Below are 56,867 nucleotides of genomic sequence, written 5' to 3' on the forward strand. Positions count from 1 at the left end.
GAAGGGCAGGAAGGGACATCGCAACCTTCCCGAGCATGAAGTGGAAGTTCCTTAAAATTTGGGTAATAACAAAATAACAGCTGTATAAACGGCTCATCTGCCGTGCATTTGAATTGTTTTTAAGACATTATCATGTAGTGGAGTGAACTAAGTATGTGGGATTGGGACTATCTGATTCGGGTCATGTTTGCCGGACTATGCGGCGCGTTAATTGGCTATGAACGGAAAAGTCGGATGAAGGAAGCGGGCATACGCACGCATTTTATTGTTGGGATTGGCGCAGCGCTCATGATGGTGGTATCCAAATACGGTTTTCAGGATCAAACAGCTTGGCCTAATTTGTCGCTGGACCCTTCGCGAGTTGCGGCACAGGTCATTAGTGGAGTCGGCTTTATCGGCGCAGGGATGATTTTCACACAAAAAAATACAATCAAAGGACTGACTACCGCTGCGGGCATCTGGACGACTGCCGGAATCGGTATTGCTGTAGGTGCAGGGATGTATGGGCTTGGTGCGGGTGTAACACTGTTTATTTTGGCGGCCCAGTCCTTGCTCCATAGCCGTTTTTATCAGCTGGCTACCCCGTCTACCCGGCAGATGGTAGTCATAGCGGAGAATGAGCCGGGTATACTGAATCAGATCAAGGAGCTTATGAAACGCAAAAAGCTGTCGATTCAGAGCTTTCACACCGAGCGTATTAACAATGGTGAGCAATTGAGTATTCTTATGGTTTTAAAGCTATCGCGGTCAGAAGGGGTGGAGGAACTGCTGTCATTGCTTCAGGAGATGAAGGGTATTCGTTCGGTAGAGACCAAATAAAATAGACTTTTATGTGCTCAAGGACTTTCTTTGTCGAACGCTGACAATGGCCCCAGGGTGATAAAAAAAAGGATAAAATAATGATTGAAAACGCTTCCTTTTGTGTATATACTCTTACTACATCATAGAGACAGCAGCTTATGAAGCATCAGGGATATGCAAAAACGACCTCATGCGTATGCACAAGGTCGTTGCTGCTATCTCGTTTACTTTACTTTGACTGGAGCCGGATATTTTTTACCCAGCGTGTCCACGGTTACTTTTTTCATCGTAGCCGGTTTGATCGGTTTGTCGTTGCTATCCCGTTTGGAGTTAACGATGGCATCGACCACTTCCATCCCGGACGTCACTTTACCGAAAGCAGCATATTGACCGTCGAGGTAGTCCGCATCGGCAACCATGATGAAAAATTGTGATCCGGCTGAATCCAGATCCGCTGAGCGGGCCATGGATAATACACCACGTGTGTGTTTGAGCGTGTTGTTGAAGCCATTGCTCTTGAACTCACCTTTGATACTGTAGCCGGGACCACCTGTACCATTACCTTGCGGATCGCCACCCTGAATCATAAAGCCCGGAATTACACGATGGAAAATGGTACCGTTATAAGCGCCCTTTTGCACCAAAGAGATGAAATTGTTGACGGTGTTTGGTGCTACTTCAGGGTACAGCTCAAGTTTAATCTTTTTGCCATCATTCATGACAATCGTAACGATGGGATGGGAAACAGCCTTGCTTTTGTCTTTCGTCGCAGCAGGAGCTGTATTGCTTGTCCGGCTTGCGGCTTCCACGTCAGTCGCTTTTGTGCCACATCCGGCAACAAGCACGAGCATGATGGCCAGAAGGCACAACATGTACCATGGGCGTATCGTTTTTCGGTTCATTGATATTCCTCCTGAAAGGTTGGATGGTGTAACATCCTAAATTATAGTTTGGGGGCAGCGCAGAGCACTTTTCCATTTTCTATCATACCTTTTTGCTGGGGATAAGGAAATACGGGTTTGAAAACCGTATTCTTGACCCATACTGCTGCTATCCCAAGGAAAGGGGCAGGATCATGATGGAGGTAGACAAAAAGCTGGCTAAAGGTCTCATATGGGGTATGGCGTTCAGTCTGCCGGTTTGGGTAGGGGTGTTGTACTCGGTACAGCATATTCGTGACTGGCTATAATATAAAGCGTAAATATAGGCCAAAACCGAAATGGTTTTGGCTTTATTTATATTTGTGCCAGTCCAAATTGCTGTTATTCAGCAGATGCTCAAAGTTGTTGTCCAGCTTCTTCTGTTCTGCCTTTTTTGCTTCGAGGGCATGCTGTCGTTCGTCTTCCTTACGCTTATCCTGCTCTGCTTGGGCTTCATTCGCCTGAGCCTTAAGCTTATTCAGTACATCCTGACTCAGCAGATCCTTTAACGTAGCAGCCTTGTCTTGAGCCGCTGGAGCGGGCATCGACGAATTTCTCTTTTTAGCCATGTCATCATCTCCATTCCATTCGATTATATCAGCTTCTTCATGGTTGTTCCACGATAGAAGAATAAGGTCTTTTTTTGTGCTAATAGATAATTATCCCAAACCTTTACTTTTAGTTAACTTATTCATAACCTACTAAACTAATCATATGACAAGGAGGGATATATTATGATAAGAGAAGACATTTTACGTCAACAGCTGGAGAAAGCTCGTCAAAAGCTGTATGCTTTACAGGCAAAACATGGATTCGGCCATGCCAGTGTGCTTAGACAGTCTGCAATTTTGGATAACCTCATCAATCAATATAACCGCCATTTTTATATAAAAGAAAAAAAGCCGACTGCATAAATGCAACCAACTTTATTCTCATTGCTCCTTTTGTTTGCTGTTTGTTTGATGTGCACTTAGCAGGACGCCGATAATGACGACCATACCGCCAATGATTTGGCGCCATGTAATTGTTTCTTGTAATAGTAACACAGAGAATAGCACCCCAAATATCGGAACCAAATTCATCAACGAAACGGAACTGCTCGGTGACAGCTTGATTAAGCCATAGTTGTAGAGCAAAAATGCAATAACAGAGCAGAACATGCCCAGATATATTAACAATGTTAACGCTGCCGTTGTCGGGGCCTGCCAACTATCTTTTTCCAATAGGGCCAGTGGTATGAAAAAGATACTGCCTGCAACGGTTTGATAAAAAGATAACGTCACGGGCGGGTACTTGTCCACAACCTTGCGCGTCATGAAAGTATAAAATGCCCATGCAAAACCTGTTCCAATCAATATCAAATTCCCAATGAGTTGATTTTTACCACCCGAGCTTTCGCCGACCGAAGTCAAGAAATATACCCCTATCATAGCCAGTGCAATGCCGCAGATTTTATATTTGGATATTTTTACTTTATACAAAATGAGTTCAAGCAGCGATGTAATCGCGGGATATGACGCGACAATCAATGCTGCGTTGGAAGCGGTAGTCAGGCTAACCCCTATATTCTCCATTGAGAAATAAAGAGTGATTCCCAAAACACCACTGAATGAAATTGTAGCCAAATCCTTTGGCTTCACTTTGACATATTCTTTTTTGATAAGCAATACGATGCCTAGCACAATGGAAGCTATGATAAATCTGGACAGACCCAATGTAAGAGGGGGGATACTAGTATAGGCTGCTTTCGTGGCAATAAACGACGTGCTCCAGATCAGCAAGGCCAGAATCGTAGAACCATAGTAGATTCGGCTGCTTTGGCTGTGGTTAGCTATGACCTTGTTCAAGTAAAAATCCTCCCTGAGATGACTTCTTGTGGAATTGAAGTAGTGGCTACTATAGTGACTACTAAAGTAACTACTATTAAAAAGATAGTGCGTATACCGGATTTTGTCAAGGGGAAATGATATAGTAAGGATGAACATGAATTGAGGAGAATCCGTCATGAAACCAAAACCTAATGTGTTAGACATTCTACGTGATCTGAATTTTAGTGAATATGAAGCCAAAGCTTATGTGACCTTATTGGAGAGTTCTCCACTTTCGGGATACGCTGTTTCATTGAATTCCGGAGTACCGAGATCAAAAATTTATGAGGTTTTGTCAGGAATGGTTAACCGTGGGGACATTATCGTAAGTCAAGAAAATACGCCGCTTTATGTGCCGCTCCCGCCGCATGAATTGATTGCCCAAAGAAAACGCAGAGCGGAGCAGATTTTCAATGTGGCGCAAGAGAGTTTGGAGCAGTACACAGCATCGTTTCAAAACAGAGAGAATATTTGGAATATTTCAGGCTATGAAGCCATTATCAATCGCATAAATGAAGGGGTAAAGGGAGCCAAACACCGGATTTTGCTGGAAATTTGGAAAGAGGATGCTGAGGTGTTCAGGGATACCCTTGAGCAAGCCGCACAACAAGGAATTGAAGTGATTATTGTAGCGTATGGGGAACTTAACTTTGATTTCGCTACCGTGTACCATCATGATATGAGTGAGGAGATTACGTCTGAAATTGGCGGTCGGTGGATTGTACTCAGTATAGATGACCGGGAGGTTGTAGCGGGTATACTTTCGCTCGGTGACGATAGTCGTGCTGCATGGACATTGCATCCGGGCCTTGTGATGCCGATTACGGAAGTGATTATTCATGATATTTATATCATGGAGATATTGCATGAATTCCGTGAAGAATTGGAGGCCAAGTTTGGTCCTAATCTGATCCATCTTCGCAATAAATTCGCCATGGGCCCGAATGGTAAAGGATATTATGTTCCTATGACTGAAAAAAAGTCCTGAACGTGTTGAGCATACCCCCAGGATGATAATGATATGCATAAATAAAAGGCTCATGGAATGTTGCACTTCCATGAGCCTTTGTATTGGACGTTCGGTCTGTTATTTTACGGTTACAATCACACGTTGATAATGTTTTAAAGTGTGTTTTCCATTGTCCTGCACTTCTGCAATGATATGAATCGTATTTCCTGATTTAGCATCTGCAGGAACGGTAAAGCTTACTGTATTCGTGTCACTACCTTGCAAGTCAATGGTGTTTAACTTCTCACCCTTCGCTACTTCTTGATGAAGTCCGAGCTGCATGTTACCCGCCATTTCAGGTTTAACCTGTGCTGGCTTTACTTTAGAATCTTCATACGTATCTGCTTCAAAATATCTCCACCACTTATAGGTTAATGAATTACCATCCGGATCGGACCCTTCAGCATGCAGCGTGATTTTTTCCCCTGGTTTAGCAGTAAGATCCAATCCTTCTTTAATGGTCAACGTTGGATTGTGGTTCGCATCTTTGTAGTCGGACGCAATCGCCCAATCCGCACGAGCAGCGAAGTCATTTTGAATATCATCAAACCATCGCATCAGCGAATATTCTGCTTCGAATCTTTTCGTATATACATCGTAATCTAGTACCGTATTTCTAAATAATTTATCGTTAACGACACCAAAACGGCCTCCCCAGCCTCCATAGGTTGGGTTTTCCATACTCCGCAAGCCATTATCAATCAGATAGAAGAAGGACGGAGAATCCCCTTCCGAAATAAAATCATACTTGTCGTATTGAGGATTTTTCTTTAAGTAGGCTTCACTGCCTCTTTGTTCTTCATCCAATTCACCTTTAATGATTTTTCCATCACCCATCAAGGCGTACATATTCAGCAGCTTGCCGTGACCATCCTGGATATTTTTGAAATTCCATTCTCCATGCAGCTTGCTGTTTACTTCTTCCGTATGCATTTTCCAGGCATAGGCGAGATGCCAGAAGTTAGATTGATCATTGATAATTCTAATGTCAGGCCAATTTTTTGCAATGTAGTTATTGTAGCTATCGTCTTGGTCCAAAATGATATACAGCACGAGCTTATCACTTACTTTTTTTTGAATCGTTTCCCATTGATCTGTATTTTTATATTCGTCTTCAATGGACTTTAGAGCTCTGGCTGTGGTATTGGTTCCACCCCAAGTTTGAACGTATAAATCTCTTTTATCATCATCTAGGAATAGTGTTTTAAGGAAATCGGAGCCTTCCGTTTCCTTGTCCATTTCACCCTTGTATGAAATATTGCCTATCTTGGTAACGCTCTTAATATATTCAGGCTTTGGATACCCCTCGGCATGTTTTACTAAGTTGGGGTAAATGTCTCCGTAGGCATCAATCATATCCGTTACCCATTGTGTTCCGGTCCATCTAAATGGCTTGATTCCAGCCTTTTCATCCCCTGCATAATGATATACAGAGCTGGTCAGTACGATTCCGGACAAGTCCATTTCATTGGAATAGAGGAGGAAGCGAATCACAGAGTTCATGTCATCTACTTCTCCATCGGTAGTGATAACCGTTCTGGCCTTGGCGGCTTTATTTTCTACTTTAGCTTCCGTTTGTTTTTCTGCCGGGGCAGCGCTTTCATCCTTGGCAACAGCGGGAGTCTTTCCACTACAACCACTGATGATCAAAATACATATCATAGCTAACAATAAAATGTTTAATCCGTTTCTTTCTCTCATTTCTGTTCCCCTCTCTGAGTTTCTACTTGATGTTTTTGAGGATGATAACCATGTAGGCATTCCTTTTATTCGTAATTTGGATATAAAAAAAACCTAAATACATATATGCTTCAGAAAAAATGGAGCATACATATATCTAGGTTTTGCCTGCATGATCAGTCACAATCCTGTTTAGATTCTACATCATAACCAGAGAAAATGAAAGCGGTTTATGAATCCTTGCATAAAATTAGTTTTATGCTTTGAATAAACCGGATTCTTTTACTTCCGACATGAACTTATTGAACTCAGGAATGTTCAGCTGTTGCTGTGCATCGGACAGAGCCACTGCCGGGTTCGGATGAACTTCCACCATAATACCGTCAGCTCCAGCAGCCAGTGCGGCTTTGGCGCAAGGGGCAAGAATGTCCTTACGTCCTGTGGAGTGAGTCACGTCTACCAGTACAGGCAGATGGCTTTCCTTTTTCAAAATCGGTACAGCGGAAATGTCCAGCGTGTTGCGGGTCCATTTTTCATACGTGCGAATACCGCGCTCAATCAGCATGACTTGCGTGTTGCCACGAGAAACGATGTATTCCGCTGCATGAAGGAATTCTTCCATTGTTGCAGCCAGTCCACGCTTGAGCAGAACCGGAGTTCTGGTTTCACCCGCAGCCTTGAGCAGCTCAAAGTTATGCATGTTGCGTGCACCGATTTGAATGATGTCGATGTATTGGATGGCTTCCTCCAAATGTCTTGGATCGACAATTTCACTAATCGTCGCCAGCCCGAACTCATCGCCTACGCGTTTGAGAATTTGCAGCCCTTCAACGCCCAGCCCTTGGAAATCGTACGGAGAAGTACGCGGCTTGAACGCACCGCCACGAAGAATCGGTACACCTGCCTCTTTGAGAGCCGCTCCCACTTCGCGGGTTTGCTGATAGCTTTCCACCGAGCAGGGACCTGCAACCATGATGGAGGCTTTGCCGCCCACCAATGTATCTTTGACCTTAATGACCGTGCTGTCCGGCTGATTTTTACGGCTGACGATCAGATGTTTTTTGTGCTCTGCTTTTTGATAGTTCAGAGAAGCCTTGAAAATATCTTTGAACAATTGGCGAATCGTAGCATCGTCAAAAGGTCCACGATTAGCCGCGATCAGCTTGTCCAGCATTTGCTGCTCACGTACCGGATCAAAGTCGGGTACCCCTTGTGCTTCCTTCAATTTTCCAAGTTGTCCCGCCAATTCAGCACGTTGGGACAGCAGCTCCAGCAATTGCAAGTTTGTAGCATCGAGCTGTTCCCGCAACAGCTCCAAAGAATTTTCATTGGTTGACATACAGTACACCCTTCCCGAATTTAAATTTGTTTTTTCTGTTAGCTCATAGGCTTTGTTGGCAGAAAATAACACAAAAAGGCACTCGTCGCAAGGGACGAATGCCGTGGTACCACCCTAATTACAGAAGTGTACATACGAGTCGTCAACGTCAATTCAGGCGACGGCAGTAACTTCTGAGCTTGATGCCCGTAACGGGGGCTTCCGGAAACCTCTAATGCGGACAAAGGAATGAATCCTTTTTGTCGGTTCAAGGCTCGACTCGGGAGTGAATTTCAACGCGGGATTACGGTACGCTCTCAGCAATTCGTACCTTTCTGTGGGAATCCGGTTAGACGTTTACTTGTCTCCGTCCATGTCTTTGCTCATGGTATTCAAAAGATTTGAATCTTATTTTAAACAAAGTAGATGCAGAAGGCAAGCCCTGTTTATTAGGTTCAGTTTTCGCCCTTGATTTGAATCGATTATAATCATACTTTCGTGATCATACTTTCATATCATACTTTCGGCGGTGTAAAGCCGATGGACCCGTATATGCGGAGTGAGGTACTGTCCCATCTGGGCTATAAAAAACGACTGGATCTGGAGTATGTACATCCGTCCTGAAATAACGATGTAGAAGGGCTAAATTGGGCTTTATGCCTGAGGATGACAGCGTGGCAGAAGTTAGCGCTGAGTTGGTGGCGGCTTTCCTGCGTCGCTACTATACGGTATTGCCGAACAAGCCTGCAGCATGGAATGAGGTGGTAGAGGGATTGGAAGCGAAATCGACGGTAGCGTTGCTGCCATTGTAAACATACGAAGCTAAAAAAGGGTGCACCTCAAGCCATCTATCATCTGCGTGGCTTGTGTAGCACCCTTTTTGCATTCCCTATCCGTCCTTTTATCTGCCTCGATCTCTGGGCACGGGCTTTGCCGATGCGACTCCTCGTGGGTTGTCTTCGGTAAAATCCTGCATAGGATCAGCCGTAGTCGTCTTGTCCGCAGACCTGCGATCGTCTTCTTCCACAGGATTTAAGGTTTTGTAACGTTGGTACTCCATATCGGCCTGAGACATTGGATCTTTATACATAGGGATCAGTCAACTCCTTTTAGTTTATACCCTTTATTACCCGTTTAAGAAGGGAGGTAACCGTTATCCTGCATCTAATCCTCATCCCCGTCGCTACCGTTCAACAAATCCGTACCATGCAGGAATTCGGCAGGAGCGGAAGGGTCAACGGTACTGCCTGGTGCAAGTTCATCGGCGTCAGGAATATTTTCCAGTGGGGTATCCGGTCCTTCGGTCAGATTCTCCCAGTTGGTTTCGGCATTTTGCAGGGAAGGCTCAAAATCATAGTCATGCAGCTCAGTGGTGCGATCGTCACGTTTGGCCATGTTGCTCAGCTCCTTTACTTTTGATGCTTATTTCGACCTTACCCAAACAGCAGAACGGCTAAACCTTAGTTAGTGTGTCTGTCAAAGGTTAAAATCATGCGAATAGGAATATGTCCATTCCCGATAAACGTTTTTTTCGTAACCGCTGTGATATGATAAAGAGGAGAGGGAGGGATATGAATTGGAATGGTACATGTTTGGGCCGATGATTAGCCGTATCCGAGTAGGTCAAAAGGCATCTACCCCGGGATTTTCCCGCACCCTCATCCGGCTTCCGGATGGCCTATACTGGACAGAGGCCGGGCATACCGGAAAAATAGTAGAGATACGTGATTATTTATTTTCGGATATATGGACGATATATGAGGATGAAGAGAGCGAACCATGGTTGGGGCTCAGAGAGCAGATGGAGCGACTCGAACAGGAAATGATTATTAATCAATATGAAGATTTTACAAATAATGAGTAAAAAGAACATGATACCCTTCTTTTGAAGAAGGTATGCACATCATCGTATAGAATAATATTATTTCAGGACGTTTAAAATTGTCAAAATGCATACAAATTTGTAAATCCTACTTTGTAACTTTGAGGTGCTTAACATGAGGCATGTGCCCAAAGCTGTCGCCGCCCTGCTGGCAGTCATTGTGATGCTGATGTCGCTCAGCCACCCCGTCTTTGCGGCAAAAACGACCCCGGAAAGAGAAAGCAAGATACTCTCATGGGATATGAGATGGGGAGTGGAAGGAGAGGATGGCTCCTTAGATGAGGTAAGGGACCCTAGCAAGCCCTGGATGCATATTCAGGAAGATTCACAGTTGCCCAAGCAGCCCGGCAATATCGGCTCTGCCTGGATTCGTATTCGTCTGCCATCGCTTAATGATGAAACGCCAGCGGTGCTTTTTGAAAATATCTATGGTCGGCATATTACGCTGTATAAGGATGGCATCAATTTTTACGAATCCTACCGTGGGTACAACTATGAAAACAATCGTATTCTGATTCCGCTGAAACCGGAAGATAGCGGTAAAACATTATACATATGGACGGAAAGCAGCCAGTATAGGCTGGGTATTATCGGAAATGTGATCACTGGTGATTATCGTGAATTGCTGGGGACTTTGGTCAGAATGGATGTTTTGGATATCGTATTAGGCAGCACGTTCATATTTATTGCACTCGTACTGCTGATTTGCTCGTTCTTTCTGTTCCGTCCGAGCATGGCCATGTGGTTGTCCCTCAGCGCGATTGTACTGTCCATTGGTCTGATGATTGTGACATATTCGCCTTTTCTGTATACGTTCTATCGCGGCTTTGGCAAGCTGTATTTACAGCTCTTTGATGTGGGAATGTTCATCTTGTTGCCTTCATTAGCGTACTTTTTTGAACAAAATATCAGTTCGATTCTACTGATTCGCAAGTTTCGAAAGGTTTTAACTGCTTACTCCTTGTTCTGCTTCACCATGATGATTGTGAATTTGGGTGCACAGGAGCGGTTAAACGATGTATATTATTTCTTCAGTGTAAGCGTCCTGAGTGTATTGCTCGTGTCTTTGCTTGTACTGCTGGTGTTTGCTTCGGTTCGTATGGCGCTTAAGGGAGATCACGAAGCGATTATTTTATCGATAGGCTTTGCTTTTTTCGCTGTCATCTCCGTTGGTGAACTGACCTGGTTCTTCATCCGGGAAGGGCACTATAATATGTTCCTGTGGAAATGGGGCGTGTTCGGCTTTGTGCTGGCGTTGATTGCGATTTTGGGCAGAAGACTGGCAGAAAAGCATAAGCAGGTGGTTCGCTATTCCAGAGAGCTGGAGATGTTCAATAATGAGCTTCAACGTTCGGAGAAAATGGAGATCATCAGCGATCTGGCTGCATCTGTAGCGCATGAGGTACGCAATCCGCTGCAAGTGACTCGCGGATTCCTCCAGCTTATGAGCAAGCAGGAAGATGGCAAAAACAAAGATTATCTGCATATTGCGCTGGAGGAGCTGGATCGGGCTTCCGCGATCATTACCGATTTTTTAACCTTTGCAAAACCAGAATTTGAACAAACTAAAACGCTGACTATATTGGATGAATTCAAGCATATTGAAGGAATCATTAGTCCGATGGCTAATTTGCAAGGCGGTAAAATTTCGCTGGATATTCCCCAGGAAATCAAAGTACGCGGGAATTCCTCCAAGTTCAAGCAGGCGTTCATCAATATCATCAAAAACAGCATTGAAGCGCTGCGAGATCAGGGCCATATTCATATATGGGCGTATGTGGATAACGGAGAAGCTGTCATTCATATTCGGGATAATGGTGAAGGAATGGATGCTCAGACCTTATCCAGACTAGGTGAGCCTTATTTTTCGAATAAGACAAAAGGCACGGGTCTGGGGATGATGGTGACCTTTCGGATTATTGAAACGATGAATGGCAAAATATCTTTCACAAGTGCAAAAGGGGTGGGAACAGAAGCGACCATCCGCTTCCCCGTAGCCGGATAATATCCGGCTTTTTGCGTTCGGAGAAAACGAAAGGAAGCTTGCTGAACCCACCCGCTTGTGAATTAATAATTGTAGTACAAATATGTTACAAAAACCAAATTACCACATCGAGCGAGGTTTCCGGGATGAAGCAAGTACGCCGGAAGGGTCTGGAGGGATGACCAGATAAAACTGGTCAGGTGTTTCCTCTAACGTTTTGATTTGGATATGATCGGGGATCACGACTCCTAACACATCACGGATTGCAGATTTGGGATCTGTCATTAGTTTTTCTCTAAAACTGGCATCCTCCCAAGCTTTTTGAATGACTTGTGTTTGAAGAACTTCAGTAGCCATCAAAAATCACCCTCTCATTCAATTGGTTATATTTACCTAGTCAGTATACCACGAAAGACTCATCAAAATCTAGTATTATTTCATATTTCTGGAGAGCCAAAAATCAAGTCCGCCTCTTCTCAGAAGCGAGCGTCCGCTTTCAATTTCTACGGCTTCTTCGCCCAGTTCTTCCGCGATGGAACGTGCAAACATATGCAGGCCAGGGATGGAAGGCTCCATAGATTCCAACTGCTGAACTGCTTGATTAGCAATACCTGCATAACTGGCAAGCATGCCACGTACATAAATCGCTTCCTGAATCATTTCTGGATTCAATCCTTCACGATAAGCCTTCTTTTGCTCGGCACTGATATGGGACAATAGGCAATTGTAGCTATTTTCCTCCCAGTCTTCTGACCAATCAGCCCAATCATCCGACATTTGGAGCACAAGCAGTGCCGTATCCGTCATAGCTGTAATGGTCTGGACTAGGTCGCCACGGCCTGCAAGCAGTAAAGCGCCCGTTCCGGCCATTTTTAACGGACTTGCTTTCAGCGCCACCCGATGTCGATTCCCTTGAAAATAGTCCTCTGTTCCCTCGGATGTCACACCAACGGCCCATTCTCCGACATAAGTTTGGGCATATGACCAAAAAGGGGAGGACGCGGGAAAAAGGTCCCGATAAATGCTTAGACATTCGGTATAAAATAGCTGGCTTAAGGCGAGTTGTGATTTACAGTTATCTGCTGCGGTGTCCATCACATCATCCTGAATTAAATAGTGTGCCATGACAAACACGTTGCCAAGTGAGAGCTTTCGGCATATTTCGAGAGCCAGTCCGGTGATTTCTTGCAGCCAAAAGGGAAGCAAGTAGCATATGTAGTTCCGTGTGCTGTCTTCCCGCAATGGATTAAAACGAGCCAGATAGTCAAGGCCCTGATGCTGAAACGGAGCAGGAAACGCAGCTGTTCGCTCCTCCGCTTGGCGAAACACGTCCTCTAATTCCTGTTTGTACGCAAAATACCATTCCATCGCTATCACCTGCATCTCTTATGAATATATTTATAGCGATTTCTAGTTGTTAACCGTCATTGTATAACAGATTGCAATTTTCAAGATTTTGTTATTTTACAATAAGGAGTATGCAAAAAAATATATAAAATGCTTCGGGATTTTAGTTGATCTCCAAATAATCAATGTAAGCATCCCATGTCCCGTTATCGGCTGTTACAACGAGCTCAATCTCTTGATTTCCGGTTCCATGGCTGACATTGTTTAGAGTATAGACCGCAGGATTGCTCCCGCCGAAATAGAAGTACCCTTTGTCACTCCGCCGATTTTTAAGTCGACTCTGGCCATGTTGGAGTTGTTCGAAGCACCACGGAGTGAAAAACTATGGGTGCCGCTGGAGAAATTCTGCGTATATTTCACCAAATCATTGTTGGCGTATAAAGCGACTCCGTTGAACGGCGAACTGATATTCCCGGTGTACTGACCGCCCTTTGTCATACTCTCGGCTTCCACTTTCGTACCTGTGCTTGGAGGAGGAGTAGTTCCGCCGCCGGAGCTGCCGCCGATCGTAATCGTATTACTAGTCACAGTAGCACTCCCACTGCTTTGATATCCCTCTACCGTAAGCGAAACTTCATACATCTTACCCATTGTCATTCCTAAGCTCTCCCACTTTTTGAAGTGTTCGCTAACAGATATGGTTCCGCTCGTGCGCTTTGACGTCCGGACACTCCAATACTGCTTAAAAGTTGCAGTGCCTTTAATGGAAGGTTGGTCGACTCGAATGGTCTCATAGATGTCATATGTCCCCCCGTCAACGGTAATGGTACCCTTTGACGTTGCTCCGGGCGGACGCCAGCTGCCCCAGCTATCGACGATGTAATATTCTACGAGCGGGTCAACCGTCCACCCATAGACACATAAATAGGAATTGCCGTTTGGCTGGTAGTTGGCACTGTAGTTTACTGATATGTTTCCAATTTGCTGGTGTGTCTGGGTCTCGTCGAATTTCTTACCTTTACGGAATAACCCATTTCCGATGTTACTCCACTGGGCACTGAACGTGCCACCACTATTGAGAGTCATACTTGTGGTCCCGGAATCCTTCCACAACTCATAGTAGTAGCCGTCTTGGGTGCCACTTTGATTTGAGGTGATCGTTGTTGCCGCCTGTGCAGTTACCGCTGGCAATGTAAGCAAGAAACAAATTAAAATTGATAAAAATAACCTTACTCTTTTTTTGTTCCATTTGACATTTCTCCTTTTTGGTTAATTTGCATTTAGTCTTACTATGATGCTTTGCAGCCCGTAGCAAGCCGAATACATCATTTACTTCCATAAATTCAATTATAAGCAATTACGAAAATATTTTATCATAGCTTCCTTAATATTTAACCTACAAAAATTTAAGTTCTACTACTTCTTCAGGAGCCAGAGTAGATTGAAGGATGGATGTAATCATGATAGAAATTTGCATGAGATCGTTTTTTTACCGTTTTATGGTTACTTAACAGGCGTGAAAACGAATAAAAAAAGCGGAAAGTGAAAATATAGAGGAAAAAGAGTAAAGGAAGGGTCTGCAACATGAAAAACAAATGGAAATTGACCGCTGCAATCCTGTATGGAGGAGTGATGATTTACGGTAGTGCGGGGGCGACAGGAGCTTCCGGTATAGAACCGGGTTACCAGTTGCAAGCTATTACTCCCAACAACTCCATCCAAAGTGAGGCTCCTCAAGGAAATACGGAGCCACAGGACCATCATGGACAAGGGCATGTTCACAGGCATGGGCATGGTAAACGGCCTGGCGGCTGGAATCATCATCTGAACGAAAAAGTAGCCAAGCTTTTGGGCATCACTCCTGCTCAGTTAGAGAATGAGCTGGGACAAGGGAAATCATTGGCCGATATTGCTAAAAGCAAGGGAATCAAAGAGGAACAGCTCATTGATAAGCTGAAAAATGAAATGACCGTCGATCTGAAGCGGCTCGTTAACCGTAAAGGACCGATTACCTTCGACCGTAAGTCCGGGGCTCCACATGAAGCCCAATTGAAGCGGGAGTCAGGGACCCCCTCAACCTCGGTTAACGAAAACTAAATGTAAAAGGGATGTCAATTAGCAAGTTTAAATAACCAGTCTTCTGAAATCAATCAGCGACTGGTTATTTAGTTTGGCTTAAATGCGATGGAGCGATAACTATAACAGCTTTTTAAGCTGGGAAATACGGCCTTGCGACACGCCAAGCCATTCAGCATATTCGCCTTGCTTGGCTGTTGGATGCTCGCGCATGAGTTCTCTTAGTTGTTCAAGCCATTTTTTTGAAGACGACCGATTTGCTCTTTTATCTTTGTGCGCAGGTGCCTTGACAACAGGAACAAGTATTAGACTTACATCTATATTCCCTTTCAATTCGAGTATGCATCTTTTACATAAAAATGAATCCCTGAAATAGCTTAAATCCTGGGTTGAATTGCACAAGTTGCAAGAGACTCCAATATACTTCCGCATACTCAATAAGCCTGTTTCAACATCTATATAAAATTCTAAAGGATCGCCAGCATCAATGCCCATAGAGGTCCGCATTTCCTTAAGAACAACAATCCGGCCTAACGTATCTAAGGGACGAGTCATACCTGTATTTTTCAAGTGATCTTCTCCTTTTTGGCAAATTAAATAAAATACATGTTCATGTCATAAAATGTTAATAAGCCTGGGGGATGGTGCGGTAGACCAAGCCAACAAAAAAGCAGAGCTCCATAAGAGAGCCCTGCAAAAGTCTTGATTTTGTTTGGATCAGAACTCCGAACTGGAAAACAGACGTAGAAGATCAGCCAAGCTCCTACGTACCTTTGGAAGCACGTTTGGAGGAAGGTAGCTGGAAACGAAACGGCCAGTTTAGCCGTTGACGCCCTTTTGAGCCGACAATCCAGTTGCCTCCTGGCAGATGGGCAAATAGCCAGCTGATGCCCAGAGAAGCACTTGCTACGACAATAAACGTAATTAGCGTAGCCGTAAAATGATGATCGCCCAGCGAAAGCGGGCGTGTGTAATAGGATATGAAGGACAGCACGAGTGCATGTGCCAGATATCCCCCGAAGGAATAACGTCCGATCCAGTTCAGCATGCGGCGAAACGGCTCGGAGCGCTTGTCTTTTTGCAAATGGAGCAGTAGTCCGTACAACAACAGCAGTTGCGAGACAATCAGCACAAAGGTGCTTGGTTTAAGATAGGTGGAGATATTAAGATTAATCGTATCGCCAGACTGGATCAGCATAGTGTGACCCATGAGCATGAACAGACCAATAAAGACAAATACATTCCAAGATAACGTCTGTTTGGCCAGTTCCCGCCAGGTGTCCGTCATATAGGCGCACACTGCACCCAGCATAAAATAGAAAAAGTACATGACAAAGTTATAGGTCCGGTAATCTAGCAGAGCCTGCCAAAAGGACGGCAAACGGGTGCTCCATGCAGACATGTCATAGTAGGACCATTGTAACAGCAGCGCATAAGCCGCAGCGGCTATCAGCATGACAGCCAAAACAAGCTGCTTACGTCTTTTCGTGCTATAACGATGTAGAAACGCCTGCACCTGCCTGGTTGCTTTCGCAAATAAGGGAAATAAAATATAAAACTGAAAGATCATTACTACAAACCACAAATGATATCCGCTGACAGGTATAATCATTTCCTCAAGCATGCCCTTGTAAAAATAAATATTTCCCCACTGCGCAGTCGACCAGTTCTGAGTACATAGCCAATAAACGACCGTCCAGCAGAGAAATGGAACATAAATATCTCGAAACCGTCTGCCAATGTAACGGGGATAGCCAATCGGTTTGTTACCATTATAAAAAAGCAGCGCCGCAGACAGGAAAACGAACGTTGGTGTGCCGAAGCGTGTCAAATGGTACAGCATTGCAAGCATCACGGAATCCGGCTGCTGGATGTCGCTGCGATAAATATATTCGCCAATGCAATGCTGAAGCACGACAGCGAGGTAGGCAAGACCCCGCAGTTCTGTCCACTCCGCGATACGCGGCTTGCTCATCCATATCACTCCTTTTCCAAAAGATTTGTGTAGGCTCCTATAACACAATTGCAGGTATTGTAACGCAGAAACATTAGTGCAGGATTAACGCTACCTGAAAGTTGGAAGAGTGGAAGTAGTTCCAATTTAATATGATTGCGTTTACAATTTAAATAAAATCACAATAAATGCACAGCTTGAGGATACGACGGAAGAGGTGGGCAAATGAAAAAAACGCTGCTGGTATATATGCTGCTGATTGCGGCCTTTGCGCTCTATGTGTTCAGGTATGAACAATCCGGTCCGTTGAAGGGTACTTGGGAGGAAAAGGGGCTGCGAGGCAATATCGGAGAAACCTATATGATGATTACATTCCAGTCTGGTTTGGAGTATTGGAAAAGCGGTCTGAAGGGTTTTGAGGATGCTGGGGACGCCTTGGGAGTGACTGTGGAGTACCGTGGGGCTACCCGTTATGATGCGCAGGAGCAGACGACTGTTATTGAACAGGCGATTGCTCGTAAGCCCGCAGGGATTGCGATTTCCGCGATTGATCCTGAATCTCTGATTCCGGCGATTAATAAGGCACTGGATGCGGGCATTCCTGTGGTGTTGTTTGATGCAGGAGCACCCGGGAGCAGGGCGTATTCTTTTTTGGGAACGGATAATTATAAGGCGGGGGTGACCGCTGCGGATAAAATGGCGGAGCTGTTGGGACGGGAAGGTGAAGTCGCCATTCTAACCTTGCCCGGTCAGCAAAATCATGAGGAACGCTCGCGTGGCTTTCGCGATACCATCCAGCGGCAGTACCCTGCCATGAAGGTGGTAGAGGTGGCAGATGGTCGTGCAGACGCGCTGGTATCCCGGAATGAGTCGCTCCGATTAATGAAGGCTTACCCGAAGCTGGCGGGAATTTTTGTGACCGATGCAACGGGAGGAACAGGTGTAGGTGAAGCAGTGCTAAGCCAAAAAAACAGCCATCCGCTGAAAATTATTTCTTTTGATACGAATAAGGCGACATTGGATATGATCCGCGGAGGAACGATCTCGGCAACGATTGCCCAGGGAACATGGAATATGGGGTATTGGTCGCTTCAATATCTGTTCCATCTGCACCATCATTTGACGATTCCAGCACCCTCCTCCTCAGGTGATAACGCCCCGCTGCCCGTGCGGGTGGATACAGGCATTTCGGTTGTCACAAGGAAGAATGTAGATGATTATTATGCGAAATGACGATCAACAGAAGAGGAAAAGGCAAAGCTTAAATTCTGAAATATGGAAGCGTATCCACACTGGAATGGGCAAAAAGATGCAGCGCTTGCGCTTGCGCAATATGCCTTTACGGTATCAGCTCATGCTGTTGTTCTTGTTGTTTGGCATCGTGCCTTCGTTGGGATTAGGTCTGCTGGTCAACTGGACGGTAGAACGGATTATTGAGCGGCAGGTGGAAGACCATACGATGCAGTTGATTGGCAAGGTGAACGAGGCACTGGATACCAAAATGGAAAATCTGCAGAACATGACATATCTGATTGGTTTTAACCCGGATATCGGGGAGTTTTGGCAAGGCCGGACGCTGGCCGACGGTCATGCGGGTCATGCAGGTTGTGTGGATCATACGAGTGCAGTAAAACCGGAAGATCAGAGGGGACGGGCACAGAACTCGGCAACCTTCCGCAATCAGACAGCAAGCTCTGTACAGGCACAGGACACGCTATATGGCATGAAGCAGTTTCTGCAGGGCTTTACTACCTTATATCCCGAAATTGCCGGGATTCTAATCGTAAACGAAAACGGTGACTATATCAGCAACGAAATGTATGCCCGAAGCACGCGCAGCCTGACCGAAGAGGATTGGTACCAACAGGCGGCGCAGCATGCAGGTATCTTCACCGTGCTGGGACAGCCGAGCCACCGTAATGTGACTACTCATGTCCGGTATAAGGACAGTGAAATTGTATCTGTCGTCCGTTCGGTCACAGATTCGGAGACGGGGCGCGTGCTGGGCGTGATCATGATTGATCTCAAGCTGCGGGCTGTGTCGCAGGCCGCCAGAGACGTGACCTTGGGCAAAACGGGGTATTTAATGGTGACGGATGCCGAGGGACGCAGCGTGTATATGCCGGATATGCCGTTGATTGAGCGTATTCCCCCGGAATGGTTCGGGGCAGGTGACAGCGGGATGTTTACCCGTCAAGCCGGAGGTCGGGAGCTGCTGTTCATGTTCCGTGCTTCCGAATTTACAGGCTGGAGAACGGTGGGGGTATTCCCCGCAGGGGAATCGACGCTGGAGGTGCGGCAAATTAAATTCTACGTCGTCTGTTTTGTTTTCATTGTATGTCTGTTTGGCTTAACGGCATCCTTGCGCTTGTCGCGTTCTATTGCGCAGCCGATTTTCCGGCTGATGTCCTATATGCGGACGGCAGAGACCGGGGATCTTACGGTTCGCCAATGGAGTGATCGCTGGGATGAAGTCGGATTGCTGGGCCGGAGCTTTAACCGGATGCTGGAGCAAATTCGCCGTCTCATGTCGCTCAGCGAGCTTCGGGAGCGGCAAAAACGGGATGCCGAGCTGCGTAGTCTTCAAGAGCATATTAAGCCGCATTTTCTATACAATACGCTAGATACGATTCATTGGATGGCCCGAAAAAATGGGGCAGACGATGTATCCGATATGGTCGGGGCGCTGTCGAAATTGTTCCGCCTCGGACTGAGCAAGGGAGATGACTTTATTCCGCTTCGCTCCGAGATGGAGCATATTTCAAGCTATATGCAAATCCAGCGAACCCGGTATCGGGACAGACTTCGCTGGGAATTGATCGTATCCGAGGAGCTGGAGGAGCTGTTTGTGCTAAAGCTAATTCTTCAGCCTGTGGTGGAGAATGCCATTTATCACGGCATCAAGGCCAGACGAGGCCCCGGCACGATTCGAGTGGAAGCTAAAGCCGATGGCGACAAGCTGCTGCTGACGGTTCGTGACGACGGAGCAGGTATGGCGGCAGAAAGGCTGCGTGAGCTGCAGAATTTGCTGGAAATGCCGCTGGAGGCGATGGAACAACAGCAGAAGCAAAGCAGAGCAAATGTGAACAGCAGAAGCTACGGCATGCTGAATGTACAGGCACGAATCCGGTTATCCTTTGGCGAGGAATATGGAATTGTACTGGAGAGTGATGAAGGGACAGGGACCTGCGTTACGATCATTCATCCGTTGCTGCGGGATATGGGACAACTGAGAAAGCCTCATGAAAAAGGAGAAGATCAGGATGACAAAATCAATGACTACAGGGACGGAACAACGTAACACAGAACAACGTAACACAGAACAACGTTACACTGAAAAACGTTACCAAGTACTGATCGCAGACGATGAGCCGATCATCCGTGAAGGGATACGGGATTGCGTAGACTGGACGGCTCTGGGCATGGAGGTTGCAGATGAGGCGGAGGACGGTGAAGAAGCGCTGGAGCTGGCGGTTCGGCTTGGCATCGACATTTTGCTGGTCGATATGAATATGCCGATCATGGACGGGATTGAGCTGATTCGGCGCCTGCGGGAAGAACGTCCGGCATGCCGCTGTCTGATCATTTCCGGGCATGATGAATTTGCTTATGCCCAGGAGGCTGTGCGACTTGGCGTAGAAGACTATATTTTGAAGCCGGTGGATGCAGAGCAGCTTCATGCTGCATTGTCACGGCTCGGTCAGCGGCTTGACGAAGAGAACAAGCGTGCCGCTTATGTAGAGCAAGCTGCCGAGCAGATACAGCGAAATATTCCGCTGCTGCGCCAGCGCTTTTGTCTGGAATGGCTTGAAGGGCAGCACACGGGAAAAGACGTCATGGAGCAGCTGGCGTTTTTACGTCTTCCAGCCGAGGCGCCTGTTCAGATCGGCGTGGTGCGGTGGCCAGCAATAGAGACACGACAAGCGATTATGCGCGAAAATGACCGCCAGTTGTTTCTTTTTGCCGCAGAAAATATCATTGCCGAGCTGCTGGAGGACCGACCGCATGTCCTGTTTCGCGAAGCAAACGGGCTGATCGGCATATGCCTGTGGCAGGAGGCACCAGAGACGATCGGCGCTTCCATAGAGCAGGCGATTGGGCGCTATCTGAATATAGCGGTTCATACGCATGTGGAGCCCAACGCCGGGGGACTGGAAGGTGCGATTGAGGCGTTCCGGGTGTGCCGTGACCGTGTGTACGGCGAATCACAGCTATCTCCACTGGTGCGCCGGGCGCGGCAGCTTATTCAGGAAGGCTATGCGGATCGGGAGCTGACACTGGAGGCTCTGGCCTCGCGGCTACAGGTATCCACTGTGTATCTCAGCCGTGTGCTCAAAAAGGAGCTTAACGATAGCTTCGTGACCCTCGTCACGCGCGCCCGTATCCGCAAAGCGGTGCAATTGCTGGACTCCACCACGTTGTCCATCTACGATATAGCTGAGCGTACCGGATACGATAGCCAGCACTATTTTAGCACTGCTTTTAAAAAGGCCATGGGAGTTTCCCCGGTTCAGTACCGTAAGGGTGGTGGAGTCGGGGGCAGCGTGTCGGATCAGGAATGACCTGAAAAATGTGTGTATAATCACACCTGAGCATTTGAGGGTCTGTTACGCTGAGGATAACAAACAAATATCATCAATATTTGGAGGACAACAATATGTTTTGTTATCAGTGTGAACAGACGCCGAGTGGCGGGTGTACTGTCGTTGGGGTATGCGGTAAAAATGAAACCATAGCAAGCTTGCAGGATACGATGATTTTTGCCTTAAAAGGGATTGCCGCTTATGCGACCCACGCCAGACAACTGGGCTATACCGATCCCGAAGTGGATCGTATCACGCACGAAGCGTTATATATGACCTTAACCAATTCTAACTTTAATGTACAAGAGCATTTGGAAATGGCGATGAAGGTCGGAAATGCGGCTGTACGGATCATGGATGTGCTGGATCGTGCGCATACGGATCGTTTTGGCATTCCGCAGCCGATTACGGTCAGCCAGAATAAAATCGAAGGTCAATGCATCGTTGTGACCGGACATAATTTATATGCGCTGGAGGAATTGTTGCGGCAGACCGAAGGAAAGGGCATCAACATCTATACCCACTCGGAAATGCTGCCAGCCCACGGTTATCCGGCGTTGAAGAAATATGCACATCTCAAAGGCAATATCGGCAAGGCCTGGTACGATCAACGCAGACTGTTCGAGGAGTTCCCGGGCGCGATTCTTGCCACGACGAACTGTGTCATGCCGATTAAAGGTACGTATGCAGACCGCTTCTTCTCTTATGAAGTAGCCGGGCTGGAGGGTGTTGCCAAAATTGTGAACGACGATTTCTCTCCACTGATTGAGCGCGCTTTGGCACTGCCAGCCGCAGATGTAGAATCTGAACAGGTGCTTACGACAGGATACCATCATGAGACGGTCATCGGACTGGCTCCCGAGATTATTCAGGCGGTTAAAGACGGACATATCCGCCGTTTCTTCGTCATTGCAGGCTGTGATGCACCGGGTAAAGGCGGCAATTATTATCGCGAACTGGCTACATCCTTGCCGAATGATACGGTCATTCTGACCACGTCCTGCGGTAAATTCCGCTTCAATGATGTAGATTACGGTACCGTTGGAGATACCGGCATTCCACGTTATATTGACTTGGGGCAATGCAACAATTCCGGTTCCACGGTGAAAATCGCTTTGGCGCTTGCTGATGCTTTTGGCTGTACAGTGAATGAGCTGCCGGTCAGCATCGTGTTGTCCTGGTTTGAGCAAAAGGCCGTGGCGATCCTGTTAGGCTTGTTCAGCCTTGGCATTCAGGACATCCGCATCGGACCCAAGCCACCGGAGTTTATCTCGTCGGGTGTGTTGGATGTACTTGTCGAGATGTTTGGCTTGAAGCTGATTACTACAGCGGAGGAAGATATGAAGGCAATGCTGGCGTTGTCGTAAGGGGTTAGAGATGAGGAACTGCAAAGCGCAGTTCCTTTTTTGTTATTGCTGACTGTTTTATTATTCAACGTTCATCGAATCTTATAAATATATCCGTAAGAATTTTTAATGCCATTTCCGTATCTTTGGCTTCACGCGTTCTCAGGAGAGTTAAAATATTTTTGATACTCAAATCTTCTTCGGTAAGCTCATCATTTTCCTTCACATATGTAAGTAATTGATAAACGCTCACGTTCAATGCCATCGCTATTTTCTCTAGATTTTTCAAAGATATATTTCTCTCTGCACGCTCGATAAAACCGATATAACTCGAATTGAATCCTGCTTTTTCGGCTAAAGCTTCTTGAGAAAGCCCTTTGGATTTCCGAATATCGCGAATACGTGTACCGACTAATTCTAGAAGTTCAGACATGATTACACCTCTCTTTAGTTAGAAGTGTAGAGAAAGTATTACATGTAATTAATAACTCTTAGTAAGTAAATTGATTTAAATACTACTATGTAGTAATATTTTTTTATAAAGCTTTTCCGATTAGCTAGAAAATTATACATTTTAATGGTTCATAACTATGCTATGTTGCTCACAGTGTTTATGAATTTATATTCAGGAGTTGATTCTGCATGAAAAATTACTCCTTAAGCCCGCGCTTACATAGTGATTCAGATTTCACATTCCCCACATACAGCGACTCCAACATATTGAATTGCATCATGGATTTTCAAAAGCTTGCCCAATATCAAATACAGCTTGCACAGATGATGCGCAATCATAATCAGTTTCATAACTGCCTCGTTCTTTGTGATCGAGCGATGTTTTCTATGGCGAAGGCCATTTATGTTCATCGAAATCAGGTCATTCCTTCATCCTTTAACCTATCCGTAACCGATCTGCTCAGGTTAATCCACAAGAATGCTGAGTCGAGTTTAGATATCGTGCTGTTTATGAGTACAGTCCATTATCTTATTTCCCGAGAGGAATGTGCATCTAAAGGGACGATGAAGCCGGAGGAAGTAGACAAGCTGCTTTATAGAACAGATCATATTCTAAAGCGTTTATCACGAAGAATGGTAGCTGATCCAGCTATGCAGTATAATAGCGAAAAGGGAGATATTGGTTACGGATTAAAGACTCCATAGCAGAAAGGGTGCATTTCATATGCGTACATATAACAAGCTGGTACGTGATAAGATCCCGAACCTGATTACAGCTCAGGGCAAGGAATGCAGCACACGCATCTTGGACCCGGAGGAATATAAACAGGCGCTTCGAACGAAGCTTCGTGAAGAAGCGGAGGAATATTTTGAAGCGGAAAAAGATCAGGATGCGCTGGAAGAACTGGCGGATATGCTGGAAGTCATCCAGGCGCTGGCAGAAGTACATGGAGCGAATGCGGCAGAACTGGACAAGCTAAGAGCAGGCAAAGCCGAGGCCCGAGGTGGCTTTCAGGAGCGGGTGTTTTTAATCGATGTCGATGAATATCAATAAGCTTTTCTTTCACATTCACTACTGTAATGTCAGTAAATTTAAGGAAACTGGAAGATACCCCAGAAAACTCACGAGAACCCTCTCACATCATGAGTCGTAGGCTGCATGGGGTTTGCAAATAATGTATATGTATTGATCGGGCTCCGAATACTGCAAGGTGCTATCACAGGTATAGCACAGCTTGTACTATATTGATTACAACCCAGACGGACAAGGAACACGCGGGCTGGGCCTTGGGTACACTTTCAACAGCCAATATTGCCGGTTCTTTGCTTGGACCTACAATCGGCGGGTTTATAGCAGAACATTTTGGATTACAAGATTCATTTTTTATCAGGTGTGTTGCTGCTGATTGCCTTTTTGACTACCCTTTTATTTGTAAAGGAAACGTTTGTCCGTGAGCACCAAAAAACACTTGGTATTAAGGAAATATGGCGCATTATTCCTGAAAAGAGTTTGACGATTACGATGTTTGTCACTTTTTTTGTATTAACAGTGGCGTTATATTCGGTAGAACCCATCATAACCGTATATATAACGGAATTATCCGGCAATACCGGTCATATCGCTTTGTTAGCTGGATTGGCCTTCTCGGCATCGGGGCTGGCGAATATATCATTACCAAGCGTTAATGGGGTGCATTCTTTGGTACTGATCTTGACTTGCAGCTGCGTCGTCGTGGAATTGATACCATTGTACTTTGTGGTATTTCTACCTCTCATTGGCGTGGATACTACAGCAAGAGAGGCTACCAGCTTGGATATCATCAGATTTTTGTGGAGGATGCCATGACAGCTTCGACGAACGAGGAGCACGATTATGTTTGTAAATACATCTTTCCGAGAATCGGCCGGATTCGGTCAACTGAAGAAGTCACTTTGTCATTAAGATAAAATAGAAAAGGAAGGAATAAAAGAGCTTTATCAGATCTAACCTGGTAAAGTTCTTTTATTTGCCTGCATTTCATACCATGGTCCACCCTAACCAATCCATCCCTTCTCATCCCACACAAAGGTTAAAATTTTATAAAAAAAGTTCAAAACCAGCAAAGACCTTTCCCGGGCTGGAATGATACCATGTGGTTGCACATAAGAAAAGGAGAGGTGTTCGTCGCCACTCTATTGTAAGCGCTATCTAATTTATGCTCTAATCAGCACTTACCTTCAAAATGACCCGCATCACATGAGGAAAGGGGAGCTTCACATGAAAAAAGGAGCTGTCGCTATATGGCTTCTGGTTTTAGCCTTAATGCTTTCGGCCTGTAATTTGGCGGAGAGTGGAACGGGCAGCAAGGAAAAGGGCTATGTGGGTATTTCCATGCCGACCAAATCGTCCGAGCGTTGGGTAGGAGACGGGGAGAATATGGTCCGGCTGTTTCAGGAGCAAGGCTATAAAACGGATTTACAGTATGCCGAGGATGTGGTGGAAAACCAAATCTCTCAAATCGAAAATATGATCACCAAGGGTGTCAATGTTATGGTCATCGCTTCGGTGGACGGAAACACGCTGACGGACGTCATCCAGAAGGCACATGACCGGGGGATTCAAGTGATTTCCTATGACCGTCTGATTCGGAACACACCGTATCTGACGTACTATGCAACCTTCGACAACTTTAAAGTGGGCGTGCTGCAGGCGGCGTATATTGAGAAGAAGCTGGGACTCAAGGAAGGCAAAGGCCCCTTCAATATAGAGCTGTTCGGTGGTTCGCCGGATGACAATAACGCTTATTTCTTCTTTAACGGTGCGATGTCGGTCCTCAAGCCATATATCGATTCAGGCAAATTGGTGGTACGCAGCAAGCAGATGACGATGGCGCAAATCGCTACGCTGCGATGGGATGGAGCCTTGGCCCAGTCGCGGATGGATAATCTGCTGAGTGCTTACTATTCGGGGGCCAATCTGGACGCGGTGTTATCTCCTTATGACGGAATTAGCATTGGGATTATTTCATCGCTCAAAGGGGTTGGCTACGGATCAGCGAACAAGCCGCTGCCGATCATTACGGGGCAGGATGCGGAGCTGGCTTCGATCAAGTCGATTGTGGCTGGAGAGCAGACGCAAACCATATTCAAGGATACCCGCAAGCTGGCTGAGCAGACGGTTGTGATGGCCAACAGTATTTTACAGGGCAAGCAGGCGGAAGTGAATGACACTAAATCATATAACAATGGGAAAAAGATAGTTCCTGCTTATTTGCTTGATCCGATCTCGGTGGATCGCACGAATGTCGAAAAGGATATTGTCGGCAGCCATTATTACACCAAAGAGCAAATTGGACTGAAATAAGAGCAGGCCATCTAAAGCGAAAGGAGCGTATCCCATGACTGGAATCATATTGGAAATGAAGGGAATTACCAAAACCTTTCCCGGCGTGAAGGCATTGGAAAATGTAAATCTCAAGGTCAAGGAAGGCGAAATCCATTCCCTGTGCGGTGAGAACGGTGCGGGCAAATCGACGCTGATGAAGGTACTGAGCGGTGTATATCCGCATGGAACCTACGAAGGAGATATTGTTTTTCAGGGAAAAACGTGCGAGTTCAAGGATATCAAGCAAAGCGAGGAATTGGGTATCGTTATTATCCACCAGGAGCTGGCACTCATCCCGTATCTGTCGATTGCAGAAAATATTTACCTGGGCAACGAACGCGCCAGTGGCGGCGTGATTAATTGGAAAGAGACCTTTGTGGGTACACGCGATCTACTGTCCAAGGTCGGTTTGAGCGAAAATCCCAATACACTCGTTACGAATATCGGGGTCGGGAAGCAGCAACTGGTCGAAATTGCGAAAGCGCTTTCTAAAAAGGTAAAGCTGCTCATTCTCGATGAACCCACGGCGGCACTGAATGAGGATGATAGCGAAAATTTGCTTAATTTGATGCTGGAATTTAAGAAACAGGGCATTTCCTGTATTCTGATCTCCCACAAGCTGAATGAGGTCGCGAAGGTATCGGATTCCATCACGATTTTACGGGACGGAAAGACGATTGAGACGCTGGATATGAAAAAGGATGAGGTCACCGAGGACCGGATTATTAGCGGGATGGTTGGACGCGATCTGACCAGCCGTTATCCGGAGCGCCATGCAGAGATCGGCAAAGTCATTTTGGAAGTGAAGGATTGGACGGTCTACCACGAGCATCATGCGGAACGCAAGGTGCTGGATCAGGTGAACTTGAACATTCGGCGCGGTGAGATTGTCGGTATTGCCGGGTTGATGGGGGCGGGACGGACGGAGCTGGCGATGAGCATTTTTGGCAAGTCGTACGGACGCAACATTTCCGGTCAACTGATTAAAGACGGCAAGCCGATCCAGAATAACACGGTAACGGACGCGATTAACAATGGATTTGCGTATGTGACGGAGGATCGCAAGGAATATGGTCTGATTCTGATGGATGATATCAAGCGCAATATTTCGCTGACCGGCCTGAACAAGCTGACGAAGGGCGCTGTCGTCAATGAGCAGGAGGAAGTCGTCGTTGCTGAGGATATGAAAAAGAGCATGAACATCAAAGCGCCGAGCATTTTACAAAAAACAGGCAATCTGAGCGGTGGCAATCAGCAGAAGGTGGTGCTGAGCAAATGGATTTTTGCCGGGCCGGATATTCTGATCCTCGATGAGCCGACGCGCGGCATTGATGTGGGTGCCAAATATGAAATTTATACGATTATTCACCGACTTGCCGCTGAAGGCAAGGGCGTGCTGGTCATTTCATCTGAGCTGCCAGAGGTTCTAGGCTTGTGTGACCGGATTTATGTCATGAATGCCGGGCGGATCACCGGAGAAGTTAGCCGTGAGGACGCGTCGCAGGAAACGTTGATGAGATATATGACCAAGTCAGGAGGCGTGAAGCATGGAAACCATAGCTAAACTATTTAAAAATAACATCCGCCAATATGGCATGATGATTGCGCTGGTCGTCATTATGATCTTGTTCGAGGTGCTGACAGGCGGCCTGCTGTTGAAGCCGATTAATATTACGAATCTGATTCTGCAAAATAGCTACATTCTTGTGCTGGCCATCGGGATGGTGCTGGTTATCATCACTGGACATATTGATTTGTCTGTCGGCTCAATAGCCGCTTTTGTTGGCGCGGTTTCAGCCATTATGATGGTCGATTGGCAGCTTCCAGCGTGGATCGCTGTGATTGCATCTTTGCTGGTCGGGGCGTTAATTGGCGCATGGCAAGGGTTCTGGGTCGCTTATGTACGGATTCCAGCGTTTATCGTAACATTGGCAGGGATGCTACTCTTTCGCGGATTAACGATGATTGTGTTGGAAGGCCAATCCATCTCTCCTTTTCCGGGGGGCTTCCAAAAAATCAGTTCAGGCTTTCTGCCGGATTTTGCATCCTCCGGTTACAATCTGGTATCCATCATTATCGGCATCGCGCTCACGGTTTGGTTTATCGTTAATGAGTTTCGCGAGCGCCGTTCCCAGCTTAAATACGGTTTTGAGGTTCCGTCACAGACTTTATTTGTACTCAAGCTGATTGTGGTGGCTGCTATCATCAATCTGTTCACCTTTATGCTCGCAAGTTATGCAGGAATCCCGAACATTCTCGTATTGCTGTTCATTCTGATTGTCGTTTATTCCTTCGTGATGAATCGCACGGTTATGGGTCGTCATGTGTATGCGCTGGGTGGGAATGAAAAGGCGGCGGGTCTGTCCGGTGTCAAAACGAAAAAAGTAACGTTTTGGGTATTCGTGAACATGGGCGTGCTGGCCGCCATTTCCGGTCTGATCTTTGCTGCACGTCTGAACGCGGCTACGCCGAGAGCAGGTACGAACTTTGAGTTGGATGCCATCGCAGCTTGCTTTATCGGCGGTGCTTCGGCATCCGGCGGGATCGGGACCGTTTTTGGAGCCATTATCGGTGGTTTGGTCATGGGCGTACTGAATAACGGCATGTCTCTGATCGGTCTGGGTATTGACTGGCAGCAAGGGATCAAGGGCTTGGTGCTGCTGCTGGCGGTTGCCTTCGATATATACAACAAAAACAAAAGATCGGCTTAGAATTCCATGTCTGGCTATCGCTAAGGTTCATATGTAAACGGATAAAAGGAACCTCCAGTCCCACTCGAAATGTGGATACTGGAGGTTCCTTGTTTAGGTCGTTACCATTTGTCCGCCATTGACATGCAGCGTTTGGCCTGTAATGTAGGAGCCGTCATCCGAAGCCAGCAGCACATAGGCAGGGGCCAATTCATAAGGCTGCCCGGCACGCTTCATCGGCGTATTGGTGCCAAAGGTGCGAATCACCTCAGGCGGCTGTGTGGCTGCATTCAGCGGAGTCCAGAAGGGACCAGGAGCAATGGCGTTCACACGGATACCGTAATCGACCAGATGATTAGCCAGAGCACGGGTGAAGCTGACAATGGCTCCTTTGGTAGCTGAATAGTCAATCAGATTTTTGTTACCAAGATAGGCTGTAACCGAAGCTGTATTGACAATGCTTCTGTGGTCATATGAAAGAAGGAAATAATATTCGTGTCAAATGTATCACGAAGCTGCTGTTCACTGATATCCAGATACGATTCGCGTACAAACTGAACCCCCATGTTATTAATGAGGATGTCAATACGGCCGAAGGTTTCCATCGTTTTTTGGACAACCAGGCAGCAGTTGCTTTTTTGCCTCAGATCGCCCGGAATTAACAAACAACGTCTGCCGAGTTTGTGAATAATATCGCGGGTTTCCATCGCATCCCGATGTTCATCGAGATAGGCAATGACCAGATCGGCCCCTTCCTTGGCAAAAGCCACAGCAACCGCACGACCAATACCACTGTCACCGCCGCTAATAATAGCTACCCGATCCTGAAGCTTTCCCGTGCCGATATATTTTGGATTATCAAAAATAGGGCGTGGAACCATCAGATACTCCAACCCCGGCTGTCTGTATTGATGCTGGGGAGGAAAAGTAATCGGTACTTCTTTACACTGGGTTTCTGTACCGTAATAAGGATATTGCAAATTCATTGTTGATCCCTCTTTAGGCGTTTTGAAACCCAATATATTCGAAATGGGCGCAAACGGTGACTATCCTGAAATCGTCGCTCCATCCGCCGGAATATGGACACGCTGCCCCAAACCTTCACGGTTGATATGTTCCGAAAGCTCGGAGCGAGATAGCAGACAATGATTGATCGCTTCCATGTGAATAGCCACGATTTGTGTGTAAGGGGCGTGCTGCGCTACCACCGTCACATCCTGGGCAGTCATAATAATGGGGTCACCTACCGTAAACCGTGCTCCTCCAGCATTCACAATCGTCCAGTCAGGACGGTATTTGTCGAGTGTTTCCGCGACTTCACTGCACCAGATCGTATCTCCGGCCGCATAGACGACAGGCTCACCTGGAGCTTGAAACACAAAGCCTGACACTTGGCCCATCTGTTCCCCGATTTCTCCAGTACCGTGATGTCCGGTTGTGCGGATAATCTCAATTTCTCTCATAGACCCAACCACCCAAATCGGATTCACCTGTGTAAAACCGTCAGCAGCAATTTGCTCTTCATTACCGGGCTGACAGAAGACGGGAATTTGCTTGTCCAGCCATTGTACAGCCGCCGGGTCCCAATGATCCGGGTGCAAATGCGTAACGATCACAACGTCTGGCTGTCCGAGCGTTTCCCATTGTGGAGGCAAAGGAACTAGCGGATTTCGACGATCATTCTCCGTATTTGGAACAGGTGGATTTACACCAGGCTCGCTCAGCATCGGGTCGATCAGAAATTTTACCCCACCATATTCCAGCCATAGGGTTGCATTGCGGATCAGTGTGATTTTCATATATGGATAGCTCCTTTTGTATAATCGAAAGAATTTTTTAGCCGGATATATTCGGCAGTTCGTTGTTTCTGTTACAATCATATCTGACGCAAAAGATGCAGGCTATGGCCTGTTGAAAGGAAAACAAGCATTCTCGTTTCATGATGAAAGGAAAAATGGCTATGGAACTATTTGTGCCTGATGAGATCGACCTGCGCATTCTTCATCATCTGATTGAAGACAGCTCTTTATCGCACAAGGAGATTGGTCTGCTCGTTCATCTTACCGGTCAAGCGGTAGGAGCGCGTGTTCGAAAAATGCAGGATGCGGGCATCATCGAAGGCTATACGCTACGCTGGAACCCTGAAAAAATTGGGCAGACTATTCATGCCTTTATTACGGTATTTTTGAATTCAGGAACCGTTCATAGTGCTTTTCTGGCTTTTGCTCGGAAGCATCCCTCTATTGTTGAGATTCATCGGGTTAGTGGGGAGGGCTGTTACTGGATGCGCTTGCGCATGTCGTCACAGTCAGAGCTTAATACCATGCTGGATGAATTGACGCAGTACGGCAATTACAAGCTAAGCTTTTCGTTAGGAGAAATCGAATGATAAAAACTCCCGGTGCTAGCACCGAGAGTTTTTTGTTTGGTGAGGGCGCATAGAGGTTAGCGATGCAGACTCATTTTCAAAATATGCTGCATTCCATGAGGCCCCATCTTGGTGTCCCCCTCATCTTGAAAGCCACACGTGAGATAGAGCTTTTGAGCAGGCCGGTTGCGGGTATTGACCCCCAGTACAACTTCACGAACATTTGGAAAGTGCTTGAGAATAAATTGGGGCAGCTGCAGCAGCCCATGTTTAGCGTACCCTTGTCCTTGATCTGCGTAATGAATAGAGAAAGCACGCAGCAGCAGAGCCTCGGAAGTATTCGTATAATCCGCTAGATCGTCTCCATCGTATAAAATGAAAAATCCAACAGGTCTTCCGTTAGCCGTAATGACGACAGGATGACGGTGGGGATCCTGCTTGGCCAGTGCCAGCATTTCATCCGGCATTCCGGTAAACTGCTGCTGATCCTCAGGCAGATAAAACGTATGTAAAATGGCATCATGCTTACAATGGTAGGGGACAAGCTCTACGTCAGTGATAGAAGCAGCCTGTGAGGTGTATGTGGATTTATTCATGGTTACACTCCGATCCGTACGTATATTTAACATACTATAACATCTCATTCGCTATATAAGCTAAACTTAAAAAATGTACAAAAAGAGAAACCTGAACTCACCTTACTTACGTATAACCCATACATAAACAAGCATGGTTAAAAAGGAGACGTGTACTTCTATGAAGCAGGTTGCACCATATCGTGAAGATCAGGACCAATTGCGTCATGAGCTAAATAATATTGAGGCGTGGGAGAAAGAGCAGAAGGACATTTTTTTCTGGGAAAAAATCGGCAGATGGCCATTTATGCTACTGGATCGGCTGACACCTAAAATCATTAAAGACAAGCTGGAGCAATTGCTTAATGAACTGGGAAGCTTCATTCAAAACGGTGGCAAATATTTGGTGAAAGAAGAAACCGTTCTAAACAAGCTGGAACAAACGGCTCGTGAATATATTATTCGGCAAAATGGTACTGATTCGGACCGCAGCCCTGAACCGGCATGGGGGCTCAAGCAGGCGGCTGAGCTGCCGCTCACGATCATGGATCAGACCGCTGACGATATGATATCCGGTCGTATTACCTTTGCCACCGCTCAGGGAGCAACGACAGGGATTGGCGGTGTGTTTACCATCGCGGCGGATATTCCCATTTTGCTCGGCTTGTCGCTCAAAGTACTTCAGGAAATGGCGTTGTGCTACGGCTTCAATCCCGATGATAAGCAGGAACGCATATTTATCATTAAGTGTATGCAATTCGCTTCATCCGATATTGTAGGCAAAAAGGCTGTGCTGGAGGAACTGGCCTTGTTTGATGCCCCTTCACGCCAGGCACAGGTATTTTCCCAAATGCAGGGGTGGAGAGAAGTCGTGAATACGTATCGAGACCAGTTTGGATGGAAAAAGCTGCTCCAGCTGGTCCCGATTGCGGGCATTTTGTTCGGTTCCATCGCCAATCGAAGCGCCATTCGTGACGTCGCTGAGGCGGGTAAAATGCTATACAAAAAGCGTCGTATTCTGATGCGTTTGGCTGAAGCAGAAAATGAATCGTGATATATACCTGTTATACTTCGGCTCCATTTTCTTCGGCCCAGCGGTTCAGGGTTTTATCTGTAGGAAGCAGGAAGGTCAAAATGCCGAGCAGCGGCAAAAAGCCACACAGGAACATGATGTTCGTGATGCCTACTTTGTCGATCCAGTTGCCGAGCACCAGCGCTCCCACTCCGCCAAGACCAAAAGCGAGGCCTGTGATCAGACCGGACACCGTTCCGATTTTGCCAGGCACGAGCATCTGCGCGTATACAACGGTAATGGAGAAACTCGACAGCATGATAAAACCGATTATTGGCAGCAGGATAGCAGTCCAGAATTGGTTGGCATAAGGCAGCAATAGTGCAAGTGGCGCGGCCAATACCATGGACAGGAATATCATATTCCGTTTACCAAAACGATCCGCCAGTGGGCCGCCAAAGAAGGTGCCTAGCGCACCAGCTCCAAGGAACAGGAAAATGTACAGTTGTGCATCAGCCAGTGGCATTTTAAACACTTCCATCAGGTAAAACGAATAATAGCTTCCGACCGAGGTCGAGTACCATGAACGGACGAATACCAGTAGAATGAGAACAATCATGGCAAACATAATGCGGTTGCGTACTTGGGGTTTCATACGGCGTGTCACCGCTTTTTTGCGTGCAACGCCTTCTGTACGCAGGACGTTACCATACCAGCGGGCGATGAATGACTGCACCACAATCCCGGCTGCAGCAATACCTGTGAACCAGATGGCGCCAAATTGCCCTAACGGGATAAAAATCCAGCTTGTAAGCATCGGTGCCAGTGACTGGCCCGCGTTGCCGCCAACCTGGAAAATGGATTGGGCCAGCCCACGGCGTGATCCGGCCGCCATATGGGATACTCGCGAGCCTTCCGGGTGAAAGGCGGCTGATCCCAGACCAACGAAGATCACCGCGAGCAGCACCGCTTTATAATCCACAGCATAGGCAAGGAGCAGCATACCTGTCAGCGTAAAGCCCATACCGATGGGAAGGATAGCGGGCGTAGGTCTCTTGTCTGAAAACAGGCCGATCACGGGCTGCATGATGGAAGCTGTAAAATTAATGGCGAAAGAAATCCAGCCGATCTGCGTGTAGTTCAGGCGCATGGACTCCTTCAAAATCGGAAAGATCGCAGGAATGACCGATTGAATCGAGTCATTAAACAGATGGACGAAGCTGATCGCAATCAGAATCGCAAAAACGGTGCCCTTCGCTTGTGGCCCCTGAAGCGGGAGCGATTGGCCCGTTTCTTTTTTTACTGCAGATTTAGTAGTCATGGCAACCTCCGGTTATGTATGTACATTTTAAGATATAGGAAGCGATCCGTTTGCAGCAAATGGCTGAAAGTGGAATAAAGCCTGCCTTTACTCGGTGCTGCTAACCCATACTGCTGCATACTCGTTATTGCTTGTTTTAGTTCGGAATTTTGTTAGCGTATCATGGAAATCCAAATGTTAATCATTTTAGAAACCGATATATATATGAGCATTTTACATAAATCTCAAGAGCGATTTCCGATTAGCAATCAGAGTTTTGAGCATTGGGAATGGAATTATGCAAAATGCTGATATGGAAATAGGGAAAGAAAAGGGGAGCAAGCATGAGAAAAGCAGGGAAGATTGTACTGGCTGCAGCGATGGTTTGTGGAGCGATAGCAGGCACTACATTAAACAACGGCTCAACAGCGGTAGCGGCAGAGACAGCGACGGATGTAATCACGAACAGCTCTTGGAAAACTGCTAAAATCATGGATGTGGTCGACCGGGATAACTACTTACTGGATGACGGTTCAATATGGAGAAAGAGTATAGATGGCCCAGTTATTGAAAAATTGAATTTGAAGGGAATTACGGGTAGCAAAAACGAGAGTCTAGGTTACTACGGGTGGACTCAGGACGGAAAGATAGCCAACTGGGATAATTATTCTGACCATGCAACAGTAGCGAATCAATCCTCAGGAGTTAAAGAGATCACGGGAGAGGGCTTGGCTATTAAATACGATGGGACGGTCTCTTGGGGAAGAGGACAGGTCGAGGGAATATCAGATGCCATCGACGGCGATAAGGTAAGCACCTACTTTACGGTTCTTACTCGATCCAGTGATGTATGGTATTCCACAGGTTACGAAGAATCCAAGCCGCGCAAGATAGGACATGTAGACCGTGCGCTCGATATCAAAATGAGTACGGCGTATGCTGCGGTGCTTAAGGAAGATGGTCATGTCACGATGCTGGATATGCTGACGAATGAACCGCCGCGTGAAGTGGGGAGTGATATTGCTTCGATATTGTGGAAAAAAGGCACACATGTCTTGATTACTGTGCATCAGGACGGGACGGTGTGGAGCTATGATCGGATGAAAAAATATCCGGCGGTGCAGCTTAGCGGATTGTCTAATGTTGTGCGGTTGGTTGATTCGCCTGACGAGCTTTTTGCGCAATTAAAGGATGGTTCATGGGTCGGCTATAAGGATGGTATCACGACTCTTTTAAGTTTACCTACATTAACAGGGATGACCCTATTGACGACCTCCAAAGAGGGTGCGATCGGTGACAGCATTCAATTGAATGTGCAGGAGACGTATTCCAATGGGTATCGACTCACGCGACATCCCGAAGCCAGTGAAATTGAAGTAGAGAAGCCTCAGGTTGCCGAGCTGCAGCAGGACGGCTCGGGCAAACTCAAAGTACGGGGCATTGGCAGCACAGCCGTATCTTTGCGTACCGAAGGTATACCATCATCTTTTACTCTGAAAGTTTCATCCGACCAAACATTGACCGGGGCGGCTATGCTGAACGGCAATGTGTATTTGCCTGTACAGTCTGTGTTCAAGACACTGGGCGGATCGGTAACCGTGGAAAATCAGACCTTTACGATCAAGCTGGGCAAAAACAATATTGTACTCCAAAAAGGGAGTTCCTCCGCGATTGTGAATGGAAAATCTGTTGCGCTCAAAGGCAAGGTTCAAACGGTCAATGGACAGGTGGTGTTCCCAGGAACATTACTGACCGATCTGAAGCTGGGTGGATTCAAATGGAATCGTGATCGGCAGCAAGGGGAATTATCTGTGGGTGCTACCAAGCTTGTGATTGAAACGCCGGAAACGGCAAAAATTATCAAAGCCATTGATCTAGGCAGTCTGTCCAAACTCATTGGCAAAACCTATTGGGTCAATAACTTCTATAGCGCTGGAGAGCGTTTTGGCAAAGTAACAGTTAAAGATATCGAGGTAAGCACGGACCCGAATGGTGTTAAATCTTATGAAGTTATTTTCCAGGGTGCCAATGGCGTAACTTATGACACGTTTTCCATGATTGGAGCTTCACGCATTCCACAAATGCTGTCCGATTCCGATCAATTTCTGACTTACGATCCTTACAAGAAATATCAATGGTCGCAAGCTATGTGGAACAAGATTAAAAATAATGAGGTCAGCGTGGGCATGAATACGACACAGGTTCAGTTTGCATGGGGAAACCCAACAGTCAGAGAAAGGGGATCTGCTTCAAACGGAACCCAAGTCGAAGCCTGGGTATACGGCAACCGTAGTCTTTATTTCAAAGCGGTGGGGTTCGTAAATGGCAAAGTTATCGAAGTATGGCTGTAAGGTAAATGATGTTCCCATAATCGCTTGAATGAGGGTGTCTCAAGAGTCGCATAATCGGCTTTTGAGATGCCTTTTTTTTCGTTATCAGCTTATCTGAAACAACTGTTGCACCTGGTTTACAAAACAAAGCTCTTCATTTAACAAATGGAAGATATGATTTTTATGCTATACAACTTGCTGTATGGATGAACACAGAGAACGTATGAAGAGCACAAGAGAGGATATGATTTGACAATGAAATTGCTAAAGAAGCCATTATCAGTTGCTTTATTATCTGTACCCTTACTTCTGGGCTCCCTGGGAGGAAGTTATGCGAGTGCGGCAACCCTGCCAACAACGGTAACTCCAGCAGAGCCGACTTCGGGATATTTTGTAGATCATTATAAAAATAACAGCTCTGCTAATAAGACGGAAAGTTCAAATCCGACCCTCGGATTGCTCTCCGGATTTAACAAGCTTTGGACTCCTGGTGCAACCTGGGATACGGGCACCAAGCTAAACAGTAGTGTACTGGATGCCAATATTCAAAAAGTTATGGATATGGCTGCCCACCGCACCTCCAGTGAGGCCGATGCGGCCTATTTGGATGATCGCAGAAATCAGAGCTACAGTGTGATTGACGGTCTGGGTTCGCTTACCGATGTATATCGAAAGAATGCAGGGGCAAACACAACAATCAACGACATTCCGGCAGATGCCTTGACTAAAAAATACGAAGATGAGGGAACCAATGCAGGCAGTACAAGCTCCAGTCTTGGCAATATCGTGAATTTGGTAAATACCTTGCGTGGGGATTACTCTTCGACAAGCTCAGCTAAGGCGTACTTTAGCTACCCTCGTCCGTTTCGCTGGAGCGATAATTCAGTTGTAGTTCCGACTTTGCTGCCAGCTCAAAATCCGGACCCTAGCAAGGATGGCGGCTTTCCTAGTGGTCATACCAATGCTGCGTATCTCAGTGCTATCGCTATGGCCTATGCTGTACCAGAGCGTTACCAGGAACTGCTTACACGAGCTTCGGAGCTGGGCAACAATCGTATTGTTGCTGGTATGCATTCGCCATTTGATGTGATGGGAGGACGTGTCATGGCAACTGCGATGGCGGCTGCCATCCTGTCTGATCCGGCCAATAGCAGCTTGAAGAAAGCAGCTTATCAGGACGCTCACCGTAAATTGTTAACGCAAAAGGGTACTTCACCTGATCGGTTCAGCAATTACGCTGCCAACAAAAAGAGCTATACCGAGCGATTGACCTACGGATTTAGTCAGATGAATTCGACGACTACGCCAATGACGGTGCCTAAGGGAGCGGAGGTGCTGCTGGAGACACGTCTGCCTTACCTTGACAGCACACAACGCCGCTGGGTTTTGGCCACAACAGGTCTTCCATCCGGTTATCCGGTGCTTGACGATACCGAGGGATGGGGACGGCTTAATCTGTTTTCTGCCGCGGACGGCTACGGTGCTTTTGCCAATCATGTTACCGTGACTATGGATTCCTCCAAAGGTGGCTTTAATGCATTGGATCGCTGGCGCAACAATATTTCCGGCGTTGGAAAGCTGACTAAAAAGGGAACAGGTACGCTGAAGCTCATGGGCAACAATGCGTATTCCGGCGGAACACAGCTCGACCAAGGCATTCTGGAGGGGAATTCGGAGACGGCTTTCGGAAGTGGTGGGTTTACGAATAATGGAGGTACTCTCCGTACCCATACTTCTGGAAAGCTGGTTATTGGCGGGGATTACAAACAATCAGCCAAGGGAGCACTTGAACTCAACCTGGGCAGTAAAAATGACGTGCTCAAAATTAAGGGAACAGCCCTGCTTAACGGGAAATTACGTTTGAATTTTTCTAACAAATATGTACCGGCTAACGGCACCACAATTTTAGCCTATGGTAAACGGAATGGAGCATTTTCTTCCATTGAAACGGTAGGTTTGCCAAGTAAATATAAAGTAAAGATTATCTATAAAGCGGACAGCGCTCAGTTAAAAGTTACAAAATAACCAAACGGGACGATTAAAAAGTGCACCTTTGGAATACACCGGATCAACCATGAGGTTATCCAGTGTCTATTCTGGAGGTGCACTTCATTGTTTAATGATGAGTAAGTGTAGCGAGAATAAAAATCTTAACGGTTATCTACGGTCTCCGGGTACATATCATGATTCATCATACGATGCTCCGCCATTTGCTCATACTTGGTTCCCGGTTTTCCGTAGTTGGTATACGGGTCTATGGAAATACCGCCGCGTGGCGTAAACTTGCCCCAAACTTCGATATAACGCGGGTCCATTAGCTTGATCAGGTCATTCATGATGATATTAACGCAGTCCTCATGGAAATCGCCGTGATTACGGAAGCTGAACAGGTACAGCTTGAGGGATTTGCTTTCTACCATTTTAATATCAGGAATGTAGCTGATGTAGATGGTTGCAAAATCAGGCTGTCCTGTAATCGGGCACAGGCTGGTGAATTCCGGGCAATTGAACTTTACAAAATAATCGCGGTACGGGTGTTTATTATCAAAACTTTCGAGAATAGCGGGATCATAAGCAAAGGCGTATTGTGTGCCTTGATTGCCAAGCAGGGTAACATCGGTCATTTCTTCGGGTTTTCTTCCGGTCATGTTAATGCGGCTCCTTAAGTTTAGTTTGGTAACTGGATAGGGAGTTATGGTGGTGGGAAGGTCGCTCCGCCGTCCCAATCATAAAGTCCCTGCTCGTTTACATGTAGGTCAGGGTAGAACTGAATAAAGTGCGCTTCTTTAACAAAGGAGCATCATTTGTTGAGAAGCCGCGTCCTCGCGGACGAGGGTTTCTCTTGATTTATAGTTTGGATGTCAAATGTACGCTTTAACGAATTTGGCGTATTTGTGTATCACATACAGCTCATACGGAATATATTACATTTATGTGCTATACGCCGCGTTTGTTGCCCCATACAAGGGTGTGGAGCTGCGGGAGTACTCTTACGTCGTTAAGTCGGGAATCGTCCATGACACGGTCGATAAGCCATTCATAACGATGCAATAGGGATTCCGCGATCTGTTCCGTGTTCTCTGTGTTCACATCTGGATTGCCAGTCTGGAGGAACAGAGGAATGTGCGGGTAGCGCTCGTGAACGGTGCGTGCATATGCGAGATCCGTGTCATCGAATATGACGACCTTCAAGCTGCATGCTCCATGGTAGATTCTCACTGATTCATCATCGGCTTCCTCTGTGCATTCTGCGGTTGAGACGTGTGTCGCAGACCTGGAATCTCCAACCGTCTTCCAATCAGTCCACTTTCGATTCGACAGACGAGCGACGATATCATCCAGCACGTCCCAGTTGGTCGACATGCCAGAGCTGGGCGGCTTGGGGGACAAGGTTACCTCGTCGATATCGTACAGCCATTCCTGCCAACGGGAGCCTTGTGTTTCGACGGCGGTGGCAATGCCTTGACTACGCAGCAGGGTGACCAGATTTCCAAGCTGTGGCAGCAGGGCGGGATTGCCTCCGGAAAGGGTCACATGCGAAAACCGTTCACCGCCGATGGCTTTCAGCTCCTGCCAAATGTCTGCGGCATGGAGACGACGAATCTGATCCTTGGCACTGCCGTCCCAAGTAAAGGCAGAATCGCACCATGAGCAATGGTAGTCGCAGCCTGCGGTACGAACAAACATCGTTTTACGCCCAATGACCATGCCTTCGCCCTGAACGGTGGGACCAAACACCTCCATTACAGGAATAGGAGCTATTTTGGCCCCGTGGGGGGCTGCTGCTGTATGGTGAGCAGTTACGGTATTACTCATCCAGCATCCACTCCCGTCGGAATTCGGCATAGCTGGTAGGAGTCTCGAACAGCCGCACAAATTCGGTACGTCCACCTTCCACGCGGGAGCGGTATGCATCCGAGGTCAAGGCGGACTCCATTTGTTCAAAGATCCAGACGACCATATTTTCCGCCGTTGTATTCATCGGGGGCAGTGTCTCATTCAGGTAACGGTGATCCAAATAAGGCTCGATCCGCTCTTTCCAGATTGTTTTGATATCGCCAAAATCCAGCGTTAGGCCTGTTTCGCCCGGTATGCCGCTTATGCCAAAAACGACGATATAGGTATGTCCGTGCAGATTTTTGCATTTGCCTTCATAGCAGTGCAAATGATGTGCTGCATCAAACGTAAATTGTTTGCTGACCAGTACGCGTTTGCGATGATAGCGCAGCTGAGCGTGTTCAATGTCTGTCCCGAACTGCTGGAGCTTGTCGACAATATGAAAGGTACCCGGCTCACGCATGGCCTTCAGCTCCTTGGGATGAAGCTCCGCGAACCGCGAGATACTGCTCCAGTCCGGCGCGGCGAAGTTTGCAGGCAGGGCATTCGCCACAGCCATCCCCGATGACGCCGTTATAGCACGTTAGTGTACGGGTTCTTACAAATTCAAAAGCTTCCAGCTCATCGGCCATTTTCCAGGTTTCAGCCTTATTCAACCACATGAGCGGGGTATGAATTACAAAGGGATAGTCCATCGAAAGGTTGAGTGTGACGTTCAGCGATTTGATAAAAGAATCCCGGCAATCAGGATAACCGCTGAAATCCGTCTCGCACACGCCAGTAATGATGTGGCGCGCTCCTTTTTGCTTGGCGAGTACTGCGGCGAAGCTTAGGAACAGCAGATTGCGACCGTCTACAAATGTACTAGGCAGTTCGCCTTCCTCTTGCGTAATGTCAATGTCGGTGCGTGTGAGGGCATTAGAGGCTAGTTGATTGAGCAGGCTCATATCCAGTACCGTTTGCGGAACACCCAGCTTGTGAGCAATTCCGGCGGCTACTTCGATTTCCTGCTTGTGGCGTTGACCGTAATCGAACGTCACGGTTTCTACTTCGGCAAAATGTTTCTTTGCCCAAAATAAACAGGTTGTGCTGTCTTGACCGCCGCTGAATACGACGACCGCTTTTTCGTTTGCAAACATAAAAAAACCTCTCGATCTTCTTGGAATGGTGTAAGACGCAGAGTCTCGTCACTTGGAAGAAGGAGAGTTCTTGAACCGACTTCAACAAAAAACAGGCCTTGCCCCGCGAGTTCATTTTTCATGCGGAGGACAAAGCATCGTTAGTTTTTTATAGAGGGAGTTCGCGAACCTCTCCCATGCATGACGCATGGATTTTCTTCATTATAGTGTTGGCCACAGGGACCGACTACTTTGCTAATAGCATTGCCATTATAGCATGGCCAGGGCTATTTGATAAACACTCCGCCAAAGGGAATAACTTCCCTTAAAAATCGTTTGATGACGCCATCGTCGTTCATATCCTGCTGGAGACGTCGATGATGCTCCCCGGCGTGAAAAAGCACAGTACCCTGTCCAGTCATTTTAAAATGATAGTTCATATGCTGGCTGGCGAGATGGTTGCCGTACACGGTCAGCTCCAGTTTGGCGTTTTCGGGATAGGCGATGACGCTGCTCGCATCGACATAAATTGGCTCTGTCGGATGAAGCTGCTCCTGACATACCAAACCCTGAGTCAAAAGACCAATTTGCCCCACACCGTCAAATTTCATTTTAATAACATCGCGGCTGAACAGCATGTTTTTCATGCTCAGCAGTTTGGTACGCATATGGATTCCAGAGCTGTACCAGAACAGGTTGCGAAAATCGTATAACAGATCATCGCCTCCTTCAAGCTCAATCATTTTGAGGCTAAAGCCGGGTGGAAGTGCAGCGATCAGACGGCAAGCCCCTGTAAAATCGGCCTGAATCAGCTTGTGCTTGCGATACATGCCTTTTATATTCATCAGTTTGTCACTGCGACCTGAGCTAGGGCCACGGTAAGCGATAATTTGCTGCGGATGCAGAACATGCAGCTTTTCCCCTTCCGCTAGATTGAGCGTTACAACCGAACCGACGCTTTCATCATGGTGTTGTCCTGCTTGTATGTCCATTCAGACGTTTCATCCTTTCAGGCAGCTAGTATCTTCCCGAACGTCGACGCATCCCGTAACGCAACAGGCGGATACCTATAAAATAACCAGCCAGCAGGATTACAGCCGTGATCAAAAGCACTTTATTTCGGTGTGAAGCCTGATCGCGCTGGGCTTGAAGATTTTTTAGCTCAGTAACAGTGTCGGTCAGCTTACGGTTTTGCTCCATCAGCTGTGCGTTTTGCTCTTGATAGGCTTCTATACTGCTGCGGGCCTTTTGCAGCTCTTCCTGCGTTTGTCGGTAGCCTTCCTTGAGCTGATAAACATCGCCGGGCAGGCGGGAAAATTGCTCAAAGCCTTGATATACATCATCCCAATAGGCAGCATATGCCCCGGGCACACGAGTTACCCCAAAAATAAACAGAAGCGCTATAGCAGTGCAGACAACACGGCGGTAGAAAGCAATGCGACAAGTTTGTCGTGCCAAAAGACGTTCTCCCTTCTGATACACCAAGATGTAAGATAGTACCCATCATTTACCCATATCTCATGGTTACGTACAGTATACAGATTAGGATGCAGATTTTAGAATAAACGGACGATCATTACGGAAAAATGTTCTCAAAAAAAAGTCGATATATAAGTTTAAGTGTACCTCAAAACGGGTATATCAAGAAAGCATCTGCATTCCGACATTTTTCCCGCCAAGCGTGCCAAAGCCTTCAATTACTGATCAGCGCTTAAAATGAATATCTGAACCGAAAATATAGGAAGAATAGATTTATAGAAGGAGAAATGAAAGATGAACGAGAGAGAGCAAGATTATAAAATTTTAAAAATCACGGTCAATGGAAAACCATTACCGAAAGAACTCGTAGTGGATAGCACTACGTTTGCACCTATACCCGACAATTGCACAAAAACGAATGTTTCTTTAACAGAAACTACAATTTCGTAAGATTATAATATGGAAGCAGACTATAATGTAGCCCGGTATAAACCGGGCTATTTTTGCGTTTTCATGCAATTTGAATGGGTTAAATTGTTATTTGTCGAAGCAGGTCCCCTTTCATAAAGATTACCATGTATAATTTTCACAAGCAAACGTACGTTCCCTGACAATATAGTGTCAGATAACACTGTTAATTTAGAGTTACATGTTCTTTTAGGGGGAAATTACCAGTGGTAAAGTCAATGGTTAATGTAACGTACACATGGGACAAAGAGTCTATATCAGCGAATGGGGCCGAACAAGTAAATCTACTGATAGAATGGGGCTATGGAGCTGTTCGTAAAAGAAAAGGGAACCAAATCCCGAAAACAGCGGGATGTGACCTTCAACTCCAGTTCATTCCCGAAAACGGGGTAAGTCTACTAAAAGTCGAAGGGGTGAGACTCGGTTTCAAACGCTCAGAAGACGGGGATCGCATGGTGATTCACTGTGGGGATGTGCGGCGGGGAAACTATAGACAGGCTGCTTTGACGTTCTCTATACCGGCTCACTCATCCGGAAGACATACCATTGGATTGATGGAGTGGAGCTGGCGTAAGCCATCTCAGGAAAAGCGAACACTGATTAAGACGGACCAAATCTACATCAATTACACGCATCATCTGGGTCTGCTGAGCGTTCCACCCCATCCGATGGTGGAAAAATACATAAAGCTGAATGAGACGTCTATGATTGTAAAAAAGGCATTGCGTATGTACGAGAAAGGTGAGCATGAGAGAGGTGCGTTTATCCTAAACAGACAAGCAGATGAATTGCTGATACGAGCAGCAAGAACCGATGATATGGATTACCTGAAGGAAGCAGAGTTACTTCTAGCCATACGTAATAAATGGGATGGGACTTTTGAATCATTTGCTTCTTATAGTCCTAAAGTCCTTTTTGATCAATCGATATCGGTGGGAAATGTTTCGTTTAACGAAATTAATATTTTGAAATAGGTAATTATGCTAGTTTATTTGTGTAACATAGTGAGTCTAATTTACTATCTTTTTGTAAAGGAGAGACTTCCTTGACTGATCGGTTGATACGTTTAATGCGGATTATTACTATTGTTCAGGCAAATCCGGGGATATTGGCAAGAGAGCTTGCGGAACGTTGTGAAACATCAGAACGTACCATCTACCGAGATATGGAGGCGCTAAGTGCTATGCATATTCCAATTACAAACATGGGGCATGGCAAAGGGTACATATTTATAAGCAATTTTGCTTTGTATCCTCTGAATTGGACGGAAGAAGAGGCAGAGGCTTTTGCCAAGCTGGGAGACATTATGGAAACGGTGAAGCCTCTTTTGCCGCCGGCTTTTGAAAGTGCTTATGAGAAAGTGATGGCCTCTAGTCAGAAAAAAAAGATAGACCAGACGAGCTTCGCGCAGGAGATGAAAAATATCATTCGGCTCGGCTCGACACTTGATCGGGAAAACCAGCCCTATCTGCTCAGGCTGATTGTTTTGGCAAGTCTTACGCAGCAGACGATTGAAGCGGAATACAGCTCACCTCAAAATGAAGATGTGTCACTGGTTCAAGTAGATCCTTATTGTCTGGTTCCGCAGGATCGGCGGTTTTATATGCTTGGTTTTTGTCACAAGCAATCCGCCATGAGAACCTTTCGGATCAGCCGCTTTCGGAATATGAGAATTTTGCCGTATACGTTTCAAAAAAATACGACAGAGATGGAAATGTTTTTTAAAGGGACCTGGTCGGTGACCAAAGGAAATCAAAACATTCGGTTTGTGGTGCGATTTTCTGCCGAATCTGTATATCGGGTCAAAGAAGAGGAATTGTTCATCAAGCCTTTACTCAAGGATTTACCGGATGGGAGTTTGTTGTTTGAGGTGACGGTCAATCATGATCGTGAATTTCTGGATTGGCTCACTTCGTATGGAGCAGAGGCTGAGATTCTGGAGCCTTTACGGTACCGCAAGCGAATGCAGGAAATGCTGCGGACCTGGGGGGCATTTTATTTTGATAAAAAGGTAGGAAATCAAGAATAACAGGGAGGAGATCCCCCGGAACGGGCCGGGGAGCTGTCCGCTTAATGGTCCTTAAACAGGTTGGCGAGATTGCCAAATGGACTGTAATGCTCCTGTTCTTCCTCCGGTGAGGAGTATACGAGCTTTGAGCCCCGGCTTTCCTCATCGTCAGCAGCGTTATTTACTAATGTAATACGATCAAAAAGATGCATAAAAACCTGAGCGGTGTTTATGGCATCGTCCAGTGCACGGTGCTGCTGACCGTCAAAGTTAATATGGCACAATTCCAGCGCCTGAGACAGACTCAGCTGACGGTATTTACCGCCCGAACCAAACAGACGGGAGATTTGCTTCTGTATATCATTAGTATTATGAATCCATCCAAGATCTACATGATGGGTACGACAATGGGATACCAGCTTTTGGCGGTCATCCGGCCCCCATGCACACAAATAATAGGGTGAATCCGTACCGAGCCAGGCAACAAATTGCTTCACAGCTTCAGGAAAGAGCGGGGCGGCATCAATATCTCGTTGAGTAATGCCCGTGAACTGAACGGTATCCGTAGACAGTACAGGTCGATTTGAGGGTCTTACAAAACTGTGAAACGTATCTGCAACGTATAGACCATCGTCTCCCTGAACGACTTTGACAGCACCGATATCAATGATTTCAGAGGAATATCTGGCGTTACGGCTAACGGTAAATTCAAGATCATAAATAATGTATTGCATTTCTGGACTCCTTCCACACACCTGACTGGTCCCGATAGATACCGGGATGAATGTTCTCTGCTTGAATGGCTCTTCTCCATCATACCTCTCGGTCTACAACTTGTCAGCGGTTTAAAGGTTGCTTTATCAAAAAAATATGCGATGTCCAAATGAGCTTGGACTATCGCATACATCAAATCCTCTGACATACAGCAACAGCATCCGTATCCCTGGGATTACGAACGCTGCCTTTGCTGACAATTGAATTAGGCCGGGATGTTCAACTTTTGTCCTGGATAAATGCGGTGAGGATTTTTCAACTTGTTCAGCTGCCCCAGCTGTTGCCAGGTAGTACCGTGTTTGCGGGAAATGTCATATAACGTATCCCCGGATTTGACAACATACACATGGCTATTTGCAGCTTGGGCAGAAGCTGAGGCCTGCTGTGGCTTGGCTGGTTGGGTTTTTGCCGGTGCCGGCTTCGCTGGTGCTGGTTTCGCAGCCGGTGTAGAGACGGCTTGCGGTTTTTCCTGCACAGGTGATGGTGATGCGATTGGTGCAGCTGGCACAGGCTGTGTGGCAGGGACAGTGGCTTTCACGTCTGCCTTGGCTTCTTGGATGCGGCCGTCTGCTTGTACTTTCAGGCTGGCGGAGCCAATCTTTTGCATATAGCGGATTAACGCCTCGTCCAGCGATCCGAACATACCTGCCTGCGGATATTTAGCGAACATCGTATATTGGTCACCGCCTACAGCAGTAAAGTCATTGGTGGCCAATGTGTACGTTGCCTCAGGATCAAGCGCCTTGCCACCGATCAGAACGGAATGAACGCGACTTCCCTTGGCTGCTGAGGTGTCTATTTTAAACGAGATGCCTGATACCTGCGGGAAACCTCCGCTTGGCTCCGGATAGGAGGCTGTGCCATTTTCAAGTGCTGCCTGAATGTCAGAGCCTTTCACCTTCAGGGTAACAATCTGGTTTCCAAAAGGCAGCACGGTGATGATGTCTCCTTTGGTTACCGTTCCTGTCTTGATGGAAGCCCGGATGCCGCCGCCGTTAGTTAAAGCCACGTCTGCGCCCGAAACGTCACGCATGGCGTCGGTGAGCAGGTCGCCGAGATTGGTTTCGCTCGCACGTACCTTTTCGCGTGCTCCTTCCAAATCCACACTCGTTTGCGTTACAACCTCTTTAAGGATAGGTTCCTGATCCTTCTGAATGGAAGCGATCAATGCAGCAATTTCAGCGTTGGGCTGAACGTCGGCAGCTTGAGTCGAGTCAATCAGCTTCGCTTGCTTTTGGGTAACCTTACCGCCATCGACCCATAGATCCACAACACCCAGATACTTGGTGTATTCGCCTGCGCTAGCAATCAACGTGCCGTTGTCACCGACCAGCCCTTTTTCGAGTACGGTGTGGCTGTGCCCATCGATGAAAATATCAATGCCTGGCACTTCCTTAACGACCTTGAGGCTGGTGTCTGTGCTGGATGCATCCTGTCCCAAATGACCAAGAACGACGACGACGTCCACTTTGCTGCGGATTTCGTCTACAGCTGCTTTGGCTTCAGCCGCAGGATCGGTGAATTGAATCCCTTCCACATTTTTGGGATTGGTCTTATATGCTGTTTCAGGCGTAGTCAGACCGATAATGCCGATTTTAACGCCATCCACTTCCTTAATAACATACGGTTTGAACAAACGTGTTCCGTCCGTTTGCTTAATGTTGGCACTCAGGACGGGGAACTGAATTTCCTTACTCAGCTCGACCAGATGCTTCCAGCCGTAATTAAACTCATGGTTGCCCGGAACCATTGCATCATAGCGCAGCTTGTTGATCACTTTCACAATACTCTCGCCGTTGACCAAAGTAGCGAAGGTCGTTCCATGAACGGTATCCCCGTCATCCAGCAGCAAGGTATTGGGATTGGAAGCGCGATACTGGTCGATGATGCCTGCCAGCTTGGCGAAGCCCATTTCCTTGTCGTTTGCGACCACGTGGGCATGGGTATCATTCGTATGTAGGATGGTGATGTGCTTGCCGCTGACCGGAGCAGTAGCCGTATTGGCTGCCGGGTCTGCTGCCGCTGTACCAAGACATCCAAACAGAAGCGCAGCGGTCGTCAAGAGTGACGAGATTTTTTTCCATGAATTCATGTTGTTCCTTCAACCCCCTATAAAATGAATGAATTAGAGCAAACGCTTACGTCCACATTTTATCAGATGATTGTAAAAATAACTTCTATTTTATATCAAAGTACTAAAAAAATTTTGATATATCGGTTGTTAAAGCCGTCGTTAAATCACCTATATTGAGGAGGAAGCAATAAACAGTAAATAATCAAAATAGGAACTAATGTTCTGTTTTGTGGTTAAAAAAAAGAGCAGTCTCTTTGGGCAGCCCAATCCGGGGCAAATAGTGCTCCAGCGTTTCGTCAGCCAGGGGCGGTTTTCCTTCACTCAGCAAAAGTACAGCAAAACGGTTGGCTTGCTGTTCAAATTTTCCCGGAGAAAAGTAGGAATGCTCCTCTATAAAAAAGCGGCTAATGCCTTTATGCAGTCGGTCATGGCCCAATTCATGCGCACAAACAAACCGTTTCCATTCCGGTGTAAGACCATCGTGGATGACAATAAATTTTCTGCGCAGCTTGTGGTAATACAGCCCTTTGGTTGTGGAACCCAGATCGGAATAACGAATATGGATACCTAGTGCTTTTGCAATATCAAAGGGGCAGTTGGTACGGTATTTTCGGACGAGTTTGTGAATGAGTTCTTTCATACGATCACCTGCTATCCTTGATCTTTGCCCGCCCGGGGCTTCTTATGCTTGTTCATTTGCTTGGCTTCCCAGAACAGACCTGTTAACACATCCTTGATACGCTGACGGTCTATCTCATCCAGCGGAATGCCGTCGAACATTAATTCGTCGTCTTCCTCCAGCATTTTCTTGAAATCCCGGCGATCCTTGGAGGTAGCCCATTCCGGCACAGTAGAACGATAAGGTTCGTGTGAATGTTGCTCTATTGAATCGTCGTCTCCCCAATAGCCGGCAACTTTCATCATTTCGGTATAGGATACACCGAGTGCGTCCGCTATTTTGCGGAGAGTAGAGGGCTTAGGGACTCCGCGCAGCCCATTTTCAATGCGGGAAATTTGCGAATTGCTAATGCCTGCGGCATCTGCCAATTGGTTGATGCTCCATTGCTTTTGTTCGCGCTGCTGCTTTAAGTAGGTTCCGAATGCTGGCTGTTCCACAAAGGAGGCTCCCTTCTGCAATAGAATCATAGATTAGTTCCATTATACCATTAGGTAAAGAGGAAAAGCACGTAATATGCCAAAAGGCATAGAAAAATAAAGCGAACATCCTGTTTTTGGGACCCTACCGCTTTTTTTGACGATGGATAGATATCCTAAATAATGCTATGTTATACTCATGATGCGAACAAAACACGAACAAAATGTAAACAAAGAAATTGTGATAGCTAAAAATTACATCATTGTCAAAAGGCATAAGATAAGGAGTGCTGCTGTATATGAAAAATAACTTACCCGAATTGGATCGTCGCAAAACGCAGAATGCATTGGAGGGCGTGTTTGAGAAGTACCGGATTTATAAAACGATAACCTTTATGGATCGAGAAAGCTTTATTACGGCTGGCTATACGGATCGACCGAACGGACCAACGAATGTGACCAGCGATCCGACGGCCCGGACAGCCGTATATAATGTAGATGCTCCCGACGCACGCCTGGCCTACTGCGAAATGGTAGATGCTGTAGTTAGTCGCTTGAATGAACGCGAACAGCTGCTCATCCGTGAGCGTTATTTAAAGGATGACGATGTGTTTGATTACAAGGTTTACAATTATGTACTGGACCCGCCGGTCAGCAAGGATACGTATACAAAGCTTCGCACGCGTGCCTTTTACAAAATGGCGCTTGCGCTGGCAGACCAAGGCGTTTTGAATCTGGCAGGCTTGCAGAAGGGCGCGGATCGAAAGCTCGGTTAGTAAATAGTATGGTTTATAGTACGGCTCCTCTAAAAGGCTCTGACTTCCTGAAATTCAGGGGTCATAGCCTTCATTCCATTAACTTGGACAGCAGGGAGTATGAAACACAACGGCGAATAAGAAGTTGAATAAGAAAATGAGGCTCATCACTAAAGGCTGGAATGGAGGGCTACTGTATTGAGAAATGAAGTCTTGAGAAGTGAACAAGAAATGATGAATATACTTGTAGATTTTGCTATGAATGACGATAGAATACGATTGGTTACTTTGGAAGGGTCACGTACGAACAAAAATATTCCCTCCGATACATTCCAGGATTATGACATTTCATACTTTGTAACAGATATGGTTTCTTTCAAGGAAAGCGATCAATGGCTTCATATTTTTGGGAATAGGCTTATGATGCAAAAACCCGAGGATATGGAGCTTTTTCCATCAGAATTAGGTAATTGGTTTTCATATATCATTCTTTTTGAGGATGGAAATAAATTAGATCTGACACTGATCCCCATGAACGAGGTGGAGGATTATTTTAAAAATAGCGACGGCTTAGTTGAGGTTGTGCTTGATAAGGATGCTCTTATCCAAAATGAGGTGATCGCAAACGACTGTCAATATTGGATTAAAAAGCCGACCGCAAGGGAATTTGATGATTGCTGCAATGAATTTTGGATGGGTTCCACCTACGTAGTCAAAGGATTGGCGAGAAAAGAAATTCTTTTTGCGATTGACTATTTACATGAGATTGCGCGACCTAATTTGCTCAGAATGATGGCCTGGCTAATTGGATCAGAGCAAGGCTATACCTTTAGCGTAGGGAAAAACTACAAATTTATAAAACGTTATCTTCCCAAAGAGGATTGGGAAACATTACTATCCACCTATTCCGGGAGTGGCTATCAGGAAATGTGGCAATCTTTATTTACTTGCTATGAGTTATTTAGGAAATACGCCAAGGCTGTGGCAAGCAGCTTCGAGTATAAGTATCCAGATTACGATGAAGCGATCACCAGGTATGCTGTACATATTTATAATTTATTGAAGAGAACTAATTGACCGCCTTTTTAGAGGGCGGTTATTTTTTTGCAACATCAACCATTAGATAGATTTAACGCAGTTTCAATGATAGGAACACATGTTCTCAAAAAACCGCCTAACTTCATCCCCCGTCTCTGCTTTTATCGTCCATTTCCCCGGCAACGCATTCGTTATTAGGGTGTAAGATTATATCATCGGGAATCAAGACAAGAGAGCATACCGAAGACACATACAGTCAAACGTTAGCCGGCCAATAGGGCCGGTTTTTTCATGCGGTGATTGTCTCTGTCGATTCCCGGGAAATCGTTCTACAGAAAGGAGGAGTCGTGTTGCCTAAGCAAGGGATGCTGCAATGCATGAGTATGAGGCTGCGCCGGATGAGAACACGAAAGTGGAAAAAAGCATGGCTAGGCAGCCACAACATGCGAGTGCAGGTTGCGCAAAGGCGGCATGCTGCAGGATGAGACAAGCCTTTAAGCAAAAGCTCATTGAAATTGTTCCAGCACTGCAAGGGCGTGTATACGATGTTCAGCCACCGTCGCAGACGGCAGAAGAGCCGTATGCTGTTATGGCGCTGGGCGAGGAAATCTGGAAGTCTTCCTGGGCTGGCTATCGGCAGGTTATCCGCATCAAGCTGTACGCAGGACAAGCCGGGCTGGCGCAGGCCGATGTATGGGCGAATTCCCTGATTGCCGGGCTGCACCGGGAACCGGTGACAGGCCAAGGTGAGGACACGTCGGCTTTTACCGCACATTATTTGGGCGTGCGAGATGCAGAAAAGCTGGACACCGTCACGGGCAAGGCGTATAGAACGCTGCGCTTTGGCGTGTATGTGCCTGAAACGGAAGGAAGTTCAGCTATTCCGGCAAGTGGCGCCGCCCAGCCGGATGAATGGCTGGCAGCCCTGACTCGCTGGACACAAAATCAACTGGGCGAGACGTGGTCGGTATACGCCGATGCATGGCCCGCACAGCCGGGACGACACGCGGTCCTATGGCGGCTGAGCGGCTGCGAGACCAGGATGGCGGGAGCTTCCATGTATGAGCTTCGCAAACGGTTCATCGGGCATATTATTGCTCCAGACAGCGCTGAGGAGAACCGCGCAGCTTCCGCGCTGGTCGAGGGATTTGCCGCTCAAATTCAGCTTCCACTGGATCAGGACAAAGGCCGTTATATGTCTACGGACGAAGCTTCGGCCGATTTGCAGGCGGATGCGATTTTAGACGGTCAGCTCCGGCTAACGCTGGTACAGCGACGTATGCGCCCGGCTGAGGAAGCGGCGTTGATCCGCAGAGTGGAAATTCATCCTATTTTGAAATGAGGAGGTCCGATTGACCTTGGCAAACCATGAGAAGGCCCCGTTAAATTCTGGGCAGGAAGCAGGCGGCCCCCGCTACACGCTGGGGGAGCTTAAGGAACACGCGGAACAATTGTTTTCCGTGAAGGAAGAGGTGCTGGCAGGCGCCTTTTTTGGTGAACAGGACAAGCTGTTTACGGTAGCAGAAGCACACACTAAAATCGAACAATTTATGAAAGCGAAGGTGGACTAATTATGGCAGGCGGAACATGGGAAAACACGAATAAACCGGTATTACCGGGTTTGTATATGAACTTTCAGGCAGCTGCAGCTTCAGCGATTCAAGGTGGCTCACGTGGTACGGTGGTTGTACCTGTCAAGGCGAATTGGGGCCCTGTGCGTGAGTTTGTAGAGATTGGCAGCGAAACGGCAATTCATCAAATCTTTTCAGGCGACAGTGAAGACGGTGCGACAGCATATTCTACGCTGTATTTGGCTTTGCTGGGCGGCCCGAAAAAACTGCTGGCTTACCGTTTGACAGATGACACGGCTGCTGAAGCATCTGTAACGCTGAAAAGCGGCGGCGAGACACCAACGGATGTGCTGCGCTTGAAGGCATTGTACACAGGTAGTCGCGGTAATGGTTTTGCTGTAACTGTACAGCCGACTTTGGGTGACGAGCAGGCACGTGAAGTGCGACTTTATGAAGGAACCAAACTGCTGGGCACGTACAAAGGCAGTGATGGAACGGCTGCTTCGATTGCCGAGGCCCTGAACAAGAACAGTGAAAACGTATGGGTGAAGGCCGAGGTTGTCGGCGATGGCGGCATTCCGGCGGATGTCAGCGGCGTACACCTCACTGGCGGCAACAGCGGTAATAGCAAGCTGGTTAATGCCGATTACATCGCCATGCAGGAAGCACTTGAAGGACAGGAATTTAACGTGCTGGCGCTGGATTATGCAGCCGATATGGCATTGCTGCAAAGCTTTGCCGCCTGGATCAAGCGTGTCCGGGGCGAAGGCAAAGGCGTAATTGCTGTATTCGGCGGTTCTGCGGCAGATGATGTGTCCAAAACGGCTGTCAGCGTGGCCTCTGCGCGCTCCCTGGCCCTGAACCATGAAGGCGTCGTGAACGTCGGTACGGGCGTACGTCTGGCAGGAACGGATTACAGCTCCGCCCAAACGGCTGCTTATGTAGCCGGACTGATCGCAGGCCAACGTCTGAATCAATCCGCGACGTACGCGGTTACGCCTTTTGAGGACGTGACACGTCGCTGGACACGTTCCGAGCAGGAGCAGGCTGTCCGTAACGGGGTTTTCCTGTTGTTCTTTGACGGCCGTCAGGTCAAAGCGTTGCGCGGAATCAACAGCTTGGTGAACCCGGCTGCCGGTCAAAATAATGCATGGAAGAAAATCCGCTCCATCCGCGTGATGGACGCGATTAACGCTGACTTGCAGCGTGCAGCCGAAGAGACTTACATTGGCAAAATCAACAACACGGTGGTAGGTCGCCTGGCACTCATTGGTGCGATCAAAGAATATCTGGCACAGCTGTCGCTAAGCAATGTGATCGAGGCGGATGGCTACGATGTCATTCTCGACCCGGCATACTACGGTGATGCTCCAGTTATTAAACCAGAGCCAGACCAAGTGTTCCTGCAATGGAACGTGAAGCTGACCGACGTGATGGAGCAGCTATTCGGCACATTTTACGTGCAATAAGCATTTTTCAGCCAAACCGCAGGACTGAATTCGTTTTTTAACAGCAAGGATTTTGGTAAATCCCAAACTATATTATGGATTATTTTGAGGAGGAAAAAGAAATGTTGGATGCTTCAAGAGTCATTTTAGGTACGTATGGTCAGGCGCATGTGGACGGGGTGTGGCAGACGAATATCAATAAGCTGGAAGCCAGCGTGGAAATGGAAAAACGCGAGCTGAATCTCGTGGGCAATGAGTGGAAGGTGCACAAGCGTGGTATCAAAAAAGGGACGGGAACGATGAGTGGCTACAAGGTTACGTCCGATATGATTCGTCGTGGTTTTAACCGTTTTGAGATTATTACCAAACTGGATGATCCAGAAGCCTTCGGACATGAAAGTATTCGTCTCATCCGTTGCACTCCCGACAAAATCCAGCTTGCCAACTGGACAGCGGGCGAGGAAGTACAGGAAGAAACAACCTTCACCTTCGAAGGCTATGAGCTGCTTGATCCGATTGTAGCGAACTAAGTTGAAGAACGGGGGATGGAATGCTGTAGGCGTTTCGTTCCCCAATACAAATTAAAAATAAGGGAGAATGACTTATGAGCTTGAATGAAAATATGACAGAAGAACAAATCTTGGACAGCCTGTTTGAAGCCGCTGAAAAACTGCCGGAGGAAACAGTTCGCATCAAGCGTCTCGATATGAAAATTGTGCTGCACGGCCTTACTTCCAGCAAAGTAGACAGCATTCGTGAACGTTGTACGGTTCGACGGACTGTGAAGGGTGCGGTGGATGAAAAGGTAGATACCGAGACTTTTAACGCCCTGTTGATTTCCGAAGCTACCGGCAAGCTGGAAGTGAAGGGCCTGTCTCTTAACGGCTGGGGCGATCCCCGGATTACAAGCCGTTTGAAGCTGTCCGGTGGCGAGCAATCTGTCCGTCGTATGCTGCTGGCGGGTGAGCTGGATGCGGTAGGAGATAAGGTGCTCGAACTGTCCGGCTTTGGCGTTGAGATTGCTGATCTAAAAAACTAATCGGCTCCGGGGGAATGACGACGATGCTGTACCACTTGTGGGTCCGGCACCACCTCCGCCCCGGAGACTTTTGGCGGCTTCCCCGCGGTGAGCGCATGCTGCTGCTGGCGTTTGCCGAACAGGAAATGGATAGCATGGCAGCTTCAAAGGCATAAACAAGGAGGTGAACATGATAGATGGCAGAAGCATTAAATTACCGCATGAACCTTGTGATCGATCCTAAAAATGTCATCAAGGCGAACCGCGAATTACGCGCAATGGAACGCTATTTTGAGCGGATTCAAGGGCGTGTGTTGAAAATCGGCCGTACCCGCATGGCCCCGGAAATTGTGCTGAATGATATGGCCTCCAAAGGTTTGGATAATTTGTTGAACAAGATTAATCGGGTCAAATCCCAGATTATTCAGGCATCTGGGAATGTAAATGTGAAGGTAAACTCCCAATCTGGCTCAAGCTCGCCGAAGGCGGATAATAATCCAAGTATCGTTTTGCTAAGCACCGCGGTGCAATTGAATACTGTTGCAGTGAATGCGAATACAGCTGCTATTGGGGATTTAGGTACTAAGTTAAGCTCTCTGAAGCTCGGTGGTGAGAAGAAAGAAGAGGAGCCAAAGGGTTTTTTAACTAATGTAAAAGATTTTCTTGGTAATGTTAAAAAAGTTGGTGAAGGAGTAAAAAGCATATCTGAAGCTCCTGAAGCATTTAAAAAATTTAATACTGATTTAGGCACCCTAAAGGGACCGCTCCAAGGAACTACCCGAAGAGAAAAATTTAAAGATTTGGCTAAAAAGGCAATTAATGTTGGTAAATCTGGGGGTGAATTTTTAGAAAAAGTTGGAGGAGGTTCAGATTTAATTGAAGGTGGACAGGGATTGTTTGATCAGGCTAAAAGCTGGGGATTGATTAATCCAAGCGAAGCCGCTGGTGTAGTACCTAGCGCTGCAAGTTCAAGTGCTGCGGCAGATGCAGCTTCAAGTATTATCAGACCAAGTAGCGTTGCCGGAGCAGCTGAGGAAGCCGGATCAGGTTTGTTCAAAAACCTTTTAAAAGGCGGCGCGAAAAAGCTACTGGGTCCTTTAAGCTATGGGATGGATATTATGAACATCGCCCAGGCTACCTCTGGTAAAGAGCGTGCAGAAGCTATCGGTTCCACAGTAGGCGGGACCGCTGGTTCTGCGATAGGTGGAGCTATAGGCTCATTTTTGCTTCCGGGTATTGGTACTGTGGTTGGCTCAACACTTGGAGGTATGGCGGGAGACTTTGTTGGAGGGAAAATTGGCGGATTAGTCTCAGATTATGGTCC

At 46.9% G+C, this 56,867-nt stretch carries 58 protein-coding genes, 3 pseudogenes and 1 riboswitch (2 of these 62 cut by a window edge); of the genes and pseudogenes, 34 read left to right on the forward strand and 27 right to left on the reverse strand.

Annotated features, from left to right (window positions below):
• A protein-coding gene (locus LCF57_RS26645; protein WP_226003422.1) for an N-acyl-D-glucosamine 2-epimerase crosses the window boundary here: on the forward strand, nucleotides 1-55 show its 3' portion. The gene continues 1,379 nt to the left of window position 1, outside the view; only the last 55 of its 1,434 coding nucleotides appear in the window; the start codon falls outside the window, past its left edge; the stop codon is at nucleotides 53-55.
• Nucleotides 56-153: 98 nt separating this feature from the next.
• On the forward strand, nucleotides 154-819 hold the full coding sequence (locus LCF57_RS26650) for an MgtC/SapB family protein (protein WP_226003361.1): 666 nt from the start codon (nucleotides 154-156) through the stop codon (nucleotides 817-819).
• A 206-nt stretch (nucleotides 820-1,025) separates the two neighbouring features.
• Here the strand turns inward: LCF57_RS26650 and LCF57_RS26655 are convergent, their stop codons facing one another.
• Together LCF57_RS26655 and LCF57_RS26660 are read right to left on the reverse strand one after the other, a co-directional pair.
• A complete protein-coding gene (locus tag LCF57_RS26655; protein ID WP_226003362.1) occupies nucleotides 1,026-1,703 on the reverse strand; it encodes a peptidylprolyl isomerase in 678 nt (225 codons plus the stop codon).
• 329 nt (nucleotides 1,704-2,032) lie between these two features.
• Nucleotides 2,033-2,290 (reverse strand): YqkE family protein, encoded by a 258-nt coding sequence (locus LCF57_RS26660; RefSeq protein ID WP_226003363.1) that lies wholly within the window; start codon nucleotides 2,288-2,290, stop codon nucleotides 2,033-2,035.
• A 165-nt stretch (nucleotides 2,291-2,455) separates the two neighbouring features.
• Between LCF57_RS26660 and LCF57_RS26665 the strand changes: the two genes are divergently transcribed.
• Nucleotides 2,456-2,635, forward strand: coding sequence for an aspartyl-phosphate phosphatase Spo0E family protein (locus LCF57_RS26665; RefSeq protein WP_226003364.1), 180 nt, complete (start codon nucleotides 2,456-2,458; stop codon nucleotides 2,633-2,635).
• A gap of 18 nt (nucleotides 2,636-2,653) precedes the next feature.
• Here the strand turns inward: LCF57_RS26665 and LCF57_RS26670 are convergent, their stop codons facing one another.
• Nucleotides 2,654-3,568, reverse strand: a complete 915-nt coding sequence (locus LCF57_RS26670; protein WP_226003365.1) for a DMT family transporter — start codon at nucleotides 3,566-3,568, stop codon at nucleotides 2,654-2,656.
• 157 nt (nucleotides 3,569-3,725) lie between these two features.
• On the opposite strand from LCF57_RS26670, the gene LCF57_RS26675 reads away from it, so the two are divergent.
• Nucleotides 3,726-4,577: a TrmB family transcriptional regulator gene (locus tag LCF57_RS26675; protein ID WP_226003366.1), complete on the forward strand. Its 852-nt coding sequence runs from the start codon at nucleotides 3,726-3,728 to the stop codon at nucleotides 4,575-4,577.
• Between the two features lie 99 nt (nucleotides 4,578-4,676).
• Here the strand turns inward: LCF57_RS26675 and LCF57_RS26680 are convergent, their stop codons facing one another.
• Together LCF57_RS26680 and LCF57_RS26685 are read right to left on the reverse strand one after the other, a co-directional pair.
• Complete coding sequence (locus LCF57_RS26680; RefSeq protein WP_226003367.1) at nucleotides 4,677-6,299, reverse strand: DUF1593 domain-containing protein; 1,623 nt, start codon at nucleotides 6,297-6,299, stop codon at nucleotides 4,677-4,679.
• 235 nt (nucleotides 6,300-6,534) lie between these two features.
• Nucleotides 6,535-7,617: a bifunctional 3-deoxy-7-phosphoheptulonate synthase/chorismate mutase gene (locus LCF57_RS26685; RefSeq protein ID WP_226003368.1), complete on the reverse strand. Its 1,083-nt coding sequence runs from the start codon at nucleotides 7,615-7,617 to the stop codon at nucleotides 6,535-6,537.
• A gap of 495 nt (nucleotides 7,618-8,112) precedes the next feature.
• On the opposite strand from LCF57_RS26685, the pseudogene LCF57_RS26690 reads away from it, so the two are divergent.
• A pseudogene (locus LCF57_RS26690) lies at nucleotides 8,113-8,408 on the forward strand (GNAT family N-acetyltransferase); the annotation flags it as partial.
• A gap of 89 nt (nucleotides 8,409-8,497) precedes the next feature.
• Here LCF57_RS26690 and LCF57_RS26695 read toward each other — a convergent pair.
• Together LCF57_RS26695 and LCF57_RS26700 are read right to left on the reverse strand one after the other, a co-directional pair.
• Entirely contained in the window at nucleotides 8,498-8,686 is a 189-nt protein-coding gene (locus LCF57_RS26695) for a hypothetical protein (protein WP_226003369.1), read from the reverse strand.
• Between the two features lie 74 nt (nucleotides 8,687-8,760).
• Entirely contained in the window at nucleotides 8,761-8,991 is a 231-nt protein-coding gene (locus LCF57_RS26700) for a hypothetical protein (protein ID WP_226003370.1), read from the reverse strand.
• A 181-nt stretch (nucleotides 8,992-9,172) separates the two neighbouring features.
• Here LCF57_RS26700 and LCF57_RS26705 point away from each other — a divergent pair, with 181 nt between their 5' ends.
• Nucleotides 9,173-9,460, forward strand: a complete 288-nt coding sequence (locus LCF57_RS26705) for a hypothetical protein (RefSeq protein ID WP_226003371.1) — start codon at nucleotides 9,173-9,175, stop codon at nucleotides 9,458-9,460.
• A gap of 133 nt (nucleotides 9,461-9,593) precedes the next feature.
• Nucleotides 9,594-11,483: a sensor histidine kinase gene (locus LCF57_RS26710; protein ID WP_226003372.1), complete on the forward strand. Its 1,890-nt coding sequence runs from the start codon at nucleotides 9,594-9,596 to the stop codon at nucleotides 11,481-11,483.
• Between the two features lie 99 nt (nucleotides 11,484-11,582).
• Here LCF57_RS26710 and LCF57_RS26715 read toward each other — a convergent pair whose 3' ends face one another.
• From LCF57_RS26715 to LCF57_RS28045, 3 genes and pseudogenes are all read right to left on the reverse strand, one after another.
• Nucleotides 11,583-11,819 (reverse strand): NHLP leader peptide family RiPP precursor, encoded by a 237-nt coding sequence (locus LCF57_RS26715; RefSeq protein WP_025685186.1) that lies wholly within the window; start codon nucleotides 11,817-11,819, stop codon nucleotides 11,583-11,585.
• 75 nt (nucleotides 11,820-11,894) lie between these two features.
• Entirely contained in the window at nucleotides 11,895-12,830 is a 936-nt protein-coding gene (locus LCF57_RS26720) for a hypothetical protein (protein WP_226003373.1), read from the reverse strand.
• Between the two features lie 142 nt (nucleotides 12,831-12,972).
• Nucleotides 12,973-14,024: pseudogene (locus LCF57_RS28045) on the reverse strand (glycoside hydrolase family 11 protein).
• 369 nt (nucleotides 14,025-14,393) lie between these two features.
• Here LCF57_RS28045 and LCF57_RS26730 point away from each other — a divergent pair.
• A complete protein-coding gene (locus tag LCF57_RS26730; protein WP_226003374.1) occupies nucleotides 14,394-14,906 on the forward strand; it encodes a hypothetical protein in 513 nt (170 codons plus the stop codon).
• A 99-nt stretch (nucleotides 14,907-15,005) separates the two neighbouring features.
• On the opposite strand, the gene LCF57_RS26735 is transcribed toward LCF57_RS26730, so the two are convergent.
• Complete coding sequence (locus tag LCF57_RS26735) at nucleotides 15,006-15,455, reverse strand: AbrB/MazE/SpoVT family DNA-binding domain-containing protein (protein WP_226003375.1); 450 nt, start codon at nucleotides 15,453-15,455, stop codon at nucleotides 15,006-15,008.
• A 193-nt stretch (nucleotides 15,456-15,648) separates the two neighbouring features.
• Nucleotides 15,649-16,860 carry an acyltransferase gene (locus tag LCF57_RS26740; RefSeq protein WP_226003376.1) on the reverse strand — a complete coding sequence of 404 codons (1,212 nt, stop codon included), beginning with the start codon at nucleotides 16,858-16,860 and terminating at the stop codon, nucleotides 15,649-15,651.
• A 204-nt stretch (nucleotides 16,861-17,064) separates the two neighbouring features.
• Here LCF57_RS26740 and LCF57_RS26745 point away from each other — a divergent pair, with 204 nt between their 5' ends.
• From LCF57_RS26745 to hcp, 4 genes are all read left to right on the forward strand, one after another.
• Entirely contained in the window at nucleotides 17,065-18,072 is a 1,008-nt protein-coding gene (locus tag LCF57_RS26745) for a substrate-binding domain-containing protein (RefSeq protein ID WP_226003377.1), read from the forward strand.
• The gene (locus LCF57_RS26750; RefSeq protein WP_413232237.1) at nucleotides 18,053-20,140 is read left to right on the forward strand and encodes a cache domain-containing sensor histidine kinase; all 2,088 of its coding nucleotides are present in this window, start codon (nucleotides 18,053-18,055) and stop codon (nucleotides 20,138-20,140) included. Before LCF57_RS26745 ends, LCF57_RS26750 begins: the two co-directional genes overlap by 20 nt.
• Nucleotides 20,115-21,401, forward strand: a complete 1,287-nt coding sequence (locus tag LCF57_RS26755) for a response regulator (protein ID WP_413232238.1) — start codon at nucleotides 20,115-20,117, stop codon at nucleotides 21,399-21,401. Before LCF57_RS26750 ends, LCF57_RS26755 begins: the two co-directional genes overlap by 26 nt.
• 95 nt (nucleotides 21,402-21,496) lie before the next feature.
• Nucleotides 21,497-22,789 (forward strand): hydroxylamine reductase, encoded by a 1,293-nt coding sequence (hcp, locus tag LCF57_RS26760; RefSeq protein ID WP_226003379.1) that lies wholly within the window; start codon nucleotides 21,497-21,499, stop codon nucleotides 22,787-22,789.
• Nucleotides 22,790-22,853: 64 nt separating this feature from the next.
• Here hcp and LCF57_RS26765 read toward each other — a convergent pair whose 3' ends face one another.
• Nucleotides 22,854-23,201 (reverse strand): helix-turn-helix domain-containing protein, encoded by a 348-nt coding sequence (locus LCF57_RS26765; RefSeq protein ID WP_226003380.1) that lies wholly within the window; start codon nucleotides 23,199-23,201, stop codon nucleotides 22,854-22,856.
• A gap of 299 nt (nucleotides 23,202-23,500) precedes the next feature.
• On the opposite strand from LCF57_RS26765, the gene LCF57_RS26770 reads away from it, so the two are divergent.
• From LCF57_RS26770 to mmsB, 6 genes are all read left to right on the forward strand, one after another.
• Nucleotides 23,501-23,926, forward strand: coding sequence for a hypothetical protein (locus LCF57_RS26770; RefSeq protein WP_226003381.1), 426 nt, complete (start codon nucleotides 23,501-23,503; stop codon nucleotides 23,924-23,926).
• A gap of 19 nt (nucleotides 23,927-23,945) precedes the next feature.
• Nucleotides 23,946-24,275 (forward strand): nucleoside triphosphate pyrophosphohydrolase, encoded by a 330-nt coding sequence (locus LCF57_RS26775; protein WP_226003382.1) that lies wholly within the window; start codon nucleotides 23,946-23,948, stop codon nucleotides 24,273-24,275.
• A 662-nt stretch (nucleotides 24,276-24,937) separates the two neighbouring features.
• On the forward strand, nucleotides 24,938-25,168 hold the full coding sequence (locus tag LCF57_RS26780) for an isochorismatase family protein (protein WP_226003383.1): 231 nt from the start codon (nucleotides 24,938-24,940) through the stop codon (nucleotides 25,166-25,168).
• Between the two features lie 310 nt (nucleotides 25,169-25,478).
• Nucleotides 25,479-26,564: a multiple monosaccharide ABC transporter substrate-binding protein gene (chvE, locus tag LCF57_RS26785; RefSeq protein WP_318840815.1), complete on the forward strand. Its 1,086-nt coding sequence runs from the start codon at nucleotides 25,479-25,481 to the stop codon at nucleotides 26,562-26,564.
• 34 nt (nucleotides 26,565-26,598) lie between these two features.
• Complete coding sequence (mmsA, locus tag LCF57_RS26790) at nucleotides 26,599-28,149, forward strand: multiple monosaccharide ABC transporter ATP-binding protein (protein WP_226003384.1); 1,551 nt, start codon at nucleotides 26,599-26,601, stop codon at nucleotides 28,147-28,149.
• Nucleotides 28,133-29,296 carry a multiple monosaccharide ABC transporter permease gene (gene mmsB / locus LCF57_RS26795; RefSeq protein ID WP_226003385.1) on the forward strand — a complete coding sequence of 388 codons (1,164 nt, stop codon included), beginning with the start codon at nucleotides 28,133-28,135 and terminating at the stop codon, nucleotides 29,294-29,296. The genes mmsA and mmsB overlap by 17 nt, the downstream gene beginning before the upstream one ends.
• Before the next feature lie 93 nt (nucleotides 29,297-29,389).
• Here mmsB and LCF57_RS26800 read toward each other — a convergent pair.
• Both LCF57_RS26800 and LCF57_RS26805 read right to left on the reverse strand, forming a co-directional pair.
• A pseudogene (locus LCF57_RS26800) lies at nucleotides 29,390-30,261 on the reverse strand (SDR family oxidoreductase).
• 60 nt (nucleotides 30,262-30,321) lie between these two features.
• Nucleotides 30,322-31,074, reverse strand: a complete 753-nt coding sequence (locus LCF57_RS26805; RefSeq protein ID WP_226003386.1) for an MBL fold metallo-hydrolase — start codon at nucleotides 31,072-31,074, stop codon at nucleotides 30,322-30,324.
• A 161-nt stretch (nucleotides 31,075-31,235) separates the two neighbouring features.
• On the opposite strand from LCF57_RS26805, the gene LCF57_RS26810 reads away from it, so the two are divergent.
• Complete coding sequence (locus LCF57_RS26810; RefSeq protein ID WP_025716259.1) at nucleotides 31,236-31,664, forward strand: Lrp/AsnC family transcriptional regulator; 429 nt, start codon at nucleotides 31,236-31,238, stop codon at nucleotides 31,662-31,664.
• Nucleotides 31,665-31,720: 56 nt separating this feature from the next.
• On the opposite strand, the gene LCF57_RS26815 is transcribed toward LCF57_RS26810, so the two are convergent.
• Nucleotides 31,721-32,239: a GNAT family N-acetyltransferase gene (locus tag LCF57_RS26815; protein WP_226003387.1), complete on the reverse strand. Its 519-nt coding sequence runs from the start codon at nucleotides 32,237-32,239 to the stop codon at nucleotides 31,721-31,723.
• 160 nt (nucleotides 32,240-32,399) lie between these two features.
• Between LCF57_RS26815 and LCF57_RS26820 the strand changes: the two genes are divergently transcribed.
• Complete coding sequence (locus LCF57_RS26820; protein ID WP_226003388.1) at nucleotides 32,400-33,272, forward strand: EcsC family protein; 873 nt, start codon at nucleotides 32,400-32,402, stop codon at nucleotides 33,270-33,272.
• A 10-nt stretch (nucleotides 33,273-33,282) separates the two neighbouring features.
• Here LCF57_RS26820 and LCF57_RS26825 read toward each other — a convergent pair whose 3' ends face one another.
• Nucleotides 33,283-34,551, reverse strand: a complete 1,269-nt coding sequence (locus LCF57_RS26825) for an MFS transporter (RefSeq protein WP_226003389.1) — start codon at nucleotides 34,549-34,551, stop codon at nucleotides 33,283-33,285.
• A gap of 323 nt (nucleotides 34,552-34,874) precedes the next feature.
• Between LCF57_RS26825 and LCF57_RS26830 the strand changes: the two genes are divergently transcribed.
• Nucleotides 34,875-36,881: a copper amine oxidase N-terminal domain-containing protein gene (locus LCF57_RS26830; protein ID WP_226003390.1), complete on the forward strand. Its 2,007-nt coding sequence runs from the start codon at nucleotides 34,875-34,877 to the stop codon at nucleotides 36,879-36,881.
• Between the two features lie 234 nt (nucleotides 36,882-37,115).
• On the forward strand, nucleotides 37,116-38,885 hold the full coding sequence (locus LCF57_RS26835; protein WP_226003391.1) for an acid phosphatase: 1,770 nt from the start codon (nucleotides 37,116-37,118) through the stop codon (nucleotides 38,883-38,885).
• 125 nt (nucleotides 38,886-39,010) lie between these two features.
• On the opposite strand, the gene queF is transcribed toward LCF57_RS26835, so the two are convergent.
• The 6 genes from queF to LCF57_RS26865 form a co-directional block, all read right to left on the reverse strand.
• On the reverse strand, nucleotides 39,011-39,508 hold the full coding sequence (queF, locus tag LCF57_RS26840) for a preQ(1) synthase (protein WP_226003392.1): 498 nt from the start codon (nucleotides 39,506-39,508) through the stop codon (nucleotides 39,011-39,013).
• 289 nt (nucleotides 39,509-39,797) lie between these two features.
• Nucleotides 39,798-40,676, reverse strand: a complete 879-nt coding sequence (queE, locus tag LCF57_RS26845; protein ID WP_226003393.1) for a 7-carboxy-7-deazaguanine synthase QueE — start codon at nucleotides 40,674-40,676, stop codon at nucleotides 39,798-39,800.
• On the reverse strand, nucleotides 40,669-41,160 hold the full coding sequence (gene queD, locus LCF57_RS26850; RefSeq protein WP_226003394.1) for a 6-carboxytetrahydropterin synthase QueD: 492 nt from the start codon (nucleotides 41,158-41,160) through the stop codon (nucleotides 40,669-40,671). The genes queE and queD overlap by 8 nt, the downstream gene beginning before the upstream one ends.
• On the reverse strand, nucleotides 41,153-41,836 hold the full coding sequence (queC, locus tag LCF57_RS26855; RefSeq protein ID WP_226003395.1) for a 7-cyano-7-deazaguanine synthase QueC: 684 nt from the start codon (nucleotides 41,834-41,836) through the stop codon (nucleotides 41,153-41,155). Before queC ends, queD begins: the two co-directional genes overlap by 8 nt.
• Nucleotides 41,837-41,970: 134 nt before the next feature.
• Nucleotides 41,971-42,014, reverse strand: a riboswitch (PreQ1 riboswitch).
• A gap of 88 nt (nucleotides 42,015-42,102) precedes the next feature.
• Nucleotides 42,103-42,807 carry an AIM24 family protein gene (locus tag LCF57_RS26860; RefSeq protein ID WP_226003396.1) on the reverse strand — a complete coding sequence of 235 codons (705 nt, stop codon included), beginning with the start codon at nucleotides 42,805-42,807 and terminating at the stop codon, nucleotides 42,103-42,105.
• A gap of 25 nt (nucleotides 42,808-42,832) precedes the next feature.
• On the reverse strand, nucleotides 42,833-43,273 hold the full coding sequence (locus LCF57_RS26865) for a hypothetical protein (RefSeq protein WP_226003397.1): 441 nt from the start codon (nucleotides 43,271-43,273) through the stop codon (nucleotides 42,833-42,835).
• 315 nt (nucleotides 43,274-43,588) lie between these two features.
• Between LCF57_RS26865 and LCF57_RS26870 the strand changes: the two genes are divergently transcribed.
• The 3 genes from LCF57_RS26870 to LCF57_RS26880 all read left to right on the forward strand — a co-directional run bounded on the left by LCF57_RS26870 (nucleotide 43,589) and on the right by LCF57_RS26880 (nucleotide 45,791).
• Entirely contained in the window at nucleotides 43,589-43,744 is a 156-nt protein-coding gene (locus LCF57_RS26870) for a hypothetical protein (RefSeq protein ID WP_226003398.1), read from the forward strand.
• 224 nt (nucleotides 43,745-43,968) lie between these two features.
• Entirely contained in the window at nucleotides 43,969-44,736 is a 768-nt protein-coding gene (locus LCF57_RS26875; RefSeq protein ID WP_226003399.1) for a hypothetical protein, read from the forward strand.
• Nucleotides 44,737-44,807: 71 nt separating this feature from the next.
• Nucleotides 44,808-45,791 carry a helix-turn-helix transcriptional regulator gene (locus tag LCF57_RS26880; protein ID WP_226003400.1) on the forward strand — a complete coding sequence of 328 codons (984 nt, stop codon included), beginning with the start codon at nucleotides 44,808-44,810 and terminating at the stop codon, nucleotides 45,789-45,791.
• A 41-nt stretch (nucleotides 45,792-45,832) separates the two neighbouring features.
• Here LCF57_RS26880 and LCF57_RS26885 read toward each other — a convergent pair whose 3' ends face one another.
• The 4 genes from LCF57_RS26885 to LCF57_RS26900 form a co-directional block, all read right to left on the reverse strand.
• On the reverse strand, nucleotides 45,833-46,504 hold the full coding sequence (locus tag LCF57_RS26885) for a 3'-5' exonuclease (RefSeq protein ID WP_226003401.1): 672 nt from the start codon (nucleotides 46,502-46,504) through the stop codon (nucleotides 45,833-45,835).
• A 245-nt stretch (nucleotides 46,505-46,749) separates the two neighbouring features.
• On the reverse strand, nucleotides 46,750-48,636 hold the full coding sequence (locus LCF57_RS26890; RefSeq protein ID WP_226003402.1) for a 5'-nucleotidase C-terminal domain-containing protein: 1,887 nt from the start codon (nucleotides 48,634-48,636) through the stop codon (nucleotides 46,750-46,752).
• 196 nt (nucleotides 48,637-48,832) lie between these two features.
• Nucleotides 48,833-49,258 carry an ImmA/IrrE family metallo-endopeptidase gene (locus LCF57_RS26895; RefSeq protein WP_025716271.1) on the reverse strand — a complete coding sequence of 142 codons (426 nt, stop codon included), beginning with the start codon at nucleotides 49,256-49,258 and terminating at the stop codon, nucleotides 48,833-48,835.
• A gap of 11 nt (nucleotides 49,259-49,269) precedes the next feature.
• On the reverse strand, nucleotides 49,270-49,734 hold the full coding sequence (locus LCF57_RS26900) for a helix-turn-helix domain-containing protein (protein ID WP_226003403.1): 465 nt from the start codon (nucleotides 49,732-49,734) through the stop codon (nucleotides 49,270-49,272).
• A gap of 278 nt (nucleotides 49,735-50,012) precedes the next feature.
• On the opposite strand from LCF57_RS26900, the gene LCF57_RS26905 reads away from it, so the two are divergent.
• The 9 genes from LCF57_RS26905 to LCF57_RS26940 form a co-directional block, all read left to right on the forward strand.
• Nucleotides 50,013-50,489, forward strand: coding sequence for an ArpU family phage packaging/lysis transcriptional regulator (locus tag LCF57_RS26905; RefSeq protein WP_226003404.1), 477 nt, complete (start codon nucleotides 50,013-50,015; stop codon nucleotides 50,487-50,489).
• A gap of 192 nt (nucleotides 50,490-50,681) precedes the next feature.
• On the forward strand, nucleotides 50,682-51,545 hold the full coding sequence (ant(6), locus tag LCF57_RS26910; RefSeq protein ID WP_226003425.1) for an aminoglycoside 6-adenylyltransferase: 864 nt from the start codon (nucleotides 50,682-50,684) through the stop codon (nucleotides 51,543-51,545).
• A gap of 311 nt (nucleotides 51,546-51,856) precedes the next feature.
• A complete protein-coding gene (locus LCF57_RS27805; protein ID WP_264083834.1) occupies nucleotides 51,857-51,991 on the forward strand; it encodes a hypothetical protein in 135 nt (44 codons plus the stop codon).
• Entirely contained in the window at nucleotides 51,988-52,848 is an 861-nt protein-coding gene (locus LCF57_RS26915; protein WP_226003405.1) for a hypothetical protein, read from the forward strand. Before LCF57_RS27805 ends, LCF57_RS26915 begins: the two co-directional genes overlap by 4 nt.
• 10 nt (nucleotides 52,849-52,858) lie before the next feature.
• Complete coding sequence (locus LCF57_RS26920; RefSeq protein ID WP_226003406.1) at nucleotides 52,859-53,077, forward strand: hypothetical protein; 219 nt, start codon at nucleotides 52,859-52,861, stop codon at nucleotides 53,075-53,077.
• Between the two features lie 2 nt (nucleotides 53,078-53,079).
• Nucleotides 53,080-54,546 carry a phage tail sheath family protein gene (locus tag LCF57_RS26925; protein WP_226003407.1) on the forward strand — a complete coding sequence of 489 codons (1,467 nt, stop codon included), beginning with the start codon at nucleotides 53,080-53,082 and terminating at the stop codon, nucleotides 54,544-54,546.
• 101 nt (nucleotides 54,547-54,647) lie between these two features.
• Complete coding sequence (locus LCF57_RS26930) at nucleotides 54,648-55,055, forward strand: phage tail tube protein (RefSeq protein ID WP_007429163.1); 408 nt, start codon at nucleotides 54,648-54,650, stop codon at nucleotides 55,053-55,055.
• A 74-nt stretch (nucleotides 55,056-55,129) separates the two neighbouring features.
• Nucleotides 55,130-55,564: a phage tail assembly chaperone gene (locus LCF57_RS26935; RefSeq protein WP_025718313.1), complete on the forward strand. Its 435-nt coding sequence runs from the start codon at nucleotides 55,130-55,132 to the stop codon at nucleotides 55,562-55,564.
• A gap of 176 nt (nucleotides 55,565-55,740) precedes the next feature.
• Nucleotides 55,741-56,867: the 5' portion of a hypothetical protein gene (locus LCF57_RS26940; protein ID WP_226003408.1), read on the forward strand. 649 nt of this gene lie beyond the right edge of the window; the window shows 1,127 of its 1,776 coding nt (coding positions 1-1,127); its start codon is at nucleotides 55,741-55,743; its stop codon lies beyond the right edge, outside the window.

Source organism: Paenibacillus sp. BJ-4, assembly GCF_020404765.1.
Taxonomy (GTDB): domain Bacteria; phylum Bacillota; class Bacilli; order Paenibacillales; family Paenibacillaceae; genus Paenibacillus.

Bases quoted from the DNA above. Each gene is read 5' to 3' on its own strand.
- LCF57_RS26650 (WP_226003361.1), top strand. From the start codon at position 154: ATGTGGGATTGGGACTATCTGATTCGGGTCATGTTTGCCGGACTATGC.
- LCF57_RS26655 (WP_226003362.1), bottom strand. From the start codon at position 1,703: ATGAACCGAAAAACGATACGCCCATGGTACATGTTGTGCCTTCTGGCC.
- LCF57_RS26660 (WP_226003363.1), bottom strand. From the start codon at position 2,290: ATGGCTAAAAAGAGAAATTCGTCGATGCCCGCTCCAGCGGCTCAAGAC.
- LCF57_RS26665 (WP_226003364.1), top strand. From the start codon at position 2,456: ATGATAAGAGAAGACATTTTACGTCAACAGCTGGAGAAAGCTCGTCAA.
- LCF57_RS26675 (WP_226003366.1), top strand. From the start codon at position 3,726: ATGAAACCAAAACCTAATGTGTTAGACATTCTACGTGATCTGAATTTT.
- LCF57_RS26680 (WP_226003367.1), bottom strand. From the start codon at position 6,299: ATGAGAGAAAGAAACGGATTAAACATTTTATTGTTAGCTATGATATGT.
- LCF57_RS26685 (WP_226003368.1), bottom strand. From the start codon at position 7,617: ATGTCAACCAATGAAAATTCTTTGGAGCTGTTGCGGGAACAGCTCGAT.
- LCF57_RS26695 (WP_226003369.1), bottom strand. From the start codon at position 8,686: ATGTATAAAGATCCAATGTCTCAGGCCGATATGGAGTACCAACGTTAC.
- LCF57_RS26700 (WP_226003370.1), bottom strand. From the start codon at position 8,991: ATGGCCAAACGTGACGATCGCACCACTGAGCTGCATGACTATGATTTT.
- LCF57_RS26710 (WP_226003372.1), top strand. From the start codon at position 9,594: ATGAGGCATGTGCCCAAAGCTGTCGCCGCCCTGCTGGCAGTCATTGTG.
- LCF57_RS26715 (WP_025685186.1), bottom strand. From the start codon at position 11,819: ATGGCTACTGAAGTTCTTCAAACACAAGTCATTCAAAAAGCTTGGGAG.
- LCF57_RS26720 (WP_226003373.1), bottom strand. From the start codon at position 12,830: ATGGAATGGTATTTTGCGTACAAACAGGAATTAGAGGACGTGTTTCGC.
- LCF57_RS26730 (WP_226003374.1), top strand. From the start codon at position 14,394: ATGAAAAACAAATGGAAATTGACCGCTGCAATCCTGTATGGAGGAGTG.
- LCF57_RS26740 (WP_226003376.1), bottom strand. From the start codon at position 16,860: ATGAGCAAGCCGCGTATCGCGGAGTGGACAGAACTGCGGGGTCTTGCC.
- LCF57_RS26745 (WP_226003377.1), top strand. From the start codon at position 17,065: ATGAAAAAAACGCTGCTGGTATATATGCTGCTGATTGCGGCCTTTGCG.
- LCF57_RS26750 (WP_413232237.1), top strand. From the start codon at position 18,053: ATGATTATTATGCGAAATGACGATCAACAGAAGAGGAAAAGGCAAAGC.
- LCF57_RS26755 (WP_413232238.1), top strand. From the start codon at position 20,115: ATGACTACAGGGACGGAACAACGTAACACAGAACAACGTAACACAGAA.
- hcp (WP_226003379.1), top strand. From the start codon at position 21,497: ATGTTTTGTTATCAGTGTGAACAGACGCCGAGTGGCGGGTGTACTGTC.
- LCF57_RS26765 (WP_226003380.1), bottom strand. From the start codon at position 23,201: ATGTCTGAACTTCTAGAATTAGTCGGTACACGTATTCGCGATATTCGG.
- LCF57_RS26770 (WP_226003381.1), top strand. From the start codon at position 23,501: ATGGATTTTCAAAAGCTTGCCCAATATCAAATACAGCTTGCACAGATG.
- LCF57_RS26775 (WP_226003382.1), top strand. From the start codon at position 23,946: ATGCGTACATATAACAAGCTGGTACGTGATAAGATCCCGAACCTGATT.
- chvE (WP_318840815.1), top strand. From the start codon at position 25,479: ATGAAAAAAGGAGCTGTCGCTATATGGCTTCTGGTTTTAGCCTTAATG.
- mmsA (WP_226003384.1), top strand. From the start codon at position 26,599: ATGACTGGAATCATATTGGAAATGAAGGGAATTACCAAAACCTTTCCC.
- mmsB (WP_226003385.1), top strand. From the start codon at position 28,133: ATGGAAACCATAGCTAAACTATTTAAAAATAACATCCGCCAATATGGC.
- LCF57_RS26805 (WP_226003386.1), bottom strand. From the start codon at position 31,074: ATGAAAATCACACTGATCCGCAATGCAACCCTATGGCTGGAATATGGT.
- LCF57_RS26810 (WP_025716259.1), top strand. From the start codon at position 31,236: ATGGAACTATTTGTGCCTGATGAGATCGACCTGCGCATTCTTCATCAT.
- LCF57_RS26815 (WP_226003387.1), bottom strand. From the start codon at position 32,239: ATGAATAAATCCACATACACCTCACAGGCTGCTTCTATCACTGACGTA.
- LCF57_RS26820 (WP_226003388.1), top strand. From the start codon at position 32,400: ATGAAGCAGGTTGCACCATATCGTGAAGATCAGGACCAATTGCGTCAT.
- LCF57_RS26825 (WP_226003389.1), bottom strand. From the start codon at position 34,551: ATGACTACTAAATCTGCAGTAAAAAAAGAAACGGGCCAATCGCTCCCG.
- LCF57_RS26830 (WP_226003390.1), top strand. From the start codon at position 34,875: ATGAGAAAAGCAGGGAAGATTGTACTGGCTGCAGCGATGGTTTGTGGA.
- LCF57_RS26835 (WP_226003391.1), top strand. From the start codon at position 37,116: ATGAAATTGCTAAAGAAGCCATTATCAGTTGCTTTATTATCTGTACCC.
- queF (WP_226003392.1), bottom strand. From the start codon at position 39,508: ATGACCGGAAGAAAACCCGAAGAAATGACCGATGTTACCCTGCTTGGC.
- queE (WP_226003393.1), bottom strand. From the start codon at position 40,676: ATGAGTAATACCGTAACTGCTCACCATACAGCAGCAGCCCCCCACGGG.
- queD (WP_226003394.1), bottom strand. From the start codon at position 41,160: ATGCGTGAGCCGGGTACCTTTCATATTGTCGACAAGCTCCAGCAGTTC.
- queC (WP_226003395.1), bottom strand. From the start codon at position 41,836: ATGTTTGCAAACGAAAAAGCGGTCGTCGTATTCAGCGGCGGTCAAGAC.
- LCF57_RS26860 (WP_226003396.1), bottom strand. From the start codon at position 42,807: ATGGACATACAAGCAGGACAACACCATGATGAAAGCGTCGGTTCGGTT.
- LCF57_RS26870 (WP_226003398.1), top strand. From the start codon at position 43,589: ATGAACGAGAGAGAGCAAGATTATAAAATTTTAAAAATCACGGTCAAT.
- LCF57_RS26885 (WP_226003401.1), bottom strand. From the start codon at position 46,504: ATGCAATACATTATTTATGATCTTGAATTTACCGTTAGCCGTAACGCC.
- LCF57_RS26890 (WP_226003402.1), bottom strand. From the start codon at position 48,636: ATGAATTCATGGAAAAAAATCTCGTCACTCTTGACGACCGCTGCGCTT.
- LCF57_RS26895 (WP_025716271.1), bottom strand. From the start codon at position 49,258: ATGAAAGAACTCATTCACAAACTCGTCCGAAAATACCGTACCAACTGC.
- LCF57_RS26905 (WP_226003404.1), top strand. From the start codon at position 50,013: ATGAAAAATAACTTACCCGAATTGGATCGTCGCAAAACGCAGAATGCA.
- LCF57_RS26915 (WP_226003405.1), top strand. From the start codon at position 51,988: ATGAGACAAGCCTTTAAGCAAAAGCTCATTGAAATTGTTCCAGCACTG.
- LCF57_RS26925 (WP_226003407.1), top strand. From the start codon at position 53,080: ATGGCAGGCGGAACATGGGAAAACACGAATAAACCGGTATTACCGGGT.
- LCF57_RS26930 (WP_007429163.1), top strand. From the start codon at position 54,648: ATGTTGGATGCTTCAAGAGTCATTTTAGGTACGTATGGTCAGGCGCAT.
- LCF57_RS26935 (WP_025718313.1), top strand. From the start codon at position 55,130: ATGAGCTTGAATGAAAATATGACAGAAGAACAAATCTTGGACAGCCTG.